The sequence below is a fragment of the Blautia marasmi genome, from assembly GCF_900258535.1.
GTDB lineage: Bacteria > Bacillota > Clostridia > Lachnospirales > Lachnospiraceae > Blautia > Blautia hominis.
Map to the genome: position 1 here is coordinate 4,527,501 of NZ_OIWX01000001.1, position 56,658 is coordinate 4,584,158.

At 47.1% G+C, this 56,658-nt stretch carries 57 protein-coding genes, 1 tRNA gene, 1 rRNA gene, 1 pseudogene and 1 CRISPR repeat array (1 of these 61 cut by a window edge); of the genes and pseudogenes, 42 read left to right on the forward strand and 18 right to left on the reverse strand.

Annotated features, from left to right (window positions below; genetic code table 11):
- The 3 genes from C6P39_RS19770 to C6P39_RS19780 form a co-directional block, all read left to right on the forward strand.
- Window positions 1-2,880 (forward strand): 23S ribosomal RNA (locus tag C6P39_RS19770); it begins 5 nt to the left of the window's first position.
- A 144-nt stretch (window positions 2,881-3,024) separates the two neighbouring features.
- Window positions 3,025-3,095: transfer RNA gene (locus tag C6P39_RS19775), tRNA-Trp, on the forward strand.
- An 88-nt stretch (window positions 3,096-3,183) separates the two neighbouring features.
- Window positions 3,184-4,014, forward strand: a complete 831-nt coding sequence (locus C6P39_RS19780) for a GNAT family N-acetyltransferase (RefSeq protein WP_104804934.1) — start codon at window positions 3,184-3,186, stop codon at window positions 4,012-4,014.
- 3 nt (window positions 4,015-4,017) lie between these two features.
- On the opposite strand, the gene C6P39_RS19785 is transcribed toward C6P39_RS19780, so the two are convergent.
- Window positions 4,018-4,725, reverse strand: a complete 708-nt coding sequence (locus C6P39_RS19785; protein WP_104804935.1) for a M23 family metallopeptidase — start codon at window positions 4,723-4,725, stop codon at window positions 4,018-4,020.
- A gap of 58 nt (window positions 4,726-4,783) precedes the next feature.
- A complete protein-coding gene (locus C6P39_RS19790) occupies window positions 4,784-5,419 on the reverse strand; it encodes a TetR/AcrR family transcriptional regulator (protein WP_104804936.1) in 636 nt (211 codons plus the stop codon).
- A gap of 132 nt (window positions 5,420-5,551) precedes the next feature.
- Here C6P39_RS19790 and C6P39_RS28205 point away from each other — a divergent pair, with 132 nt between their 5' ends.
- From C6P39_RS28205 to C6P39_RS19800, 3 genes are all read left to right on the forward strand, one after another.
- Window positions 5,552-5,683 carry a hypothetical protein gene (locus tag C6P39_RS28205; protein WP_278277981.1) on the forward strand — a complete coding sequence of 44 codons (132 nt, stop codon included), beginning with the start codon at window positions 5,552-5,554 and terminating at the stop codon, window positions 5,681-5,683.
- Window positions 5,684-5,841: 158 nt separating this feature from the next.
- Window positions 5,842-6,156, forward strand: a complete 315-nt coding sequence (locus C6P39_RS19795) for a hypothetical protein (RefSeq protein ID WP_104804937.1) — start codon at window positions 5,842-5,844, stop codon at window positions 6,154-6,156.
- Window positions 6,153-6,386, forward strand: coding sequence for a DUF4177 domain-containing protein (locus tag C6P39_RS19800; RefSeq protein WP_095175085.1), 234 nt, complete (start codon window positions 6,153-6,155; stop codon window positions 6,384-6,386). The genes C6P39_RS19795 and C6P39_RS19800 overlap by 4 nt, the downstream gene beginning before the upstream one ends.
- Before the next feature lie 73 nt (window positions 6,387-6,459).
- Here the strand turns inward: C6P39_RS19800 and C6P39_RS19805 are convergent, their stop codons facing one another.
- Window positions 6,460-6,681: a flagellar export protein FliJ gene (locus tag C6P39_RS19805; RefSeq protein ID WP_095175086.1), complete on the reverse strand. Its 222-nt coding sequence runs from the start codon at window positions 6,679-6,681 to the stop codon at window positions 6,460-6,462.
- A 505-nt stretch (window positions 6,682-7,186) separates the two neighbouring features.
- Here C6P39_RS19805 and C6P39_RS19810 point away from each other — a divergent pair.
- On the forward strand, window positions 7,187-8,584 hold the full coding sequence (locus tag C6P39_RS19810; protein WP_104804938.1) for a YfcC family protein: 1,398 nt from the start codon (window positions 7,187-7,189) through the stop codon (window positions 8,582-8,584).
- Window positions 8,585-8,597: 13 nt separating this feature from the next.
- The gene (locus C6P39_RS19815; protein ID WP_095175088.1) at window positions 8,598-10,025 is read left to right on the forward strand and encodes an amidohydrolase; all 1,428 of its coding nucleotides are present in this window, start codon (window positions 8,598-8,600) and stop codon (window positions 10,023-10,025) included.
- A 92-nt stretch (window positions 10,026-10,117) separates the two neighbouring features.
- Here C6P39_RS19815 and C6P39_RS19820 read toward each other — a convergent pair whose 3' ends face one another.
- The 4 genes from C6P39_RS19820 to C6P39_RS27575 all read right to left on the reverse strand — a co-directional run bounded on the left by C6P39_RS19820 (window position 10,118) and on the right by C6P39_RS27575 (window position 13,851).
- Window positions 10,118-11,455, reverse strand: coding sequence for a helix-turn-helix domain-containing protein (locus tag C6P39_RS19820; RefSeq protein ID WP_095175089.1), 1,338 nt, complete (start codon window positions 11,453-11,455; stop codon window positions 10,118-10,120).
- A gap of 47 nt (window positions 11,456-11,502) precedes the next feature.
- Complete coding sequence (locus tag C6P39_RS19825; protein WP_207657173.1) at window positions 11,503-12,225, reverse strand: type 1 glutamine amidotransferase; 723 nt, start codon at window positions 12,223-12,225, stop codon at window positions 11,503-11,505.
- Complete coding sequence (locus tag C6P39_RS19830) at window positions 12,225-13,562, reverse strand: MurT ligase domain-containing protein (RefSeq protein ID WP_104804940.1); 1,338 nt, start codon at window positions 13,560-13,562, stop codon at window positions 12,225-12,227. The genes C6P39_RS19825 and C6P39_RS19830 overlap by 1 nt, the downstream gene beginning before the upstream one ends.
- A gap of 151 nt (window positions 13,563-13,713) precedes the next feature.
- Window positions 13,714-13,851, reverse strand: a complete 138-nt coding sequence (locus C6P39_RS27575; RefSeq protein WP_156087477.1) for a hypothetical protein — start codon at window positions 13,849-13,851, stop codon at window positions 13,714-13,716.
- Window positions 13,852-13,963: 112 nt separating this feature from the next.
- On the opposite strand from C6P39_RS27575, the gene C6P39_RS19835 reads away from it, so the two are divergent.
- Entirely contained in the window at window positions 13,964-14,158 is a 195-nt protein-coding gene (locus C6P39_RS19835; RefSeq protein ID WP_095175092.1) for a helix-turn-helix domain-containing protein, read from the forward strand.
- 103 nt (window positions 14,159-14,261) lie between these two features.
- Here the strand turns inward: C6P39_RS19835 and C6P39_RS19840 are convergent, their stop codons facing one another.
- Complete coding sequence (locus C6P39_RS19840; RefSeq protein WP_104804941.1) at window positions 14,262-15,212, reverse strand: MraY family glycosyltransferase; 951 nt, start codon at window positions 15,210-15,212, stop codon at window positions 14,262-14,264.
- A gap of 358 nt (window positions 15,213-15,570) precedes the next feature.
- Here C6P39_RS19840 and C6P39_RS19845 point away from each other — a divergent pair, with 358 nt between their 5' ends.
- Window positions 15,571-15,864 (forward strand): phage holin family protein, encoded by a 294-nt coding sequence (locus C6P39_RS19845; protein ID WP_095175368.1) that lies wholly within the window; start codon window positions 15,571-15,573, stop codon window positions 15,862-15,864.
- Window positions 15,865-15,935: 71 nt separating this feature from the next.
- Here C6P39_RS19845 and C6P39_RS19850 read toward each other — a convergent pair whose 3' ends face one another.
- Complete coding sequence (locus C6P39_RS19850) at window positions 15,936-16,115, reverse strand: HMG-box domain-containing protein (RefSeq protein WP_065542391.1); 180 nt, start codon at window positions 16,113-16,115, stop codon at window positions 15,936-15,938.
- Window positions 16,116-16,136: 21 nt separating this feature from the next.
- Entirely contained in the window at window positions 16,137-16,274 is a 138-nt protein-coding gene (locus tag C6P39_RS27715; RefSeq protein ID WP_167398047.1) for a hypothetical protein, read from the reverse strand.
- 385 nt (window positions 16,275-16,659) lie between these two features.
- Between C6P39_RS27715 and C6P39_RS19860 the strand changes: the two genes are divergently transcribed.
- The 9 genes from C6P39_RS19860 to C6P39_RS19900 all read left to right on the forward strand — a co-directional run bounded on the left by C6P39_RS19860 (window position 16,660) and on the right by C6P39_RS19900 (window position 26,275).
- Window positions 16,660-18,339: a L,D-transpeptidase family protein gene (locus C6P39_RS19860; protein WP_095175094.1), complete on the forward strand. Its 1,680-nt coding sequence runs from the start codon at window positions 16,660-16,662 to the stop codon at window positions 18,337-18,339.
- 456 nt (window positions 18,340-18,795) lie between these two features.
- Entirely contained in the window at window positions 18,796-19,365 is a 570-nt protein-coding gene (locus tag C6P39_RS19865) for a glycerol-3-phosphate responsive antiterminator (RefSeq protein ID WP_095175095.1), read from the forward strand.
- Between the two features lie 180 nt (window positions 19,366-19,545).
- On the forward strand, window positions 19,546-21,009 hold the full coding sequence (locus C6P39_RS19870; RefSeq protein ID WP_104804943.1) for an NAD(P)/FAD-dependent oxidoreductase: 1,464 nt from the start codon (window positions 19,546-19,548) through the stop codon (window positions 21,007-21,009).
- 19 nt (window positions 21,010-21,028) lie between these two features.
- On the forward strand, window positions 21,029-22,303 hold the full coding sequence (locus C6P39_RS19875; RefSeq protein ID WP_095175370.1) for an NAD(P)/FAD-dependent oxidoreductase: 1,275 nt from the start codon (window positions 21,029-21,031) through the stop codon (window positions 22,301-22,303).
- Window positions 22,304-22,305: 2 nt separating this feature from the next.
- Window positions 22,306-22,671, forward strand: coding sequence for a DUF1667 domain-containing protein (locus C6P39_RS19880; protein WP_104804944.1), 366 nt, complete (start codon window positions 22,306-22,308; stop codon window positions 22,669-22,671).
- Window positions 22,672-22,700: 29 nt separating this feature from the next.
- Window positions 22,701-23,525 carry an HAD-IIA family hydrolase gene (locus C6P39_RS19885; RefSeq protein ID WP_207657143.1) on the forward strand — a complete coding sequence of 275 codons (825 nt, stop codon included), beginning with the start codon at window positions 22,701-22,703 and terminating at the stop codon, window positions 23,523-23,525.
- Complete coding sequence (sfsA, locus tag C6P39_RS19890) at window positions 23,522-24,205, forward strand: DNA/RNA nuclease SfsA (RefSeq protein WP_104804945.1); 684 nt, start codon at window positions 23,522-23,524, stop codon at window positions 24,203-24,205. The genes C6P39_RS19885 and sfsA overlap by 4 nt, the downstream gene beginning before the upstream one ends.
- Window positions 24,202-25,254, forward strand: coding sequence for an A/G-specific adenine glycosylase (gene mutY, locus C6P39_RS19895; protein ID WP_104804946.1), 1,053 nt, complete (start codon window positions 24,202-24,204; stop codon window positions 25,252-25,254). The genes sfsA and mutY overlap by 4 nt, the downstream gene beginning before the upstream one ends.
- A gap of 4 nt (window positions 25,255-25,258) precedes the next feature.
- Window positions 25,259-26,275, forward strand: a complete 1,017-nt coding sequence (locus C6P39_RS19900; RefSeq protein ID WP_095175099.1) for a glycosyltransferase family 2 protein — start codon at window positions 25,259-25,261, stop codon at window positions 26,273-26,275.
- A 95-nt stretch (window positions 26,276-26,370) separates the two neighbouring features.
- Here the strand turns inward: C6P39_RS19900 and C6P39_RS19905 are convergent, their stop codons facing one another.
- The 3 genes from C6P39_RS19905 to C6P39_RS19915 all read right to left on the reverse strand — a co-directional run bounded on the left by C6P39_RS19905 (window position 26,371) and on the right by C6P39_RS19915 (window position 28,931).
- On the reverse strand, window positions 26,371-27,018 hold the full coding sequence (locus C6P39_RS19905; RefSeq protein WP_095175100.1) for a phosphatase PAP2 family protein: 648 nt from the start codon (window positions 27,016-27,018) through the stop codon (window positions 26,371-26,373).
- Between the two features lie 137 nt (window positions 27,019-27,155).
- Window positions 27,156-27,989 carry a glycerophosphodiester phosphodiesterase family protein gene (locus tag C6P39_RS19910; protein WP_187144043.1) on the reverse strand — a complete coding sequence of 278 codons (834 nt, stop codon included), beginning with the start codon at window positions 27,987-27,989 and terminating at the stop codon, window positions 27,156-27,158.
- A gap of 18 nt (window positions 27,990-28,007) precedes the next feature.
- Window positions 28,008-28,931, reverse strand: a complete 924-nt coding sequence (locus C6P39_RS19915; RefSeq protein ID WP_095175101.1) for a diacylglycerol/lipid kinase family protein — start codon at window positions 28,929-28,931, stop codon at window positions 28,008-28,010.
- Between the two features lie 308 nt (window positions 28,932-29,239).
- Between C6P39_RS19915 and C6P39_RS19925 the strand changes: the two genes are divergently transcribed.
- Complete coding sequence (locus tag C6P39_RS19925; RefSeq protein ID WP_065542372.1) at window positions 29,240-29,710, forward strand: methylglyoxal synthase; 471 nt, start codon at window positions 29,240-29,242, stop codon at window positions 29,708-29,710.
- A 115-nt stretch (window positions 29,711-29,825) separates the two neighbouring features.
- Here C6P39_RS19925 and C6P39_RS19930 read toward each other — a convergent pair whose 3' ends face one another.
- On the reverse strand, window positions 29,826-30,602 hold the full coding sequence (locus tag C6P39_RS19930; protein WP_095175110.1) for an N-acetylmuramoyl-L-alanine amidase: 777 nt from the start codon (window positions 30,600-30,602) through the stop codon (window positions 29,826-29,828).
- 30 nt (window positions 30,603-30,632) lie between these two features.
- Entirely contained in the window at window positions 30,633-31,970 is a 1,338-nt protein-coding gene (locus C6P39_RS19935) for an MATE family efflux transporter (RefSeq protein WP_104805997.1), read from the reverse strand.
- A gap of 240 nt (window positions 31,971-32,210) precedes the next feature.
- Here C6P39_RS19935 and C6P39_RS19940 point away from each other — a divergent pair, with 240 nt between their 5' ends.
- On the forward strand, window positions 32,211-32,834 hold the full coding sequence (locus tag C6P39_RS19940; RefSeq protein ID WP_104804947.1) for a hypothetical protein: 624 nt from the start codon (window positions 32,211-32,213) through the stop codon (window positions 32,832-32,834).
- 60 nt (window positions 32,835-32,894) lie between these two features.
- On the opposite strand, the gene C6P39_RS19945 is transcribed toward C6P39_RS19940, so the two are convergent.
- Window positions 32,895-33,581 (reverse strand): GTP pyrophosphokinase, encoded by a 687-nt coding sequence (locus C6P39_RS19945; RefSeq protein ID WP_104805998.1) that lies wholly within the window; start codon window positions 33,579-33,581, stop codon window positions 32,895-32,897.
- 297 nt (window positions 33,582-33,878) lie between these two features.
- On the opposite strand from C6P39_RS19945, the gene C6P39_RS19950 reads away from it, so the two are divergent.
- The 10 genes from C6P39_RS19950 (at window position 33,879) to C6P39_RS19995 (ending at window position 44,970) form a co-directional block, all read left to right on the forward strand.
- The gene (locus C6P39_RS19950) at window positions 33,879-34,736 is read left to right on the forward strand and encodes a DUF5685 family protein (protein WP_104804948.1); all 858 of its coding nucleotides are present in this window, start codon (window positions 33,879-33,881) and stop codon (window positions 34,734-34,736) included.
- Complete coding sequence (locus C6P39_RS19955; protein WP_104804949.1) at window positions 34,729-35,382, forward strand: J domain-containing protein; 654 nt, start codon at window positions 34,729-34,731, stop codon at window positions 35,380-35,382. Before C6P39_RS19950 ends, C6P39_RS19955 begins: the two co-directional genes overlap by 8 nt.
- On the forward strand, window positions 35,373-35,912 hold the full coding sequence (locus C6P39_RS19960) for a hypothetical protein (RefSeq protein WP_065542366.1): 540 nt from the start codon (window positions 35,373-35,375) through the stop codon (window positions 35,910-35,912). Before C6P39_RS19955 ends, C6P39_RS19960 begins: the two co-directional genes overlap by 10 nt.
- A 3-nt stretch (window positions 35,913-35,915) precedes the next feature.
- The gene (locus C6P39_RS19965; protein ID WP_104804950.1) at window positions 35,916-37,196 is read left to right on the forward strand and encodes an L-cysteine desulfidase family protein; all 1,281 of its coding nucleotides are present in this window, start codon (window positions 35,916-35,918) and stop codon (window positions 37,194-37,196) included.
- Window positions 37,197-37,357: 161 nt separating this feature from the next.
- A complete protein-coding gene (locus C6P39_RS19970) occupies window positions 37,358-38,257 on the forward strand; it encodes a DUF445 domain-containing protein (RefSeq protein ID WP_095175117.1) in 900 nt (299 codons plus the stop codon).
- 34 nt (window positions 38,258-38,291) lie between these two features.
- On the forward strand, window positions 38,292-40,565 hold the full coding sequence (locus C6P39_RS19975) for a helix-turn-helix domain-containing protein (RefSeq protein ID WP_104804951.1): 2,274 nt from the start codon (window positions 38,292-38,294) through the stop codon (window positions 40,563-40,565).
- 161 nt (window positions 40,566-40,726) lie between these two features.
- Complete coding sequence (locus C6P39_RS19980; RefSeq protein ID WP_104804952.1) at window positions 40,727-42,103, forward strand: CapA family protein; 1,377 nt, start codon at window positions 40,727-40,729, stop codon at window positions 42,101-42,103.
- Window positions 42,093-43,505, forward strand: coding sequence for an amidohydrolase (locus C6P39_RS19985; protein ID WP_095175120.1), 1,413 nt, complete (start codon window positions 42,093-42,095; stop codon window positions 43,503-43,505). Before C6P39_RS19980 ends, C6P39_RS19985 begins: the two co-directional genes overlap by 11 nt.
- A 16-nt stretch (window positions 43,506-43,521) precedes the next feature.
- On the forward strand, window positions 43,522-44,238 hold the full coding sequence (locus C6P39_RS19990; RefSeq protein WP_095175121.1) for a DUF5058 family protein: 717 nt from the start codon (window positions 43,522-43,524) through the stop codon (window positions 44,236-44,238).
- Between the two features lie 12 nt (window positions 44,239-44,250).
- Window positions 44,251-44,970: a hypothetical protein gene (locus C6P39_RS19995; RefSeq protein WP_095175122.1), complete on the forward strand. Its 720-nt coding sequence runs from the start codon at window positions 44,251-44,253 to the stop codon at window positions 44,968-44,970.
- 81 nt (window positions 44,971-45,051) lie between these two features.
- Here C6P39_RS19995 and C6P39_RS20000 read toward each other — a convergent pair whose 3' ends face one another.
- Window positions 45,052-45,714 (reverse strand): helix-turn-helix transcriptional regulator, encoded by a 663-nt coding sequence (locus tag C6P39_RS20000; protein ID WP_095175123.1) that lies wholly within the window; start codon window positions 45,712-45,714, stop codon window positions 45,052-45,054.
- A 175-nt stretch (window positions 45,715-45,889) separates the two neighbouring features.
- Here C6P39_RS20000 and C6P39_RS20005 point away from each other — a divergent pair, with 175 nt between their 5' ends.
- The 10 genes from C6P39_RS20005 (at window position 45,890) to C6P39_RS20040 (ending at window position 52,747) form a co-directional block, all read left to right on the forward strand.
- A complete protein-coding gene (locus C6P39_RS20005) occupies window positions 45,890-46,261 on the forward strand; it encodes a RidA family protein (RefSeq protein ID WP_095175124.1) in 372 nt (123 codons plus the stop codon).
- Between the two features lie 23 nt (window positions 46,262-46,284).
- On the forward strand, window positions 46,285-47,265 hold the full coding sequence (locus C6P39_RS20010) for a 1-aminocyclopropane-1-carboxylate deaminase/D-cysteine desulfhydrase (RefSeq protein WP_158661642.1): 981 nt from the start codon (window positions 46,285-46,287) through the stop codon (window positions 47,263-47,265).
- Between the two features lie 21 nt (window positions 47,266-47,286).
- On the forward strand, window positions 47,287-48,717 hold the full coding sequence (locus tag C6P39_RS20015) for a Na+/H+ antiporter NhaC family protein (protein ID WP_095175126.1): 1,431 nt from the start codon (window positions 47,287-47,289) through the stop codon (window positions 48,715-48,717).
- A 411-nt stretch (window positions 48,718-49,128) separates the two neighbouring features.
- Window positions 49,129-49,527, forward strand: a complete 399-nt coding sequence (locus C6P39_RS20020; RefSeq protein ID WP_095175373.1) for an SRPBCC family protein — start codon at window positions 49,129-49,131, stop codon at window positions 49,525-49,527.
- Window positions 49,528-49,529: 2 nt separating this feature from the next.
- A complete protein-coding gene (locus C6P39_RS28330; protein WP_330407101.1) occupies window positions 49,530-49,796 on the forward strand; it encodes a hypothetical protein in 267 nt (88 codons plus the stop codon).
- A gap of 144 nt (window positions 49,797-49,940) precedes the next feature.
- Entirely contained in the window at window positions 49,941-50,474 is a 534-nt protein-coding gene (locus tag C6P39_RS28335; RefSeq protein ID WP_207657174.1) for a GNAT family N-acetyltransferase, read from the forward strand.
- The gene (locus C6P39_RS20030; protein ID WP_242987086.1) at window positions 50,467-50,964 is read left to right on the forward strand and encodes a hypothetical protein; all 498 of its coding nucleotides are present in this window, start codon (window positions 50,467-50,469) and stop codon (window positions 50,962-50,964) included. The genes C6P39_RS28335 and C6P39_RS20030 overlap by 8 nt, the downstream gene beginning before the upstream one ends.
- A gap of 15 nt (window positions 50,965-50,979) precedes the next feature.
- Entirely contained in the window at window positions 50,980-51,219 is a 240-nt protein-coding gene (locus C6P39_RS28000) for a GNAT family N-acetyltransferase (RefSeq protein WP_242987087.1), read from the forward strand.
- Window positions 51,220-51,264: 45 nt separating this feature from the next.
- Window positions 51,265-52,065, forward strand: coding sequence for a sugar phosphate isomerase/epimerase family protein (locus tag C6P39_RS20035; RefSeq protein WP_104804953.1), 801 nt, complete (start codon window positions 51,265-51,267; stop codon window positions 52,063-52,065).
- Between the two features lie 160 nt (window positions 52,066-52,225).
- Window positions 52,226-52,747: a hypothetical protein gene (locus tag C6P39_RS20040; RefSeq protein ID WP_104804954.1), complete on the forward strand. Its 522-nt coding sequence runs from the start codon at window positions 52,226-52,228 to the stop codon at window positions 52,745-52,747.
- A gap of 464 nt (window positions 52,748-53,211) precedes the next feature.
- Here the strand turns inward: C6P39_RS20040 and C6P39_RS20045 are convergent.
- Window positions 53,212-54,589: pseudogene (locus C6P39_RS20045) on the reverse strand (transposase).
- A gap of 184 nt (window positions 54,590-54,773) precedes the next feature.
- A CRISPR array of direct repeats spans window positions 54,774-55,732; the repeat unit is 32 nt; unit sequence GTCTTCAGCTTCGCGCTGAAGTGGATTGAAAT.
- A gap of 192 nt (window positions 55,733-55,924) precedes the next feature.
- On the opposite strand from C6P39_RS20045, the gene C6P39_RS20050 reads away from it, so the two are divergent.
- Window positions 55,925-56,479 (forward strand): GNAT family N-acetyltransferase, encoded by a 555-nt coding sequence (locus C6P39_RS20050; RefSeq protein ID WP_095175130.1) that lies wholly within the window; start codon window positions 55,925-55,927, stop codon window positions 56,477-56,479.
- Window positions 56,480-56,658 lie beyond the last annotated feature (179 nt).

The window sequence follows — 56,658 nt, forward strand, 5'->3', positions numbered from 1 at the left end:
AGCAAGAAAGAGCGCAGGGTGGATGCCTTGGCACTAAGAGCCGATGAAAGACGTGATAAGCTGCGAAAAGCTTCGGGGAGGAGCAAATATCCTATGAGCCGGAGATATCTGAATGGGGAAACCCACATGAGCAAACCTCATGTATCCATACGCCAATCCATAACGTATGGAAGGGAACCGGGGGAACTGAAACATCTAAGTACCCCGAGGAGAAGAAAGAAAACTCGATTTCCTAAGTAGCGGCGAGCGAACGGGAAAGAGCCTAAACCGCCATGCGTGCATGGCGGGGTTCGGACTGCATAAGTGATTCGTTGAGGATAATGGAATGGTTTTGGGAAAGCCAGCCAGAGAGGGTGAAAGCCCCGTACATGAAATCCGAGATGACATGGCAGGATCCAGAGTACCACGAGACACGAGAAACCTTGTGGGAACGAGCGGGGACCACCCCGTAAGGCTAAATACTCCTTAGTGACCGATAGTGCATAGTACTGTGAAGGAAAGGTGAAAAGGACCCCGGGAGGGGAGTGAAAGAGAACCTGAAACCCTGTGTTTACAAGCTGTGGAACCTCTTTATATGAGGGACCGCGTACTTTTTGTAGAACGGTCCGGCGAGTTGTGCATACTGGCAAGGTTAAGCGTCTAAGACGCGGAGCCGTAGGGAAACCAAGTCTGAATAGGGCCAGAGTCAGTATGTGCAGACCCGAAACCGGGTGATCTATCCATGTCCAGGTTGAAGCTGCCGTAAGAGGTAGTGGAGGACCGAACGCACATCCGTTGAAAAGGGTGGCGATGAGGTGTGGATAGGGGAGAAATTCCAATCGAACCCGGAGATAGCTGGTTCTCCTCGAAATAGCTTTAGGGCTAGCCTCGGTATAGATTCATGGAGGTAGAGCACTGAATTTCCTAGGGGGCGTCAAAGCCTACCGAAGAATATCAAACTCCGAATGCCATCGAACCGATTACCGGGAGTCAGACTATACGAGATAAGTTGGATAGTCAAAAGGGAAAGAGCCCAGACCTCCAGCTAAGGTCCCAAAGTACGTGTTAAGTGGAAAAGGATGTGGGATTTCAAAGACAACCAGGATGTTGGCTCAGAAGCAGCCACACATTCAAAGAGTGCGTAATAGCTCACTGGTCGAGAGGTCCTGCGCCGAAAATGTCCGGGGCTGAAACACGACACCGAAGCTGAGGAATGACATAGTCATTGGTAGAGGAGCATTGAATGCGGGAAGAAGCAGTACCGTAAGGAGCTGTGGACTGCATTGAAGAGAGAATGCCGGAATGAGTAGCGAGAACAAGGTGAGAATCCTTGTGGCCGAATATCTAAGGTTTCCAGGGTAAAGCTGATCTGCCCTGGGTAAGTCGGGGCCTAAGGCGAGGGCGAGAGCCGTAGCCGATGGACAACAGGTTGAGATTCCTGTACTGCGATATAACAGAACTGTGGGGACACGTGTGGAGAGCACAACCCGGGAATGGAATCCCGGGGCAAGCGAAGGAGGGGTCTGATAGGAAAAACCGTCAGACAACCCAAAAGCGTGATGCGTACCGAACTAAAGTAGGGAAGTGTGTGAGCCATGCGTCAAGAAAAGCCGCTATTGTTTATACCGTACCCGTACCGTAAACCGACACAGGTGGATGAGGAGAGAATCCTAAGGCCGACGGAAGAAGCATTGCCAAGGAACTCGGCAAAATGACCCCGTAACTTCGGGAGAAGGGGTGCCAGGGAGACCTGGCCGCAGAGAATAGGCTCAAGCAACTGTTTAGCAAAAACACAGGTCTATGCGAAACCGAAAGGTGAGGTATATGGGCTGACGCCTGCCCGGTGCTGGAAGGTTAAGAGGAGATGTCAGGAGACGAAGCATTGAATTTAAGCCCCAGTAAACGGCGGCCGTAACTATAACGGTCCTAAGGTAGCGAAATTCCTTGTCGGGTAAGTTCCGACCCGCACGAAAGGCGTAATGATTTGAGCGCTGTCTCGGCAATGCATCCGGTGAAATTGAAGTACCAGTGAAGATGCTGGTTACCTGCGCCAGGACGGAAAGACCCCATGGAGCTTTACTCCAGTTTGGTACTGGGGTCCGGTATTGCATGTACAGGATAGGTGGGAGGCTTTGAAGGCATGACGCCAGTTGTGCTGGAGCCAATGTTGGGATACCACCCTTGCAGTATTGGGCTTCTAACCATCCGCCGTGACCCGGCGGTGGGACAATGCCAGGCGGGGAGTTTGACTGGGGCGGTCGCCTCCGAAAGAGTATCGGAGGCGCCCAAAGGTTCCCTCAGAATGGTTGGAAACCATTCGCAGAGTGCAAAGGCAGAAGGGAGCTTGACTGCGACACCGACGGGTGGAGCAGGTACGAAAGTAGGGCTTAGTGATCCGGTGGTATTAAGTGGGAATGCCATCGCTCAACGGATAAAAGCTACCCTGGGGATAACAGGCTTATCACTCCCAAGAGTTCACATCGACGGAGTGGTTTGGCACCTCGATGTCGGCTCATCGCATCCTGGGGCTGTAGTAGGTCCCAAGGGTTGGGCTGTTCGCCCATTAAAGCGGTACGCGAGCTGGGTTCAGAACGTCGTGAGACAGTTCGGTCCCTATCCGGCGTGGGCGTAGGATATTTGAGAGGAGCTGTCCTTAGTACGAGAGGACCGGGATGGACGGGCCGCTGGTGTACCTGTTGCAGTGCCAACTGCATGGCAGGGTAGCCAAGCCTGGAAGGGATAAACGCTGAAGGCATCTAAGCGTGAAGCCCCCCTCAAGATGAGATATCCCATTCTATAAAGAAGTAAGACCCCTTGAAGACGACGAGGTGGATAGGGCAGAGGTGGAAGTGCAGCAATGTATGGAGCTGACTGCTACTAATCGGTCGAGGGCTTGACCTAAGCACGGAAGTGCGAACGGCGGGTAAGAAAAAAGGTTTTTGTGTTTTGTATATGCGGTTTTGAAGGTATATTTCAAAAAACAGATTTTTTTGAAAAAAAGTCTTGAAAGAAAAAAGATTTTATGTATAATAATAGATAGTATATAGGGGATTAGTTCAATGGTAGAGCACCGGTCTCCAAAACCGTCGATGGGGGTTCGAATCCCTCATCCCCTGTTGATAATAGAGTGGCAAGTTTAGTATAATCTAAGCTTGCCACTTTGTTTTATATTTAAAATCCATTTCCAATGAGAAGGAGAAGTTTATGATCTATCAGTTTGATAAAGAGAGATTTGCGGATATCGTTCACCTGGTGAGTAGAGAGTGGGATAACATTGAAATAAAGTCTGTACTGAGTGGGATGAATTCCGGTGAAGTATTTGTTGACTCTCTCTACCATCCTGAAACGGCGCTTATATGGTCATATGGAATAAAAGGATTTTATTTTATTGGTGATTTTAATAATTCAAAGTTCAACGATGATATTGTGGATTTTATTTATAGCAACTTGAAAAGAAGGATTATAGACAGCGGCCTCGGAGATTTTGAGTTCAGCGGTGACTGTAAAAAGTGGGATTCTGTCTTAGAAGATATTTTTAATAGAAACAATTTGTTGAAGTCCAGACAATGTGCTTATAAATTAAATCTTGAAAAATGGAATTTGCACACTTTTAAACCTATATCAAAAGATATTTATATAAAAAAGATAGACAGAAATCTTTTACAATCAACAGAAATTTCTAATTTAACGTTTCTTGGATCAGAGATTATACGATGGTGGGATTCCCTTGATCATTTTACAAAACATGCATTTGGGTATTGTATTGTCTTTGAAAAAAAGATTGTCAGCTATTGCCTGACAAATTTTATTTTTCAACATACTTATACCATCGGAATTGAAACATTAGAGGGATACAGGAGAAAAGGATATTGCCAAATGGCTACAGAGGCGTTTGTCTCTGAGCTGCTGCAAAATGGCTTAGAGCCATATTGGGATTGTATGTTTACAAACACGGCTTCAAGAAGCCTTGCTGAGACACTTGGTTTTTATCTTGATCATACATATTCCCTTTATAGGATCCCGCTGACAGAATAAGATTTAGATTTCTAAAGTCTTGTGTGGAAATCGAATTCTGTCCGTATCTGTTGGAATGCCATTCTTCACAGTTTCCCACTGGCCATTACCAAACACTTCATACTGTTTAAAAGCGCAGGGAACCCCCTGTGCTGAATTCATATCCCTGTTATCCATAAGCTGAAAATGTAAATGAGGAAAAAAGGAATTCCCGGAATGTCCGATTTTACCCAAAACCTCTCCCCTCTTAACCTTTTGGCCTGCAATAACCTTGATGGAACCGCATTGAAGATGGGCAAACGCCGCATACACGTGTTCGTTGTATTTTATGATAATATAATTTCCGGCTATGGACTGTATATGATCTTTCCGTGGATTATAAAAATGTGCACTTTTGACAGCAACATACAGGTCTGAAATAAGATGTGCTCTGGATCTTTCCCTGTGATCATCTTTTGCGTCAACAACTGTGCCATCACAGGGAGCGTAGACATTTTCTCCCCAACAATAGCATTTTTGCAGCGGAACACCAAAAAGTAGATATTTAAGCCAATGCGTTTGATAACTGGGATGACCTCTCCGTTTCCAATCTACCTGTAAAAAGTCATAAGCGTACCGTGTACCGAACCGGTTTGTCCCGTGGCTTGGAATCCGTGATCCGGGGGTATTGGGAGAGAACCATTCACCTCTCAGTGGGAAGTCCATGATCACAGGTGTGTATTGCTCATTCATATTGCACCTCCGTAAATTTGGCGTTTTTCTTTTCCGGCCAAGGCTTTAAGCTGCAGATTTACAAATTATCTGACGCATAAAATATCTTGCGCAGTTCTGCAAAGTAATGATCAAGTTTAGATATGACAGCCTCCCCGTCAATATGAGGCAACGGATTGTTTCTAAACTCCTCTAAGATTTCATCTGTAAATCCAACATTGGACCAGAAGATAAACTGTTTACATGCATTTATCTCCAATCCTTTTCTGAACAGGCTTTCGTCTATATCATCAAATAGCTTGGGATAGCAGTCTGCATGTTCCTGTTTTCTTTTATCTTGCAGCTTCTTATTTATCTCTTCGGAATTTGTATCGCGTGAGAGCTTATTGAATTCTAAAATCCAGGGATATTTTTCTGTTAGCTTGAGCTGCAGAAGATATGACTGCTGTAGTCTGGCGAAAATATCTCTCTCGTTAAAGTCCATTTGTTCAAAATACTCTCTCCTGATCAAATCGGAAAAATAATCATAAACCACGAAAAAGAGTTCTTGCTTACTGCTGACATAGTGGAACATGAGTGCTTTTGAGATTCCGGCCTCCTTAGCTATGATATTTGTTGAAGCTTTGTCATAACCTTGCGAAGAGAATTCTTTTAGGGCTGCATTTAGTATAGCGTCCCTTTTTTGAGGGATCAGCTCTAATAGTTTTACGGGCATTGTTATCTCCTTTTTGATGACGATATTTACCTATTAGGTCAATACTATTGTAACGCCATTTACCTAAAAGGTCAATATAGAAAAAGATTTATATATAGAGTATAAGATCACGGGTAAGCAGACCGATAGATTATGGCGAATAGTGCATGTATGGTAACGGTTCCTATGGCCACTAACCTGCGGGATATTATCACGCATCCGGCAGGAAAATTCGGAGGACTGCCAGCCCGTTATGGAGCAGATTTCCATATCTGTGCATCATGAAGCCTGTTGCTGAGAACAATCCCCATGTATTTTATGTAGCGGATCATGATCGTTGATCATGCAGGAATCCTGTTTCTTTTTTGATTGTTTCTTACAGAAAAAAAATGTATAATATCTTTAAATAGAAGTGTATTGGTGCCACAGAAGGGAGTCTGCATATGTTTGGTTTAAGCAGAGCAGAAAAGCTCAAAAAGCATTTTGATAAAAATGGGATTAATACAGTAGGTGAGATTACTTACATTGGCAATACGCCTGTAGATCAGTTTTTTGCCGCACAGTTTGGGGCGCAGTGGGAGGAGAAACCTCCTGCTATAACCGTAAAATTTAAGACCTTGCAGGGGGAAGATGCAGAGATACAATGCCGGATTGTGGATAATACCTATCAGGCAGGGGAACAGGTTCAGATAAGATATATAAAAACAGAAAATGGATATTGCGGATACATCCTGAGAGAAGAGGAGAGCAGCCTATGAAGAAATATGAATATAAGTTTATTGAAATACCATTGGTTTCGGATAAGACGGAAAAGTCCGGGTACGGATATGTGCAGACCCGGCAGCCGCAGGTACCCTTTGAGGCCTGTAAAGAAGCAATTATATCTGAAGCTGCCAATGGATGGCGTTTGAAGCAGATATTAGAACCCAGAATGAGTGTGTATGGTGCAAATTGTTATCAGGTGATCTTGGAGAGAGAAACGGAATAGCCTTAAAAGCATCAAAACATAAGTCAGCCCCCCGGCTGTTCAGATCTGAACAGCCGGGGGGCTGACTTATGTTTTATTGGTTGCTTAAACCAGCCAGGACTTCCTCCAGTGATTTGCCGGATTCCATTACTGCTCTATATAAAGCCTCTTTTTTATCTTCCGTGATTTTCTGCTCAATCTCTTTTTTCTTGCGGCGTAGTTCTTTTAAAGTTTCTTCATATGTGGCGATTTCCCCGATAACTGCCTGCAGTTGTTCATCCAGTGTCCTCGTCTCTTTTTTGCGTCCTCTCGCCATGATGTAATCCTCCTCATACATAAAATAATTTCAATAACCAGTATAACATTTAAAATTAGGAATTTCCACTATTTTGTATTACATATTCTCGAATATTTCTGTAATGATGTTACGCTTCACATCCATGTAAAAGGCGCAGTACAGAGAACCGCAACAAGTGCCGCCTGCCCCGGGGTTTCGCCACATCAGGCTGTTTTTCCCGGGGAAACGCTTCCAGGGCAGAAAACTGTGAACCGCAGTGTTACGGCCACGGTGCATCCATATCTATAAAGAATCCGGCTTTAAATGTAATTTACAGTACCATAATTCTTTTCAGAATCGAAAGCCCGCATCAAGCCGTTATTTTTTGTGTATTATTTCCGAAATTCAAGAGATATTATCTGCAATTACTGCCAATTGACTTTATTTAAGCAGAGTGGTATCCTAAATATAAAAGAATGGTTCTGTAAGTATGCTTAAAATAATCAGCAGTTTACAGCGAAAAAGTAAAAGGAGGATTTTTTAAATGAAAAGAGAGAGGAAATTTAAATTTTCCATGCCCCATGCCTACGTGATCATGATGACAATGGTCCTTATCAGTGCCATACTGACCTGGGTTTTACCGGCAGGACAGTTTGATAGGGCGGTAGACCCGGATTTGGGGAGAGAACTGGTAGTAGCGGGGAGTTATCATGCGGTGGATGCCAATCCTATAGGCCCCTGGGCTTTTTGCATGAGTATCTTTCAGGGATTTGTAAACGCAGCGGATATTATATTTTTTCTGCTTTTTGCCTGTGGGTACGTTACTTTGCTTATGAGTACCGGAACATTGAACGCGCTGGTCGGTTCTATACTGAGGAAGATCAAGGACAAGGATTATTTCCTGATTCCCATATTTTTTACACTCTTTGCTCTCGGGGGAACTACATTTGGCATGAATGAGGAGGCCTGGGGACTGATCCCGGCGTTTGTTGCCATTGCCATCACACTGGGATATGACAGGATAGTAGGATCTTCCATCGTGATCCTGGGAACCGGTGTTGGCTTTGCCGCGGCAGTCCTTAACCCCTTTACGGTTGGTCTGGGAAGCAGTATTGCAGGAATTCCAAGTGTTGAAGGCAAAATTATCACATTCCGGATCGTGGCATTTGTTTGTTTTGTGACTGTAACCATAATCTACATAATGCACTATGCAAAAAAAGTAAAAAAAGACCCCACAAAGAGTTATCTCTACGGCGTACCGGAGCCTACAGTCACGGCCAGCCGCGATGAGGTTATGCAGATGCCTTTTACAGGCAGACAGAAGCTCACGTTAGTGGGATTTGGTATTATTATCATGACGATTGCCATCGGCGTTGCAAAGTTTGGTTTTTATCTGCAGCAGCTTGCAGCAGTATTTTTTATCGGAATGGTGATAACCGGCCTTATCAATAAAATGGGACCTAGTAAAATTGCAGATTCCTTTGTAGAATCCTCAAAATCCATGGTTTTCACGGTTCTTATGATTGGTTTTGCCCGCTCAATCGAAGTGGTGATGAGTTCAGGTAATATTATTGACACAGCGGTTTTGTATTTATCTAATATAGTAAAAGGCTTCCCCTCCGGACTTTCCGCATTTGCCATGCTGCTGGCACAGAACCTGATCAACTTCTTTGTTCCATCAGGAACCGGGCAGGCTGTAGTGACCGTGCCTATTATGGCGCCCCTTGCCGATGTGGTTGGACTGAGCCGTGAGATCGCTGTCATAGCCTATCAGTTTGGGGATGGATTTTCTAAAATGTTCTGGCCTACAGGATGCGCTATGATGTGCGGTGTTATGGGGATTGGTATGAATAAGTGGTACAAATTTATTTGGAAATTATTTTTAATGTGGATTGCGCTGGAAGTTATCCTGATCATGGGAGCTGTAATGGTGGGTATATAAGGAGAGGAAGAAAATGACAGAGGCAAAAGAAAGATTATGCAAAAGAATTGCTGAGAAGGAGAAGACTTACTCTGATATCAGCCGAAAAATATGGGAATATGCGGAACTGGGATTTCATGAATACCGATCAGCGAAATTACTGCAGGATACGCTGGAAGCGGAGGGGTTTCAGGTGGAAACAGGGCTGGCGGGAATCCCCACAGCCTTTAAGGGAACCTTTGGCACCGGCGGACCGGCAGTTGCCATTTTGGGGGAATTTGATGCGCTTCCTGGGCTTAGCCAGAAACCGGGGAGGGATACGCAGGAAAAGAGAGAGGAGACAGACTGCGGCCATGGATGCGGCCATAATCTGCTGGGCACCGGTTCCCTTGCGGCGGCAGTTGCCGTTAAGGCTTACCTGGAGGAGAGCGGAGGAGCAGGAACTATTGTCTACTTTGGCTGCCCGGGGGAAGAGAAGGGTTCAGGTAAAACTTTTATGGCACGGGAGGGCTGCTTTGAAGGCCTTGATGCGGTATTCTGCTGGCATCCCTGGGACGTGAACGGACTTTTTTCATCCAGTTCGCTGGCAGATATCTGCGCCTCTTTTACTTTCCATGGTAAGGCATCCCACGCCTCCGCGTCTCCCCATCTGGGAAGGAGTGCCCTGGACGCAGTGGAGCTTATGAATGTGGGATGCAATTTTTTAAGGGAGCACGTGATCCCGGAGGCCAGAATTCACTACGCGATCACCAACGCAGGAGGAAACGCAGCAAATGTGGTACAGGAGACTGCATCTGTCTATTACGAAGCCAGAGCTCCGCGGCTTCGACAGTCTTTTGAAATATTTGAAAGGATCTGTGAAGTGGCACGGGGAGCAGCTATCATGACAGGTACCTCCTATGAGGTGGTGCGGGGGGACGGATTCAGCGACTATATCCCCAATAAGGTCCTTGGAAACGTATTGATGGAGAATTTTCGGGAGGCTGGAGCGCCGGATTTTGACAGCGATGATCACGCGTTGGCGGAGAAGATCCAGAGGACATTTTCGGAGGAGATCATGCAGGAGGCTGTGTCAGCGGTGGAAGATCAGCACGGGGAGAATGCGGCTGCAGAGATGGAGGGCAAAGTGCTGGCAGATGCAGTTTTTCCCATCAATCCCCTGAAAACAGTCATGCCGGGAAGTACAGATGTGGGGGACGTGAGCTATCAGGCGCCCACAGGACAGATCCTGACAGCCTGCAAAGCTTTTGGAACTCCCGGGCATTCCTGGCAGGAGGTCAGTCAGTCAGGGTCTTCCATAGGGATAAAGGGTATGATCACCGCGGCAAAGGTTATGGGGATGTCAGCTATTGATGTTTTTCAGGATCCTCGGATAGCTGAGGAGGCAAAGAAAGAATTTCTCAAAGCAGTGAAAGGAGGCTACCATTGTCCGATTCCGGATGAGATAAAGCCGGATCTATAAACAATAATAAGACAGCAGGGCAAAAACAGCAGCCATTCCGATAAACCGGTAAGGCTGCTGTTTTTGTATATCAAAGAGAACATGCGGATGGATCAGTATTTCAGATCGATCTGATATATGTTGATGGGCCTCCCTTTATTTCCGGAACGTCTCATACCTACAACTTCCGCGTATCCGTCCTTCTGCAGGGCGGCCAGAAATTTATTGGCCGCTCTGGCGGAGATATTCAGGTGATGCATCAATTCCTGGGAAGTGAGTTTATTGGTGCCCTCCTGTTTCATAACACGGATGATCCTGACAATGGTCTCTGAGGAAAGGCTCACTTTGTCCGCAATATCATGGATGTAATCGCCTGACACTTTCATTCCGGCGGGGACCAGGCCGATCTGCAGGACTGTGAGCTGGTCGTTTTCGTCGATCAGGTAGCTGCCGTCCTCCTGCTGGCTGCCGTTTCTGGAATAATGACTGGCATCAATGGCATTTACTCTGGCCTGATAAAAGGTGCGGCCAATGCCGTATCCCACGGAGCCTCTGAAAGAGGGCAGGCTGTGGAGCCGGTCCAGGATCTGACATTTTTGGAAATCCCCTGTGATCTCTTTTATGATACTGTAATCACCGTAAAGTTCAAAATCCCGGTACGTGTTTTTTATGATAAGGCGGTTCAGATATTTCCGGTTCAGTTCCACGATCATTTTATTGATCTCCAGGCGGGTGGTTTCATATGACATTTCATCCTGTACAGGCATATTTTCCATATTAATATGTATGACTGCAGGAAGATGGTCCTTCATGCTTTTAATGGAAATGCTTTTTTTCATACTGTTCAGGATATCGCTTATCATGTTCTCGTCAGGATACACATAAATACAGGGGACAGAGGTGTCACGCAGATTCTCGGTCACGCTGTAGAAATAAGTGATGACCATATCCAGTTTATCCTGCGCTGCCAGTTCCCTGTATTTTTCGGAGAGGGCAGCCTCTCTCTCATCCAGATCCACATTGGATGAATACTCGATCCACTCATCCTCAAATTCACGGATGCGCTGGGCAAACCGATTGCTCTCCAAGAGCTCTTTTAAGGTGTGGCCGTCCTGAAGGAAATCCATGCCGATTCGGGACAATTTCAGTTGTTCATTCAAAACAATCTGCTGAAGCAGAATACGGTAGGTGTTCTCCACACTGATATGAAAATAGTCAACAACAGCATCGGCAGCCTGCTCCCCAAGGGAGTATATGGCTTTCATGGGGGCAATACCGCTGACCAGAAATCCTTCAAAGTTGTTTTTGTTTTGCAGAAATAATGTTTTAAGTTCCTCCAAGGTATCATAAGTAAAACATTCTACAAAGATATCTTCGCTGATGCCGGGCAGGCGTTGATTAAAATGTTGGTAGTAGTGCTGTTTCAGCAGCAGTGCGATTCGGTATCCCATAAGTTATCCCCTTCTGTTCATAGCGATCATAAGACCCCCGTATTTATCTATTGTTTGGCTGTAAAGCGATGATAGATATACTGGTTTGCCTCAATCTCCTGGCTGTCATCAAGCGGAGCCAGCTCCGCTTTTCCGTATTTGCGTTCCAGGGCGTTTGTGATCAGATAATCGCTGATATGCGGATTTTTGGGAAGGAGGGGGCCGTGGAGATATGTGCCCACAACATTTTTGTAAAGCACACCCTCTGCCTTGTCCTCTCCGTTGTTGCCGCTTCCGTAGAGGACTTTTCCGAAAGGCTCATTATCTCCGATATAGGTGCGGCCTCCGTGATTTTCAAAGCCCACAATGGGAAGGCTGAATTTATCATTCTCCAGTACAATGTTGTCGATCAGGCGGGGGCTGCCCTGTTCTGTGTATAAGTCAACAAGGGAAAGGCCTTCAATGCGTCCGTCATCTGTGTCATAATAATGACCGAGAAGCTGATAACCGCCGCAGACGGCAATCACCACACCGTTGTCCTCCACATAATCTCTGAAATCCTTCTGAATGCTGCGCAGCTTGTCACAGACCAGCATTTGTTCCCTGTCAGATCCGCCGCCCAGAAGCACAATGTCGAGAGTGGAAAAGTCAATATGGTCCTCAAGCTGGTATTCTATGGTCTCAGCTTCGATGCCTCTCCACTGGCAGCGCTTCATCATGCACTGGATATTTCCCCTGTCCCCGTACAGGTTCAGCAGGTCCGGATATAAATGTCCGATGGTGATCTTCATCATTTTCTGCCCTCCATTTTCTTCAGGATATTATGGGTGGTATACAGGCCGGTGTAATTTACCAGCAGATACAGGTTTTTGGTTCCGTTTTGGATTCGGGTCTGGATAGCCTTCTCTATATCAGGCTCCAGAGAGGAGGGGATATCCACGTATTTCAGCCGCAGGCGCATATCCTGACAGCGGATGCCGCTGACGGTTATGGATGCGGCATTGGCGTCCTTCAGCCTGTCAAAATCCACATCCCAGAGCCAGGATACATCCGTGCCGTCCTGGCTGTTGTCATTGATCAGGATTATGATATCCTTGGGGGAAGTGTCAGTCATGACCGCCCCGATATTCTGGTTAAAACCTGCCGGGTTTTTAGCCAGGTTCAGCATGACTTTCGTACCGCCGATTTCAAAAAGTTCATTTCTTCCGAACTGGGGCGTGTAGTCACCCAGAATCCTGTTAAAACGGTCAAGGGGAATACCCGCCAGGGAGGCAGCGCCGTAGACTGCCAGTATGTTATATATATTGTAAAAACCACGGTAATTGGCTTTTATATGAAAATCGCCCACATAAAAGGACAGACCATCCGACATATCAATATGGCTGCCGTCAAATTCCGGTGTAGGACGGGCAAAACCGCATTTGGGACAGAAATAATCCCCCAATTGACTGTAATGGTAGAATTTGTACTCCATTTTTTCTCCGCAGCGTTTGCAGAAACGGCCTTCCCGGATCTCACGGGAATCCTGTTCTTTGTACACCTGTTCACTGATGCCGTAAGTGGTGTACGGATTGTCATTGTCCATGGCGAGAAAGGTGGACAGTGAGTCATCCCCGTTGACTAAAAGCTTCATATCAGGTGCCATCTTCATGGCTCGGGACAGAAGGTTCATAGTGGTGTCAATCTCCCCGTAGCGGTCAAGCTGGTCACGGAACAGATTCGTCAGGACCATATAATTAGGTTTGAAGTGGGGAAATACACGGACCGTGGAGGCCTCGTCAATCTCGATACAGGCATAATCCGCATCCAGATGGCCGTTTGCCCGGGCATTCAGGACAAAGGCAGAAACCACACCGTTCAGCATGTTGGAGCCGGTGCGGTTGCAGACAACCCTGCAGCCGTTTGCTTCCAGAACAGAGGCCAACAGATTATTGGTGGTTGTCTTGCCATTGGTGCCGCAGACCACAAAAATGTCTTTTCTGACTTCACAGGCCAATTCTTTTAAAATGGGCGGATAGATGGAGAGTGCTATTTTTCCGGCCAGAGTCACACCCTGTCTGCCGGTGATCTGACAGGCTGTCTTAATGAGCTTGGCGCTCCATACAGCAAAAAGTCTTCTTATATTCATATACTAAAGTTCCTTTGTTTTTATTTGCGGTTTTTTCAGCCGCAGTCAGGGTTTCCAGATTCCTCATTTATTATACATAAAGTGAGGAAAGAGTACAAGCGGCATTCTGCATTGAGAAAAAAATCCCCGGCACATCCCGGCCGGGGTAAGACTAATCTTCCAGAAGTCCCATCTCTTTTGCTTTTTTTATAATATTTTCCAGGGTTTTGTCCTCATACCTGTCACAGCTTTCAAGGAACTGTTTCTTGTCGTATTCTGATGAATGTTTTGGCTCTTCATGATTTGTCATAAAATATTCCCCCATTTCATTCTTTTGTTTTAAATATACTCAATATTTTGAGTATAGTCAAGAGATTGAGTATGATACTATTCAATAAATGTTTTGGATAGGAGAAGTGTTTATGATCAGTTATAAACCGTTTTACGAGACACTGTTCCGGAGAGATTTGACGGAGTATCAATTGATTCATACCCATGGTGTATCAGCCCATACCCTGTACAGGATGAAAAAGGGTGAGGCCATTACCACAAAGACCATTGATGTGCTCTGTGATATTCTAAATTGTGATGTTCAGGATATTATTATTCATATCTGATGGCTCAGTTCTGAGCCGACACCGGACCGTGTATGAGGGCAGCAAAATGAGGGGGAAAGGAAAAAGAGAAACACAGCTGTCATGGCGTGTTTCTCTTTCTTTTTTATTTTACCAGCAAGTATGCTGCAACAGCCAGGATCACCTGGATGATCAGGAAACGGACAACAACCTGAGTATCTGACCAGCCGCATTTTTTTCTTACGTGGTCATGAATGGGGGTTCTTGTATTTTTCAGGATGGAGATCTTTAAAAATCTTTTCAGGAAGAGTTTTACAAGTCCCAGGCCGCCGTCAATGATCAGTACACCTGCCAGCAGAAGGTAGATGACCGGATGATGGGATTTGATGGCGATCACTGCAATATAAAAGCCCAGTGCCCGGGAGCCGGCGTCCCCCATCAGCATACTGCTGGGGGAGGAATTAAAGTACAGGTATGCCAGCAGGACAGCGGCAAAAAGGAAATTGGCGATCACGTAAGTTCCCAGAGTTTCTTTAAAAATCAGGCCAAAGGACAGCATCACGATCACACAGAGACTGGCGCACAGCCCGTCCACACCATCGGTACAGTTTGTTACATTGATGGAGACCCAGAAGAGGATAATGCCCAGTATGGCAAAGACCGCTTTGGGTATTTCCAGCTCCGTAAAACCAAGGGAGATGGTGGTACTGTTAAAATTCAGGAAAGTGAGAACAGCCACAGCGGAGATGATGAGGTCGATCAGACCTTTTTTGTATTCATTCCACGGCGTCTCAGCAGCATCGTCCAGGTATCCGCTCAGCATAATGCAGAAAAGCAGTATGGCGTAGACGATATACTCTTTGTCAAGAGGCATAAAGAGAACCGTGCCGATGATAAAACAGATGACAAACGTCAGCCCAACGCCTCTTGTCTTACCTTTTGAGAGTGCGCCGTTTAAGGCGAAATCCCGTCCCTGGTCACTGGGGAGAAAGGAAAAGGGATGTTTCAGGGCAAAAAATGTGATGAGAAAGGTAATGATGATTCCCAGCATTACGATCTGTTTTGTATCTAAATATTGATTCAGTAAATGGTACATAAGATTTCTTTTGCTTTACAGCAATCCTCCTTCTTTGCTTTAGAAACTTTTAGTAACAGTTCAGCCTTCCTCTGTCCCGCCAGATGCTGCCTTGCAATTGCAAGACAATCCCGAGACGGCCTCGCGCCAGACTGCGGTCTATGCAGTCTGTACCCTAAAGGGCAGGACTGTGCATGCTTTTGCTGCTATGAAGCCGGAAGGTTGAATAGTAACCGCTTTTAGTATAACACATCCGGATATGCGGGGAAACGGTATTTTGCAGGAATTATCATGGAATGGAAAAAAATACACCGGTCCCGGCAAGTTAAGCCTGTCAGCGCATATGATGGTAAGAGAGGCAGTATTATGGGGAGGGGAAATGGAGACTATAATGGAATATGTAAAACCTGAGCTTCTTGTGGTGGCCATAGTGCTCTATTTTGTGGGCATGGCGCTGAAACAGTCCCAGGCAGTAAAAGATAAGTATATCCCTCTGATCCTGGGAGCAGCAGGAATCCTTATATGCGCGGTATGGGTACTTGCAGTCTGTGATGTCCATTCTCCGCAGACAGCCGCAAAGGCAGTGTTTACTGCTGTTACCCAGGGGATTTTGGTAGCGGGGCTGAGTACCTATATCAATCAGATCATTAAGCAGTCAGCCAAAAATGAATGAAGGGACAGAAAAACCGACTGTGCGGCGCAGAGGATCCTGCGTGTCACAGCCGGCTTTTGAAGCAGCGCATCTCAGGGGCGGAACATGGATTCCACATACTCCCGCATTTCGTGGCGGGAGTTTACCTGTCTGGCTTTGTCTACCAGAGGCTTCTGTTCAGATTTGGGAAGCTGGGCAAAATGGTTCAGGATGTCTGAATGCTGCGCCAGTTCCATGGTGAAGCCGATGGGAAGTTCTTCATTGTCGATCATCAGAATTCACCTCGCTTCCTGTCAGCCTTCTCCGCTAGGGCCGTCTTTGCGCGGCACTTCGTCGGGGATCACGTCTGTGGCGTTTGACTCCCTGGGCAGGTCGATCTCAGGAATGTTTCCGTCATCATAGTCGTTTTCGTAAGGTTTTTCTTTTAACATGGCAGTATCCTCACTTATTCTGCTTATATTGGGCGGCAGCAGTTGCCTGCGCTGCAGAATTAGTATGCGGAGAAAAATATTTTTTATTCCTTGTGACACTTTTCGACACTTTCGTGCGTCTAATATATGGTTGATCCATTCCCAGCAGAATTCTGTGACAGGATAGAATATGAAGAAAATATTTCACATACACTAAAAGGAACAGAAAGTATGACAAAAGCTTTAAATTTTTTTTAGGATTCATTTATATTTATCCGGTTGTAGAATTTTGTGTTATAATAGACAAGTATTCGCGTTTATGTCGAATATAGGCGGCTGCAGCATGGAAAATGAAGCGTAGATGGCTGCAGTACCCACAGAAATGTAATATCGGGGAGCAAATTAGATGAAAAAAAAGACACAGCAAAAGAAATTGCAGCAGGCAGAAGAACAGGCGAAAGCTGCTGTCCGGCAAGGGGAGGCAGAACAGACACAGCCTAAATCAGAGATGGAAGCCAAAATTGATTCTGCCATGGAGAAAATCATACAGGATACCATCGGAAGCCAGGCGGAAACCGCTGCTTACCGGGAGCCGGATAAAAAAACTATAAAGATGCAGAAAAAAGCAGCCAAAAAAGAAATGAGGGCTGAGGAAAAGAAGGGTAAAAAGACCGGGATCAAAATTGCACTTGGCATCACAGGTGCTGTGGTCATACTGGCAGCTGCCGGCTATGGCGCGGGCGCTTACTATTATAAAGACAAATTCTTTAAGGGAACAACCGTAAACCATATAGCTTGCGGGAACTTGACTGTGGAGCAGGCGGAAGATTTGATACGGAAAAAAGTTGAGGACTATTCTGTTCAGGTGCAGTTCAGAAATGACCAGACAAGAGAGATCAAAGGACAGGACATTGGTTATGCTTATGTCAGCGACGGAAGTGTGCAGAAACTTTTAGATGAGCAGAATCCCTTCACCTGGATAACAGGATATTTCAGGGATACCGATCATGAGGCTGAGGAGAACATCCAGTATGATAAGGAGGCATTGAAAGCCCAGCTTCAGTCTTTTGACTGTATGCAGGCCGCCAGCATGGAGGCTCCAACGGATGCGTACATTACTTTCCAGGAAAACCAGTTTGTCATTGTGGATGAGACGGCAGGCACCACCGTACAGGAGGATGTTATCCTCTCCGCTCTTGAGCAGGCTGTGGCCGGCAGTGAGGAATCAGTTTCCGCTGAGGAGGCAGGTGCCTATGCAGCTCCGGCTGTCACAAAGGAGGACCCCACTCTGAATCACCAGAGGGATGTGTGGAATTCCTGTGCAGCCGTAACGGTCACCTATACCTTCGGAGATAAGACAGAAGTGCTGGACGGTATGACCGTGAAAGAGTGGATGACCTACGACGAGAACGGTAATTATGTGGAGGACCCGGCAACACTGGAGGCCAGAGTAACGGAGTTTGTCGCCTGGCTGGCGGAAAACTATGATACCGTGGGCAGGGACAGGACCATAACAAGCACAGCCACAGGGGAACCGATCACTGTTTCCGGCGGCAATTACGGGTTCCAGATAAACCAGTTAAAGGAAAAGGCCCAGCTTTTAGAGGACATTGCCAACCATGCAGTGACGGTCCGTGAGCCTGTGTATTCCAAGGCTGGTGTGGCATACGGGGAAAATGATATCGGCGGAACCTATGTGGAGATCGACCTGACCAGCCAGCACCTTTGGTTCTACAAGGATGGAGCACTGCTTATGGATACGGATTTTGTATCCGGTACTTATGTCATGAGAGACAGAAGGACGCCGGGAGGTGTGTATTCTCTTATGTATAAACAAAGAAACCAGGTGCTCAGAGGACGGAAACTGGAGGACGGCACTTATGAGTATGAACAGCCTGTAAAATATTGGATGCCCTTTAACGGCGGCATTGGTCTGCATGATGCCAATTGGAGATACAGCTTCGGTGGCTCCATCTACCGCACCAGCGGCTCTCATGGATGTATCAACCTGCCCACTGCTGCAGCTACAACGATATACGAAAATATAGAGGCGGGCTGCCCGGTGGTATGTTTCTACAGAGAGTAACAAGCAGTCGGCAAAACCGCAGCCGCTATCTGGCGCGTAGCTGTCTCGGGATTGCTTTGCATTTGCAAGGCAGCACCTGGCGGGACAACATCCCCGGGACATTGGGCTGTGAACAGTAACGAACTGTTACGGAAACATTACAACAAGTGACATTTATGCTTGCATGGCACAGGGGGATGTGCTAAGATGTAAGAAGAGACAGGAGACAAGAGGATAAAGCCGTATGACGGCTTTATTGTCTTGTCTTTTTAAAATCAAATAGTTTACTAGTACAGCATTGCGTAAGTTTCGGTGATAGAGTGCCTGATATTTTCGTCAGTGCAAGGCGCCAAAGCGACGGCGCAGCGGTTCCTACGACTAGCTTCGGCAACGCGGCACTGGCGTAAATAGCGGGTGCTATATCACCGGAACTTATGCAACGCTGTACTAGTTTACAGTACGGAAATGGAGTGTCTCATGAAACAACAGGATATTTTAGAACAATTTGAGGACTGCCCTGTGGTGGCAGCCATCAAGGATGAACAGGGACTTAACAGGTGTCTGGGATCTGACATCAGGATCGTTTTTGTGCTCTATGGGGATATCTGCAGTATCGGTGATATTGTGGGGCGCCTGAAAAAGGGCGGCAAAACCGTTCTGGTACATATTGACCTCATAGGAGGCCTGAGCAGCAGAGAGGTTGCCGTAGACTTTTTGAAAAACACCACAGAGACAGACGGTGTGATCTCTACCAAGCCTGCCATCATCAAACAGGCAAAGGAACTGGGACTGTTTGCGGTCATGCGTTTTTTCGTTATCGATTCCATTGCCTTTGAGAGTATCCGAAGACAGACAGAGAGTGTGCATCCGGATATGATAGAAGTGCTTCCGGGTGTTATGCCCAAGATTATTGCGAGGATCTGTATACACAGCAGAACACCTGTCATTGCAGGGGGGCTGATCGCGGATAAGGAGGATATCATGGCAGCACTGAGTGCAGGAGCCGTATCCATATCCACCACGAACCAGAAAGTCTGGTTCATGTAAATAGAATAGATAACGCTGGAGAACAGAGACAAAGCGAAGGACACATGTCAGAAGCATGTGTATTCGCTTTGTCTCTTTTTTGTGCAATGGGTGAATAAGATACAGCCGAAAATGGCTGTACTTTGGCCCGTGGCTCCGGTTCGCCGGATCTTTTATTACAAAAATAGGAGGAATGAGAAAATGAAATATGATGTGATAATTATCGGGGCTGGAGTTGTGGGAAGCTCTGTGGCAAGGGAGCTGTCCAGATACAGCCTGAAGACAGCCGTGCTGGAACGGGAGGAGGATGTCTGCTGCGGTACTTCCAAGGCCAACAGTGCGATTGTCCATGCCGGTTTTGATGCGGAACCGGGCTCCATGAAGGCCAGGATGAATGTGAGAGGCAGTAAAATGATGAAAGCGCTGTCAATGGAACTGGATTTTCCATACAGGCAGAATGGTTCTTTAGTCCTCTGCTTTGATGAGCATGATATCCCGAAGCTGGAGGCATTGAAAACGCGTGGGGAGGAGAATGGGGTGGAAGGCTTAAGGATCGTGAGGGGAGAAGAGATCCATAAACTGGAGCCAAACATTTCCCACCAGGTTAAAGCCCTGTTATATGCCCCCACCGGCGGAATCGTATGTCCCTTTAAACTGACTATCGCCATGGCGGAGAATGCCTGTGTGAACGGTGTGGATTTCTTTTTGGATACAGAGGTAAAGGCAGTCAGAAAGCTGGATAAGGGCGGTTACGAAATTGAGACTGACCGGGAATACTACGAGACAGCGTGCGTCATCAATGCAGCGGGTGTATATGCTGATGTTTTCAACAATATGGTGAGCAGCCAAAAGCTCTCTATCACGCCCAGAAAAGGGGAATACTGCCTGCTGGATAAAAAAGCAGGGGATTTTGTATCCCACACAGTGTTCCAGCTTCCAACAAAGATGGGAAAAGGGGTCCTCATTACCCCCACAGTGCACGGCAATCTGCTTGTAGGTCCCACGGCGGATGACATTGAGGACAAAGAGGAAATCCAGACAACTGCCGGGGGACTTGAAAAAGTGGCATCTCTGGCACGTGTCAGTGCTGCAGATGTTCCCCTGCATATGGTGATCACGTCCTTTGCAGGTCTTCGGGCCACAGAAAAAAATGAGGATTTTGTTCTGGGTGAAGCTAAGGATGCGGAAGGCTTTTTCAATGCGGCGGGGATTGAGTCACCGGGCCTGTCAAGTGCTCCTGCCATAGGAGAATACCTGGCACAGATGACAGCAGAGTATCTCCATGCAAAAAAGAAGGACGATTTTATCGGCACAAGGGAGGATATTCCCAACGTGGCGCAGGCCTCCCCGGAGGAAATGGCAAAGCTGATCCAAAAAGACCCGGCTTACGGCAACGTCATCTGCCGCTGTGAGACTGTGACGGAGGGTGAGATCATAAATGCCATAAGACGGCCTTTGGGCGCCAGGTCTTTAGATGGTGTGAAGCGGAGAACCAGGGCGGGAATGGGCAGATGCCAGTCAGGCTTCTGCGCACCCAGGACCATGGAAATACTGGCAAGAGAGCTGCATTTGGACCCACTCAGCCTTACAAAGGCAGGCAAAGGGTCAAAGCTTCTTACAGGTGTGCTCAAAGACGGGGAAGCAGGAGAGAATAAGACAGTTTAAACGGGGAAAGAGAGGAAAGATCATGTGTTATGATTTAATTATAATCGGTGGAGGCCCGGCAGGACTGGCGGCCGCTGTATCTGCGAGAAAAGAAGGGGTGGAAAACATCCTGATCCTGGAGCGTGACAGGGAACTGGGCGGAATCTTAAACCAGTGTATCCACAATGGATTTGGTCTCCATACCTTTAAGGAGGAACTGACAGGACCGGAATATGCATGGCGTTTTATTGCCCAGGTGGAAGAGATGGAGATTCCCTATAAACTGCACACTATGGTTCTGGATATCCGGGATGGGGAAGCATGTAAAACCGTTATGGCTATGAACAGAGAGGACGGTCTTATGATGCTGGAGGCCCGCGCCGTGATCCTGGCTATGGGCTGCAGGGAGAGGCCAAGAGGCGCCCTGAATATTCCGGGTTACCGCCCCGCCGGTATTTACACTGCGGGAACAGCGCAGCGTCTGGTGAATATGGAGGGATATATGCCGGGCAGGGAAGTGGTGATCCTGGGCTCCGGTGATATTGGGCTGATCATGGCAAGGAGAATGACCCTGGAGGGTGCCAAGGTAAAAGTGGTGGCAGAGCTGATGCCCTTTTCCGGCGGCCTTCAGAGAAATATTGTACAATGCCTGAATGACTTTGATATTCCGTTAAGACTCAGTCATACCGTGGTTGATATTCAGGGAAAGGAAAGAGTCACAGGGATCACCTTGGCGCAGGTGGATGAGAACCGGAAGCCGGTCCCAGGAACCGAGGAGTTTTACGCCTGCGACACATTGCTTCTTTCCTGCGGCCTGATCCCGGAAAATGAGTTGTCAGGAAAAATAGGCGTGGAACTGTCCCGCGTCACCTCAGGCCCTGTGGTGAATGAAAGTCTGGAGACCAATGTGCCGGGTGTCTTTGCCTGCGGCAATGTGCTCCATGTACATGACCTGGTAGACTATGTCTCCGAGGAGGCAGCAAGGGCCGGTGCCTGTGCGGCCGCGTATATCCGGGGAGAGAAGGAAAAAAGGGATGCAAGGTCGATCCGGGTTTTGGCTGTGGATGGCGTGCGTTACACAGTGCCCCAGACCATCCGGCCTGCGTGTATGGAAGATACCCTTACCCTGCGTTTCCGGGTGGGCGGTGTTTACAGGGACTGTTATGTGAGTGTGTACCTGGGTGAGAGGCGGATCTGGCATAAGAAAAAGAGAAAGCTGGCACCCGGTGAGATGGAGCAGGTTGTATTGAAAAGATCAGATTTGACAGACGATGAAAGTTTCGATAAGATTACTGTGAAAGTGGAGGAGGCATAGAGATGGAAACGAGAGAATTGATTTGCATTAATTGTCCTCTGGGATGCAGTCTTACTATTACAATGGAAAACGGAGCTGTGAAAAAGGTGGAGGGAAACACCTGCAAAAAGGGTGAAGCTTACGGAAAAAAAGAGGTGACCAACCCCACCAGGATTGTCACATCCTCTGTCCGTGTAGCCGGAGGCACCCTTCCGGTGGTATCCGTCAAGACAGCCTCCGATATTCCAAAAGGAAAGATTTATGACTGTGCAGAAGCTTTAAGAGCCGTCCGGATGAACGCCCCGGTACATATTGGAGATGTGGTGCTTAGAAATGTGTGCGGAACCGGTGTGGATATCATTGCCACAAAAAATATACCGGCGGTATAAAAAGAACGAAGATTTACAAGGAGAAGAAAATGCTGACAGATAAGAACGGTAAAAATGCAGAAAGCCTGAGAGACAAGAAGCTATATCTTCTGGATATGGATGGGACGATTTATAATGAAGATGAAATATTTGAGGGAACACTGGATTTTCTGGATGAGATCGAGAGAAGAGGCGGACAGTACATCTTTATCACCAACAATTCCTCCAAGTCGGTAAACGACTATGTGGAGAAGGTATCTAAGATGGGGATCCGGGCAGGATATGAGAATTTCTACACATCCAGCCAGGCAACTGCTATGTATATCAATGAAAATTATCCGGGACAGGTGGTATACTGCATGGGAACCCGTTCCCTGGTAAATGAGCTGCGTGAGGCCGGCATACAGGTAGTCACAGAGGTGGATGACAGGGCCACGGTTGTACTCATTGGATTTGATACGGAAAATACCTCTGAGAAAATCAGAAATACATGCATTATGCTGGGCAGGGATGTGGTATATCTGGCTACAAATCCTGATTTTGTATGCCCGGTGAGCTTTGGTTATATCCCGGACTGTGGCTCTATGAGCATAATGCTGAAAAATGCCACAGGAAAAGAACCATTTTTTATTGGTAAACCTGAGCCGATTATGGTAAACTGTGTATTAAAGAAGCTGGACATGAGGGCAGAGGATGCTGTCATTATTGGTGACCGGCTCTACACAGATATTAAAACCGGAGTGAAAGCCGGGGTGGATACCATCTGTGTGCTTTCCGGTGAAGCGACTACACAGGACATAGAAGAAGGAGATGTAAAGCCAACCTATGTCTTTGACAGCGTAAAAGAGATCTATGAGGGACTGACAGAAGCATGAGATATAAGAATATCAGGGAAGGGCGCTTTGTAAGCCGCCCCAACCGTTTTATTGCCCGTGTGGAGATTGACGGGCAGGAAGAGGTCTGTCACGTGAAAAACACTGGAAGGTGCCGGGAATTATTAGTTCCCGGCGCCTCTGTTTTTCTGGAGAAAAGTGACAAAAAAGAACGTAAAACAGCATATGACCTGATAGCCGTGAGAAAGGGAGAACGCCTGATCAATATGGATTCCCAGATTCCCAACCGGGTGGTGGAGGAGTGGCTGCGAAAAGGAAATCTCCTTGGGGAGGGCGCCTATATCCGGCCGGAGACAAAATACGGAAATTCCCGGTTTGACCTGTACATGGAACAGGGGGAACGGAAAATCTTCATGGAAGTAAAAGGCGTGACTCTTGAGGAGGATGGAATTGTCCGCTTTCCGGACGCGCCCACCGAGCGAGGCATCAAGCACATAAAGGAACTGTGCCAATGTATAAAAGACGGCTATGAGGCGTATATTATGTTTGTTATCCAGATGAAGGACGTGAAATACTTTGAGCCTAACAAAAGGACGCACGAGGCGTTTGCCCAGGCACTTTTGGAGGCAGAACAGGCAGGTGTACATGTACTGGCCTATGACTGTTTGGTAGAACCGGACGCCATTTGTCTTGGGGAACCGGTGGAGGTGCAGCTTTTATGAAACTGGAAGAGATAACAGAGCCTTTGCTTTCCTGGTATGAGGAGAACAAGCGGGATCTGCCCTGGCGGAGGGAACCGACACCGTATCATGTTTGGGTGTCGGAGATCATGCTGCAGCAGACCAGGGTGGAGGCTGTGAAAGACTATTACCGGCGGTTTCTCGCGGAACTTCCCGGAATCCGGGATCTGGCAGCCTGCCCGGAAAATAAACTCTTGAAATTATGGGAGGGTTTGGGCTATTATAATCGTGTGAAAAATATGCAGAAGGCAGCAAAAGAGATCGTCGAAGAATACGGCGGGAATATTCCCCCGGATTATGAAAAGATCCTGGCGCTTCCTGGCATTGGCAGTTACACCGCAGGCGCTGTCTCCTCCATTGCCTTTGGTCTGAAAAAGCCGGCTGTGGACGGCAATGTACTGCGTGTCATTTCCCGGATCACAGAAAACGGGGAGGATATCCTAAAGCAGTCTGTAAAGCGGCGCGTGGAGCAGGAATTGGAAGCTGTCATGCCAGAGGACCGGCCGGGGGCCTTTAATCAGAGCCTCATGGAGCTGGGGGCTACGGTGTGTATACCGAACGGTATGGCAAAATGCGATGCCTGTCCTGTACGTCATCTGTGCGGCGCCCGGGCTCACGGTACGGTTCTGGATTTTCCGAAAAAAGCGGCGAAAAAACAGCGCCGGATTGAGGAAAAGACAGTCCTGCTCATACAAAACGGACAGGAATATGCTATTTGCAAGCGTCCGGATAAAGGGCTGTTGGCAGGTTTATATGAATTTCCAAATATGGAAGGGTGGCTTACCCAGGAGGAAGTGTTAAGTGCAGTGGAGGAATTAAAACTCATGCCCCTGCACATAAGGGCTGCCGGGGAAGCAAAGCATATTTTTTCGCATGTGGAGTGGCATATGAAAGGATATGTGGTAAAAGTTGCTTCCACAGAGGAGAAAAAGGCAGGAAACCTGCTTTTTATCAATAAAAAAGAGTCGAAGGGAAAATACCCGATTCCCTCCGCTTTTTCCGCATATAGAAAATATATTGAGGAGGACTAATTCAATGAAATTATTGTCCGTTGCAGTTCCCTGTTATAATTCCCAGGCATACATGGAAAAATGCGTGGATTCCCTGCTGGAAGGCGGGGAGCAGGTGGAGATTTTGATCGTAGATGACGGGTCCGTGGATGACACGGCGAAAATTGCAGACGATTATGCTGCCAGATATCCCGGCATCGTGAAAGCCATTCACCAGGAGAACGGCGGCCATGGGGAGGCCGTGAACACAGGCCTTAAAAACGCAACCGGAATCTTTTTTAAAGTGGTGGACAGCGATGACTGGGTGAACAAGGAGGCCTATGAAGCAATCCTGACAAAGCTTTCAGAGATTGTCGGCGGACCACAGACCCTGGATATGATGATCAGCAACTTTGTCTATGAAAAACAGGGCGCCAGACGGAAGAAAGTCATGCGTTATAAGAAATACCTGCCCCAGGGAAAGATCTTTACCTGGGAGGAAATCAGCAAAATGCCGGTGGGGAAATACATTCTGATGCATTCCGTGATCTATCGTACCGGACTGCTCAGAGAGTGCGGCCTGGAACTGCCGAAACACACCTTTTATGTGGACAACCTGTTTGTTTACCAGCCTCTTCCCTCGGTGAAGACCATGTACTATATGGATGTGAATTTTTACCGGTATTTTATCGGCAGGGAGGACCAGTCCGTTCATGAGGATGTCATGATACGCAGGATTGACCAGCAGCTTTTAGTGAACCGTCTCATGATTGATTCCGTGGCGGGAAAGAGGATCGGTGACAAGCATCTGCGGCAGTATCTTCTGAGATACCTGGACATCATCACTGCAGTATCCTCCATCATGCTGATCCGCTCCGGGACAGAGGAGAACCTGGAGAAGAAAAAAGATTTGTGGAAATATTTGAGAAATGAGGATATCCATATTTACAGAAAGCTCCGTCTGGGCATTCTGGGCAGAAGTGTGAACCTGCCGGGATGGAGCGGGAGAAATATTTCTGTGGCAATCTATAAAGTGGTGCAGAAATTTTATGGGTTTAATTAAGGTGTCTGTCCGGGTATAGCAAACAGACAATGCCGGCATATAAAAAGGACGTTCCAAAAGCGGAACGTCCTTTTTATATGCCGGGCCAAACGGCCTCATTTTACAAATGCGGGTTGTTTCTGCCGGGCCGGATGTGCTTTGTAGAACATCTGATAGCAGAACACATTCAGCGCAAACGCTGCTACCACATCCACCAGTGTATGCTGCTTTAAGAATACAGTAGCCATGACGATAAGTATGGTCAGAAGCAGGGTACTGCCAAGCAGTATGGGATGCTTTCTTGCTTTTGCGTTTTTGAAAACTGCTGTGCAGCAGGCCACGGAATTGAATACATGGATGCTGGGCAGTATATTAGTAGGAGTGTCGATCCGGTATAAATGCCTCACCAGTTCAATGAAGATGCTGTCACCGGTAAGCTTGGGACGCAGGTCCTGCCCATTGGGGTAAATGTAGGAGATGACGAGAAACAGTGTCATACCCACTCCAAGGGTAAAGATCAGTTGGTAAAATTCCCGTTTGCTGTCATTAAAAAAAGAAAAGTACAAAACAGTGACCGCGATGTAGGCGAACCACAGCAGATACGGGACGATGAAATATTCACAGAAAGGGATATAATCATCAATCTTCATATGGATGATATGGGGCCGGACATCGCGCTGTTCCAGGTACTGGAAAGCCGTAAGGTAAATGATGCCGTATACCGGAATGATCCAGGTGTGTTTATATTTTTTCAGCAGATTCATAAAATCACCTTCTTTTCGATGCCAAAGCCTTTCTTTATCCTGCCCATTATAGCACAGGAAAATCAAGATAACAATGGGATTTACAGTAAATTCAGAAAAGCTTCACATCCAATTCACACTCTGAAAAAACTGTCCGGTTATGCCTGTTTACGTGGAAGAAAACTGTCAAAAATGACGGAATCAAAACGTTTTTTACACGTTTCATAAGCCTCCGGTGTGCGCAGTGTCCAGGCAAAAACAGGGGTTTTGTAGAGATGGCGGACCAGGCAGAAGCTCAGGTTGCGGCTGTCCTTATAGCAGTAAGCAATAAAGTCGGGACGCCCGATGCAGTTGGTGAGCAGGTGTTTTACCAAAAAACTCAGCACATATCCGCCCTCAGCCACCGGGCTTGTCAGGTTGGAGGAGAGCTGCCCTCTTACCACTCCGGGCCGGTTGCGCCGGTACCAGAAAAGCGCCAGGGAATTAAAAGATTCAATACAGTAACTGCCTTTATATCCCTCTAACAGTTTATCCACAAGAGCACAGGGATATGTGTGGTGGGAGTGAAGTTTTATCTCGATCAGTAAAGGGACCCGGCCATCCACCAGTTTCAGTACATCTGAAAACAGAGGGATCTTTTCTCCGGTGTTCTGCAGAAAGAGCTTTTGCAGTTCCTCATAGGTCTTTGTCTCCAGAGGCAGGTCAATGCCGCACATGCGGCCCAGTGTATAATCGTGGAATACCACGATCTTGTTGTCTTTTGTAACCTGAACATCCAGCTCAATGGGATATCCGCACAGGACTGCCCGTTCAAAGGCGGGCATGGAGTTCTCCGGAATGCCTTCTTTTAGGTCAAATAATCCTCTATGTGCAAAGAGTCTGTGCATAAAGGCCCGAGTTTGGGATTTTCTTGTAAAACGCGGCATAATACAGTAAAAATAAAGTAAAAAACCGAGAAGTACAATGGCAGTCATTATCAGCAGTAATTTCATAAGTAAACCTTCTTTCAACTATCCGGTGATGACAGAGATCTGTTCCGGCGCGGTTCTCAGGGAAAGAGAACGCCTGAATCCAAAAGATTCCCCGTCACAGTGTACAGGAAGAGGACGCCGGCTGATGATTTCCACCACATGCCCCTGTTCTATCTGTATGCCTTTAAACCATATGTGTTTCCCAATAAATGCAGTGGGCAGCATGGTAATGATTTTTAGTTTGGAGAGTTTTCCGGCTACACAAATGTGGATCTTGCCGTCAGAGTAATCTGCATCCGGGCAGAATTTACAGCCTCCCCCCTCATATTTCAGATTCATGCCCGCAACAAAAAAACAGCGGGGAAAACGGGAGATCTTTTTCTTGTCCAGCCTGATATCCACAGGACAGGGGCGGTACAGAAACAATTGTTTCAGGGCGATAGCCGCATAAGTAAGCTTGCCTAGGTGGTATCTGTTCAGAAGATCCTTGAGGCCGGAATGCAGAGCTTCATGACAGATGGAGGCGTCAAATCCTATGCCGGCACTGATGAGAAAATACCGCTTTTCTTTCTCCGACTGTGCGATGCCAATATCCATCTTTTCAATACATGCGGGAGCCAGGATCTGCTCCACAGCTTTTTCAGTATCTTTCGTAAGCCCAAGGCCTCTGGCAAAATCATTGCCGGAGCCTGTGGGAATATAGCCCAGGGTGATATGGGTGTATACTGTTTTTACAAGACCGTTTATCACCTCATTCGCTGTGCCGTCTCCGCCTACAACAACCAATGTACAGGGGATAGAGAGGGCGGCTATCTGATGTGCCAGCTCGGCGGCGTGTCCCTGCCGCTGGGTAAAATAGGCCTCGTATTCCAGGTTTTCCTCATCCAGACGCTTTTTTACGTTGTCCCAGATTTCCTGTCCTTTGCCGGAACGGGAGCGGGGATTGATGATAAAATAGTACATACGCTTCTCCTTCTTTGCCATTATTGTAGCAGTTTCCCGTTGTGAGGACAAGTAAAATATGATATGATAAAAAAAGCAGATACATGGTGGTTACTGTACACAGGCCACTGTACCGGGAGGCGTTTTCATGCCGGAAGCATGAAAATCCCGAGGCAGCCAGCGCGATATGGGGCAGAATGCTCCATATCTGTGCATCGCGAAGCGTGTTACTGGACACGGAGTGTACAGTAACACATGGTGCAGCCAGCCACAGAGTGGGCAGCAGCAAATACTGTGATCATACAGACAGCTGAAAGGAGTTAAGATACATGGACAACGAATTTGTAACATTTACTATAGGAAAGAAGAAACATATTGCATTGATCGCGCATGACAATGAAAAGCCGAAGCTGATAGAATGGTGCAGAGAGAATTACGATATACTGAAGAACCACAGCCTTTACGGGACCGGCACTACCGCAAGGCTGATCGCAGACAAGGCCGGCCTGCGCGTCAAGGGATACAACAGCGGCCCTCTGGGCGGTGACCAGCAGATTGGCGCCAAGATTGTGGAGGGTGTCATTGATTTTGTTGTGTTCTTCTCAGACCCTCTGACAGCACAGCCACATGACCCTGATGTGAAGGCACTTATGCGTATCGCGCAGGTATACGACATTCCCATGGCGATCAACAAGGCTACAGCAGATTTTATGATCCATTCTCAGTTTATGGATGGAGAATATGACCATGAAGTGATCAACTTTAAAAAGAATGTGGAGAAACGTGCAGACTCCATGTGAGGTGATATGATTTTTATTATAAGATAGGAAAAGATGTCTTCCTGCTTTGCGGCAGAAGACATCTTTTTATATGCGGTATTTTTTATACTGCTCCGCAGCGGGTTACTTTATAAAATCAGGTTGTGATCCAGGTACTATAACCTTCCCGCCGCAGTGTCTGTTCCATTCTCACGGCATTTGCCAGGTACTGGTAGGCGCCTACCTGTACTTTGTAAAAGCCGTCCTCATTCAGGATAAAGGCAGGAAATCCTTTGTCCTGCAGTTCGTAGAGCAGATTGTCAGCATATTGTTTTTCCCTGAACATGCCTACCTGCACCCGGTAGAGGACAGGTTCACCGGCAGGGGGACGTTCCACTTCTTCCTCCTCCAGAGTTCCAAGGATCGCATAGGCAATACTCTGTGCGATCTCATCGAATTTCTCATCGAACAAGGCGTTGTCTGCGTCGTTGTTGATAAAACCCGTCTCGATCAGGACAGCGGGCATCTTTGTGCGGCGAAGGACCACCAGTCCGGGTCTTGCCTTCACACCAAGGTTATTAAAGCCCAGTTCCCCTAATGCCCCGTTGATATTTTCCGCCATCTCAACCTTGGGACCTGACAGGTCATAGACCAGGGTTTCCACACCGGAATACTGGTTGGCCTGGGGGCTTGAGTTGCGGTGGAAGGAGAAAAACCAGTCTGCACCGGCATCGTTAGCGATGCGGGCTTTCTCAAATGGTGTCTGATATACATCTGTGGTGCGGGTGTACACCACATCCACCCCGTTCTGGGAGAGGATCCGTCCTACGGCCAGAGCCAGGCGGAGGTTGTCATCTTTTTCCTGACGGCCCTTATAGACAGCACCGGGATCTGAACCGCCGTGCCCAGCGTCTATTACAATTTTATATGCCAAATGGTGACTCCTTAAATCGCTTTATGACTATTATATGCGCTGACTTTCGTTTTGTGTCCTGCACAGACGGCGGAATTTGAAGATCAGGGGCAGGATCATGAGACACCAGATGATAGGCTCTGCAATAATGATTCCCATATACTGAAGCACAGGAGTCAGAAACAGTGCGATCAATACTTTGCCTATCAGTTCAATGAAGCTGGATATGACAGGGGTGATATGGTCACCGATAGCCTGCAGGGCATTTCTTAAGATGTTGATTCCGCAGGCCACAAAATACAGCAGAGAGTTGATGCGCAGGTATCTGGAGGCGTTTTCCACAACCACAGGGCTGCTGCTGCCCGTGACCAGATGGATCAGGAAGGGAGCTGCCGTGTAGCTTAATAAGATAATGACGAAAGTCCACCCCCATGTGATGAACAGTGCCTGCCGGATTCCGGTTTTTACCCGGCAAAACTTGCCGGCGCCGAAGTTCTGCCCGCAGAAGGTGGCCATGGTCACGCCCATGACGGAGATAGGCAGAAAATAAAATTCGCAGATTTTCCTGGCGGCTGTGTGTGCCACAATGATCTCTGTGCCGAAGGTATTGATGGCGCACTGGAGGGCAAGGGTACCGAAAAATACCAGGGACATCATAAGTGCCATGGACAGGCCGGAGGAGAAGAGCACTTTCACCATGGTCCGGCTCAGCTTAAAATCTTCAGGCTTTAAGCGGAAGATGGGATAGCGTTTCCACATGTATATAAAACTCAGCACCACGGACACACTCTGTGCCAGGACAGTGGCCAGGGCAGCACCGCGGACGCCCATATGGAACTCCAGGATGAACAGCAGGTCAAGCCCCACATTCAGTAGGGCAGCGCAGACCAGAAATAAAAGCGGGGCCACTGTGTCCCCCACAGCCCGCATGATACCGGCCAGCGCGTTGTAGAGCATGGTGATGAGCATACCCATAAGAATGATCCTTATGTACCCGGACGCTTGGGGAAGGAGATGCTTTGGAACCTGCAGGAGAGATAAAAATCCGTTGAGCCCCAAAAGAGATACTGCCGTCAGTACCACTGTGGTCAGAAATCCCAGCAGAAACGTTCCGGCCGCCGCTTTTTTGAGCCGTTCCTTTTTATCAGCGCCGAAGCTCTGGGAGACAATGATGGAAAAGCCGTTGGTCAGACCCTGCAGAAAGCCGATGAGCAGTGTACTGATGGCAGTTGTTGCTCCCACAGCGGCCAGAGAGGCTTCACCGAGTGTGCTTCCCACGATCCTTGTGTCAGCCAGACTGTAAAAAAGCTGGAACAGATTGCCCAGACATACGGGAAGCGCAAAGGAAAGCATGAGTTTGGTAGGGTTTCCCTGAGTCAGATTCTTCATAATTTTTATTCTCCAATGATCATTTTTCTCAAAATCCTTTACCATAATATCACAAGACCGGAAAATAACAAGTTCTAAGTTGCTGTCCACAGGGGGAAACGGTAAGGTAACCGTTTGGCTGTCTGAACTGATACACGGTAATTCTAAAATCTCCATAAAGTCTTTTAAAATCCCTTCCTTTCTTAATTCAGAAGTGATAAAATCTAAATCAACACAAAAAAAGGACGGATGAATGAACAAATGAAGAAACCACAGATGAAAGATGAGACAAGAAAAAAAGTTGATAACTTCTGGTACTATTATAAGTTTCATGTGCTGATCGGAGCATTTCTGCTTTTTATGGCAGTCGTATTTATTAAAGACATGCTGAGCAAAGTGGATTATGATTATAACATTGCTTTTGTCACAGATTACATGATCGCGGATGAGGACAGCCAGGCTCTGCAGAGTTATTTTGAGGCCAATGCAGAGGACCTGAACGGGGACGGGGAAGTCCATGTGCAGATACAGAATTATGTTCTGCCTGCAGAGGATGCCCAGGGATATGATCCCCAGATGCTGGCAGCAGGCCAGACCAAGATGACCGTGGACCTGCAGGAAGGAACCAGTATGATCTTCTTTATCAGTGAACAGAATTATGAAAAGTTCAAAGACGCTGATGTTTTTCCGGAAAAATTGGAAGACTTTACAAAGATGGAAGACTGTGCCGCCTATGCCGAGATGGGGAACCCTTCGTCTGTCAAGGACCTGTATGTTGCCATGCGCAGCCTGGAAGGAACCAAGATGGAGAAGGATGAGGAGATGTTATCTTATTATGACGCCTGTGAAACACTTTTGAACAAATTTGTTTCCGGTGGAAAGTGACAGAAAGCACGCACTGCGGGCTTCCTATTGTCACGAATAAAAAGATGATTAGGGAACTTGTCAGTTCAGTTCCCCGATCATCTTTTTAATATTCTGCATTTGATTGTCCACCGCTGTGATGGTGTGGGCGCATTCCAGAAGCTCCATGCTGATGAGTTCATGGTCTTTGTTGCTGCCCAGCTCCTTTTTATACCTGAGCTGGTGCTCCAGGCTGGCCCAGAAGTCCATGCCTATGGTCCGTATCTGTACTTCAGCCCGCATGGGGGTCTTTCCCTCTGCGAAGAAGACGGGAATCTCCACGATCATGTGGTAGCTCCTATAACCGTTGGGTTTGGGATTCAGGATGTAATCTTTGATGCGGAGGATCTTAATGTCGTCCTGCTCTGCAAGAAGATCAGCAACCGTGTAAATGTCATCTATGAAGGAACAGATGACGCGGATCCCGGCCACATCGTTTAATTGTTCCCTGATATTGGTCTCTGTGAATTCGTATCCCAGTTTTTGGAGCTTGCTGTAGATACTCATGGGCTTTTTGATCCTCGTCTTGATGGAGGAGATGGGATTACGGTTGTACTTTACGGAAAATTCGTCATCCAGCACCTCCAGTTTTGTCTGTATCTCCCGGATGGCACAGCGGTACATCATCATAAGAGAATTGTAATAATCCGTGTTCTTTATAAAGCGCTCCGGGAAGCGCACATCAAATTCCTGGGGAGGAATGCTTATATCTTCCTGTGTATTCTGCAAAAAAATGCCTTCTTTCGTGTTTTTTTCCAGTATGTAACAGTTCACACAAGCTGAACCGTTACGCATCCGGCCATTAAAATCGCTTCGCGATGGGCTGGATAAAGCTGGCACTACTTTTTCATACGGTCAGCGCTGTAAATGCGCAGACCTGTCTGAACTGTTACTTCAGTATAACGGAAAATTAAGGTTACGTCAATGTGGGGATGGTATTTTGCGGAAACTTATAGTATAATAACATAGACTATGTCAAGAAGTAAGAACCTGCAGCAGCAGGCAGGAGAAAGGCAGCTAAATCATATGTTTGGATATGTGACGGTGGATAAACCGGAGCTGAAAGTCAAAGAATTTTATCAGTATAAGGCATATTACTGCGGACTTTGCAAAACCCTGAAAGAAGAATATGGATTTCAGGGCAGGATGACGCTTACCTATGATATGACATTTCTGGTGGTGCTCCTCACTTCTCTTTATGAGAGCGAGACCAGGGAGATCAGTTCCCGATGTCCGGTGCATCCGGTGAAGAAGATCCCCATGCTTCAGAATGAGATCACGCAGTACGGCGCCAGGATGAATATCCTGCTCTCTTTTTACCATTTTGCCGATGACTGGCAGGATGAAAAGAGTATGAAGGGACTGGCAGGCATCCATCTGTTTAAGAAAAAAGCCAGGAAAGTATGTCAGGAATACCCAAGGCAGAGTAAGGCGATCAGGCTGCAGCTCAAAAAACTTTCCGATCTCGAAAAGAGGCAGGAGAAGGATCTGGATCTGGTGTCCGGCTGTTTCGGGGAACTGATGGCAGAAATATTTGTTATCCGGGAGGATGTCTGGGAAGACTATTTAAGGAAATTCGGTTTTTATCTGGGAAAATTCATTTATATTATGGATGCCTACGATGACCTGGAAAAGGATATGGAGAAGGGCAGTTATAACCCTCTGAAGTACCTTTATGAATCCTATGGGGAGGATAAAGAAGGATATGAGAAAGAAGTATACGATATCCTTCTCATGATGATGGCTGAGGCCAGCGGTGCCTTTGAGATGCTTCCCTGTGTGAAGGAGGCGGAGCTGCTTCGGAATATTATCTATTCCGGTGTCTGGTCAAAATATAATAAATTAAAAAAAGAAAGACAGGAGATAAAAGAGAACCATGATTAACAATCCTTATGAAGTGCTGGGCGTTTCACAAAATGCCAGCAATGACGAAATCAAGAGAGCATACCGGGATTTGAGCAGAAAATACCATCCCGATTCCTATGTGGACAATCCGCTGGCAGGACTGGCAGAGGAGAAGTTCAAGGAAGTACAGGAAGCGTATGACCAGATCATGCGTGAGAGGGACGGAGGCTACCAGAGCGGTTACGGCAGCAGTTCAGGCAGCAGTTACAGCTCCGGAGGATACAGCCAGCAGAACTATGCGTCACAGGAGGATGGCTTGCAGCTTCAGGCAGCAGCCAACTATCTCAATGCCCGCCAGTACCAGCAGGCCCTCAATGTGCTTTCCCGCATACAGAACAGAAGTGCCCAGTGGTATTATTTGAGCGCAGTGGCCAACATGGGAATGGGAAATAACGTAAATGCCCTGAATCTGGCAAGACAGGCATCCAGTATGGAACCGGGCAATCCGGAGTATTCCAATCTGGTGAACCGCCTGCAGTGGAACAGCCAGCGCTACCAGGGCGGCGGCAGCCCTTACGCAAACAACGGCGGCTCCTCCTGCGGTACAGGCAACTTCTGCTGTGATCTATGGTGTGCTGACAGTATGTGTGAGTGTATGGGAGGAGATCTTTGTCCATGCTTGTAAATGGAAAGAAAATGGCCGTGTCCGGCCTTCTGATGGCATTATCGGTAGTCATGATCATACTCAGCGGTGTCCTGGACTTTAACACGCTATTCTTTCTGGCAGCGGCAGCCTTCTGTGTAGGGATCATTGTCCGGGAATATGAGCTGAAGACAGGAATTGTTTTTTTTGCAGGTACTCTGCTTTTGGGTTTTCTTCTGGCACCTCAGAAGCTGTACTGTATCACCTTTGCCATGATGGGAGCCTATGTGCTTTTTGTGGAGGGCCTGTATCGTTTCCTCGGAAGACACCAGAACATAAAGAATCCGAAGCTGGTCTTTGGGGCCGGGAAATTTGTGATTTTTAATCTTATGTATCTGCCTGCACTCTTTCTGTTCCCAAAACTGCTTTTTGCAGGTGAGATATCAGGAAAAGTGATGCTGTTCTTCCTGTTGGGAGGCCAGATCGCCTTGTTTTTGTTTGACAAGGCGTATGAATACTTTTTGATCCGCATGTGGGGGAACTGGCGCGGAAAATTATTTGGGAGAGGGTAAAAAATGATGACAAATGAAATGATAGAAGATTATATAAAGATCCTGGAATCTGAACTGGTTCCTGCCATGGGCTGCACAGAGCCCATCGCGCTTGCGTACGGCGGTGCCAGGGCGAGGGAGATATTGGGCGGGATGCCTGAAAAAGTCATTGCCAAATGCAGCGGCAATATCATTAAAAATGTACGCTGTGTGACCATACCTAATTCCAAAGGTCTGGTTGGTATAGAGGCCGGGGTACTTCTGGGCATTGCCGGCGGAAATGCCGGGAAGCAGATGGAAGTCCTGGAGGATGTTTCAGATGCGGACATTGAGATGGCGAAACAGATGCTGCAAAAAGGTATCTGTAAGGTGGAATTCCTGGACAGTCCCAGTGTGCTTCATATTATTTTGGAGCTGTACACAGAGGAGCACAGCGCAGTAGTGGAGATCCGTGACGGACACACCAACATCACCAGCATCCGAAAAGACGGAGAAGAACTGCTGGAGGGTGCCGCTAAATTTGAGTATGATGACACAGATGAGAGAAAAGTCATCCTGAATATGGAAAATATCAAGGAGTTTGCCGACACGGTGGAACTTTCCAAAGTGCAGCATCTCATTGAACGACAGATCACCTGCAATATGGCCATTGCCAATGAGGGCATGAAGGGGGAATATGGTCTGGGACTTGGGAAACTTCTGGTGGAATCCTACCCGGATACCACGCTGAACCAGATGAAAGCCTATGCAGCAGCAGGTTCAGAGGCCAGGATGGGCGGATGTGACCTTCCGGTCATCATCAATTCCGGTTCCGGTAACCAGGGCATTGCCTCCTCCGTACCGGTGGTGGTGTATGCCAGGATCAAGCAGGTGGACCAGGAGACACTTTACCGTTCCCTGGTATTCTCCAATCTGCTGACGATCTACCAGAAAACTTATATCGGCAAGCTGTCCGCCTTCTGCGGTGCGGTTTCCGCCTCCTGTGCCAGCGGTGCAGCTCTCACCTATATGGTGGGCGGTACTCTGGACCAGATAAAAATGACGGTGGAAAATACATTGGCTAATATTCCGGGCATTATCTGTGACGGAGCGAAGATCTCCTGTGCAGCCAAGATAGCCACCAGCCTGGATGCTGCCATTATGGCCCATAACCTGGCAATGAAAAACAAAGTCTATGCCCCTTACACGGGAATCCTCCAGGAGGATACCCCTGAGACCATCAGTTGTGTGGGATACATAGGCAAGGAAGGCATGAAGCAGACCGACAAAGAGATACTGAAGATCATGATCGAACATAACGAATAAAATATGTAACTATTCAGTAGGTCTGCGCATTCACTGCGCTGACCGTAAGAAAGCATTTTGCAGCCAAGCAAAAATCCCATCGCCAAAGGCGATTCTGTATGGATTTTTGCCTGTAACTGTGAGGGTACTGAACAGTTCCATAACGAATAGAAGGGATAGCAATGGAATTTTTACGTTTATTGGCCGGGCCGCTCATCGGAGCGGTCATTGGCTACTGTACAAACTATATTGCAGTGAAAATGCTTTTTCGCCCCCTGTATCCGGTGAAGATCGGAAATTGGACACTGCCCTTTACACCTGGTATTATACCCAGAGGAAAAGGCAGACTGGCGAAGGCTCTGGGAAGTGCTGTGGGTGACCATCTGATCACTAAGAAGGACCTGGAAGACATGCTTTTGTCCGAGGGTGTGAAAAGTACTATTGTCAGCCGGATCAGCCAAGGCATACAGAAAGTGCAGAACAGTGATGATACGGTTGAGAGTTTCCTGCAGCACTATGTGGAACAGGATGACTATGAGACCATGCGGGGAAAACTGGAGAATTTTATTACAGACCGTATTACAGAAGGGCTGGACAAGCTGGATGTAGGTGCCATCATCGCGGAGGAGGGTGCCAAGGAAGTGAAGCAGAAATTCCAGGGTTCTATGGTGTCCATGTTCCTTACGGATGACCTGATCAACTCCATTGCGGAACCGATCGGCAGAAAAGTGGGGGATTATATCAGAGAGAACGGCCATGACAAGATCCACCCGGTCGTAGTTGGGGAGATCGCCGCTGTGGAGAGCCGCAGGATCAGCGATATTGTGGAATCCATCCCTCTGGGTGAGGATAAGATCAGCGCTCTGGTGGAAAGCATCTACGTGAAATTTGTAGGTGACAAGGCAGGCGAACTGGCTGAAAAGTTCCAGATCGCAAAAGTAGTGGAGGAAAAAGTAAACGGCATGGATGTGCTGGAAGTGGAGAATATCCTCATGTCTATTATGAAGAAAGAGCTCAATGCGGTCATTAATCTGGGCGCATTGATCGGATTCATCATCGGACTGCTGAATCTGCTGCTGTAAGATGGATGAACGGATATGAAATAGGAGAGCCGGAATGGATAATTTTCAGGTGTATTTGAACCATATGGAGAGCCTGAGCCATCAGATGAATGACGGGCTCTCCTTTCTTCTTGTCCTGCGGGGGCAGGTGATGTTTACAACCTTTGGGGAAGCCAGTATTCTGGACAGCGACAGCCTGGCTGTGATCAATCACAGGGAACTATACTCTGTGGAGAGCCGCGGGCAGAATATGGTGCTGCTTCTGCGTGTGTCCGGAGAATATCTAAGTACCCGCTGTCCGGAAATACTGAAAAACCGCTATACCTGCAGTTCTGTCAGAGCACAGTCAGGCACAGAGTCCCTGTATGAGTCCCTGAAGCAGAGCGTTGCGCGTATGGCTTTTGTTTACTTAAAACAGGGGGAGGAGGACAGGCTTCTCTTTCAATCCGAATTGATGATGGTGCTGCATACCCTGCTGCACCATTTTATTTCCGGGGAGACGTATGAGATGGGGGAGGTCACCCGGGATGGGAAGCTATATCCTGTCCTTTCCTATATCAATCAGAATTACAGGAGTCCGATCACGCTGGAACAGCTTGCAGCCCAGGCATACCTGTCGGTGCCGTATCTGTCCAAATTGTTCCGAAAGGAAACAGGGGTTTCATATCTGGAATATCTGACCAATATCCGGTTAAAGGCCGCTGTACATGATCTTATTTATACCCAAGAGCCGGTGACCAGGATTGCCATGAACAGCGGGTTTTCGGGAATCAAGACCTTTAACAGCCAGTTTAGGAAAAAGTATGGCTGTTCCCCTGGGGAATACAGAAAAAAGTATGCCCTTATCAGTGAGAAAGAAAGATCCGGCGGAAATAACAGCACAGTCAGGTCACCAGAATCCCTGGAGGCGCTGGTGCGGTATGTAAGCCGCTTTGAGCCGGAGGCAGACATGGGAGAGCCTAAGCGCTGTGTACTCAATATAAGGCAGGCGGGAAGGCTCCAGGTGGATTTCCCCAGGAAGATCTTGGATATCGGACATATCTTGTCCGCTCTGCAGAGTACGGTACAGATGCAGATCCGGGAGGCCCAGAAGGCCATTGGGTTTGAATATGCCATGTTTGACGGCCTTTTCTTTGAAACGGAGCATGTGCCGGACAGAGAATTGATACATTATTTTCAATGTACGGAAATAATAAAAAATCTGGAACAGATGGGTCTGGTCCCTTTTATCAGAGTCAGCCTGACACAGCCTGCCCGTGAGGAAAAAGAAAGGCAGCAGTATCTTTTGAGACGTATGAAGCGTCAATTAGAGACTGTATGCGGCAGATTTGAGGAGGAGTATCTGGAGCAGTGGCATTTTGAATTGTGTGCACCGGAAAAGGAACTGTCCTTTGTTTTGGAGGCCGCGTCAGTGATAAAGCAGGTCTGTTCCAAGTTCAGAACGGGAGTCCTTGTGGGAGAACATCCCTATCCTGCAAAGAAAATGGATTTTGTGATGCACAACCAGTTTCTGCTGCTTGTGGACTTCCTCAGCTTTACCTCGGACCCGAACCAGGCCCTGGCTCCTGCGGAGGAGACAAAATACCGGGAGTTCCACAGAAACTACCACCACAGGAAACTGGAGGCAGTGAAGGCGTGGATGGAAGAGACAGGGGCCAGACTTCCGGTATATCTGACCCATTTTAACACTCTTACGGGAAAGTCCCAGGTGGAGGCAGGGGAGTTTCACAGGACAGCGCTGATCGCGGACATGGTCTTTTCCCTGGCCCAGACCACAGCCGGTATGGCTTTTGCCCTGAACCTCTCCAGCAGAGACAATCCCGTGCCGGCACTGCTGTCTTATCCCTTAAGTCTTTTTTTGTACAATAATATCAGACGGCCTCTGTTCTTTACCCTCCGCTCCCTGATGCTTTTGAAGGAGCAGGTGCTTATGTTTGACAGTCATATTTTAGTGACCATGGACAAGAAAGGAACCTTGGCTGTGCTTATGTACCACCCCTGTTATACAGACCCCTTTCAGTCCCTGGATCATGTGAGAGGAACCGGAAATATAAGAAATGTAGATCTGATTCTGCAGAATATGCCGGCAGGCCGTTACCGGATCAAGAGCATAAGATTGGACCGCGACAATGGAAGTCTTTATAATAACTGGCTGAAAATGAATTTCTCAAATCCTCTGGAGGAAGATGATATTGTGGAATATCTGGAGAATTTCTGCAATCCATCTATCTCACTTGTGGAAGAGTCTATTGACGGCAGATATGAGATCCATCAGTCTTTGACACTCAACGCCATTGCTGTTTTTCTCATCAGGCGGGAGGCAGATTAAAAAAAGGTAGTCTTTTTTTAATCTGCTTTTTCTTTTTCATCTAATTAACTAAAAAACATCCCTATTGTTCTTTTTTATGCCCTGTTTTCTTTCCTTTTGTAAAGTTATACTGTGATCATGAAAACGGCAGAAGCCGGATCACAGAGAAAGCGGGAGAGAAAATGAAGTATAAAACATCAAAACCCATTCAGTGGCTTGCCAGGGCAGCCAGTGTGGTGATGTGGAATCAGTTCAGGTATCCCCAGCCGGTAAAAGATGTGTATGATGTGGCAGACAACACATTTGAAAAACTGAAATGGGCATACCGGTGCTGGGTACATCAGCTGGAGAGAGCTGAAAAGGATTCGGGGATCGAGGATTATTTCTCCGGGCAGAAGATGGAATTTACCCTGCCGGAGGATTTTCAGGTGCAGGAAGAGGTCACTATGTCTGCAGGAGGGGATCTGATGGCAGTGGACTGCCTGACTTATGAAAATACGCCCCACCTGTTTGATGAGATCGCGGATTTTTATTTCGGGGCTGACATCACCTGTGCCAATCTGGAATCCACGGTTTTCCATAAGGCACCCCTGGGCAGAAACCAGGTCATGGGGATGCCGGCAAAAATGAACACTTCGGAGGCCATGCTGGACCGTTTCTGGCAGGAGGGTGCAGGCATCAACTATTTTTCCACAGCCAATAACCACTGTTTTGATCATGGGGAGGATGGTCTGTTCGCAACCCTGGACTGCCTGGAAAAAAGAGGCTGTTACCATTCCGGTACGAACAGGAACAGGGAGGAGCAGGAGGATGTGCTGGTGATCGAGAAGAACGGCATCCGCATTGCCATGCTGTCCTATACCTTTGATATGAACGGGAATCATTATGAGAATAAGGCGCTGATCAATGAAGTCAGATTCAATGACAGGAATCCGGATCTGTCGCTGGTAAAACACCATGTGAAAAGAGCCGGAGAAAAGAAAGCGGATATCATTGTGGCCTCTGTCCACTGGGGATGGGAATTTGAACTGTATCCGCACAAAAATGTCATAGAGACAGGACACAAGCTGGCTGAAATGGGAATTGACGTGATAATCGGCGGCCACCCCCATGTGTGCCAGCAGATGGAAAACTACAAAGGAAGCCTGATCCTGTACTCCATGGGTGATTTCGTGAGTTATCATCCCCTTACAAAAGATTCCAGGCTTACTTATGTGGTGAAGTTCAGAATTGCAAAAGGAATAGAAAAAGGAAGCGCTGCCGGTACCTGCCGCATCCATGATTTTCAGATCCTTCCTGTCTATATCCTGACAGAGGAGCGGGCAGACGAAAGCTATGACTGCAGACTGGTGCCGTTTGAAAAGGTGCTGCGTGATACGGACATAGACGGAGCCTTCCGGTATGGACTTACGCAAAAAGAGCGAAAGGACCTGCCAAGGCTCTGGAATAAGGTGTTAATGAAAATACTGCTTCCTTCTAACGGGAAAGATTTGCTTGTAAAGACACAAAAAGAGAGAAGGCCGGAGGCCGGAAAAGAGAGGGTATCTTATGAAGTATGAAATGCTGGACAGACTGTTGGAGGAAAAGAGGGCAGTGTTTGAGAATGTCAGTGACAGGATTTGGGAGTTTGCAGAGACACGGTTTCAGGAGAAGCAGTCAGCAGCGCTGCAGAAAGAAACACTGCGGGCGGAAGGATTTGAAATTGAGGAAAATTTGGGAGGCATTGAGACTGCATTTAGCGCCAAGTTTGGGGCCGGGCATCCGGTGATCGGGATTTTGGGAGAGTATGACGCGCTTCCGGGAATGTCCCAGAAAGCGGATCTCACAAAAAAAGAGCCGGAAGCAGAGGGCGCACCGGGACACGGCTGCGGCCACCATCTTCTGGGCACCGGATGTATGGAAGCGGCTGTGGCGGTAAAAGACTATCTTATGAAAAATCCCATGGAGGGGACTGTGGTCTATTACGGCTGTCCCGGTGAAGAAGGCGGAGCCGGAAAAGCATTTATGGTGAGGGAAGGCTGTTTTGAGGACTGTGATATCTGTCTGGCCTGGCATCCCTATTCGGCCAATTTCAGTTCGATCTCCACACTGGCAAATGCCCGTATCTTTTATGATTTCCACGGCGTGAGCGCACATGCGGCAGCAGCACCCCATCTGGGGAGAAGCGCACTGGATGCGGTGGAGCTTATGAGCGTAGGGGTCAATTATCTGAGAGAGCATATGATACCGGAAGCCCGTGTGCATTATGCGGTGACGAACGCAGGCGGCGAGGCACCGAATGTGGTTCCAGCTTATGCCCAGGTGCTTTACTCTGTGCGTGCACCGGGAACAGAGGAACTTCACAAGCTGATCGGGAGAGTGAATAAAGTGGCAGAGGGGGCTGCCATGATGACGGAGACAGAGGTGGAGATCCGTGTGGTGAGCGCCTACTCTGACGTTCTTCAGAACAAAACCCTGGATCAGCTTGTATTCAGCCATATCCGGGAAATCTATCCTTTGAAATACACGGAGGAGGAGATGGCTTATGCAGAGAAATTCCATGCAGCCGGGGACCCGGGAGACTGGAAGACATACCAGGGGCTTGCAAGGCAGTTTTACGGGGAAAAGGGAAGTGCGTTTTTTAAGGGAGCTATGGCGGATACCATATTTCCTCCGGTTCCTGTCAAGATGGGTTCCACCGACGTGGGGGATGTGAGCTGGACCGTGCCCACCTCCTGGTTTGGAAGCGCCTGCTATGCGCTGGGAACCCCCGCCCATTCCTGGCTGGCAGTGGCTCAGGGAAAATCAGGGATCGCAAAAAGAGGGATGGAGGCAGCAGCTTCTGTGATTGCAAGGACCGCACTGGATATTCTGGAAAATCCCGGAATCGCGGCAAAGGCGAAGGAAGATATGGAAAAGGCAAAAAATGGATTTACATATAAGAGTGTGATCCCGGCAGAAGTGAAAGCCGGGGCGTTTTAAGAGAGGGGGAACTATTTTGAACAAGCAGTATTCTTTTGTGGCGAACAGCAGCGTTATGTTTCTCATCTGCGGGCTGGCGATCCTTGTGGTATTGGTACAGGCAGCCATTTTTTTCAGGGCAGCCTGGAAAGAAGCCATCCGTATTGGATTTACCAGATCAGATCTGATGAAAGTGGTGAAGAGCAGCACCGTGTTTTCCATTGTACCTTCCCTGCCCATTATAATCAGCTATATGATCCTGCTTCCGGCCCTGGGAAAATTCTTTCCCTGGCTCAGGCTGAGTGTTATCGGTTCCGCCACCTATGAGACCATGGCGGCAAATATGGCGGTTACATCTTACGGATTCAGCAGCCTTGGCAGCGCTGATTTTTCACCGGATGTGTTTGGGTCTATTATGTGGGTAGTGACTCTGGGCGTATTTTTATCCAGCATGTCAGCTTTGATCCTGAAAAAATACGATAAAAAAATGCAGAGTATCACCACAAATAAAAAATCTTTCGGTGCACTGGTGCCGAACATTATGTTTTTAGGCATGATGGCGACCCTGGCAGCACCTTATCTGGTGGATGTGACAAATGTGGTATCTCTTTCCACCATCGTGGTGTCTGCGGGTGTTATGATACTTATGGACAAACTGTCTAAAAACTGGAAACCACTGAAGGAGTTTGCATTTTCCATCAGTATGATATCCGGCATGGCTATGGCTTGTCTGGTGACAAGTCTGATCAAATAGGAGGAACTGGAGATGAAGAAAACAACATCCTCCCCGCAGGAGGGAAATTCATTTAATAACCGCATCCATAACCTGGGCATCACCACCACGCTGATCGTGTGGGTGTTCTTCCTGCTGGTACCCACTGTGGTGTGTATTGCATTTAAACTGAAAGTGAATGTAAAAGAAATGCTTATTGTGGCAGCTCCCATTGCACTGATATTTATGATCACGGGTATCTGTGAAAAGTTGTCCATGGCACCTATCATAGGGCCGGGTGCTGTATATCTGGCATCTTCCACAGGGAATATCCAGAATATGAAACTGCCTGCCGCGCTGAATGCCATGCGTATCATGGAGTGTGAGGAGGGAAGTGAGAAAGGGCGTGTGGTGTCTATCTTGGCAGTGGCAACCTCATCCTTTGTGACCACTATCATCGTATTCTGCGGAATGCTGTTTCTGGCGCCGATCATGACACCGCTGCTCACCAATCCTGTGATCAGTCCGGCTTTTGACAACATGTTTCCCGCGCTGGTAGGCCCCCTTGTCATTCCGGTCCTGATGAAAAATCTGAAAGTGGCAGTGGTTCCATTCGCGCTTGCTATGTGTCTTGCCGTGGTGTGCGGAGCCTTTTACTCCACCATCCAGAGTATACTTATGGCAGTGGTGATACTGGTATCTCTCGGGATATTCGGAACGGTCTATAAGAAGAGAGAGAAAAAGCAGACAGAGGTTTTAGAACAGAACGTGTAAGAAGTAAAGAGAAAAATAGGGATGTGGGAACGTGTGCCGGACAGAGGTGTTTTCTGTCCGGCACACTTGCGTCAAATGCCTTTAACTGCCGTTTTCCTTTTCCAGGTTCCGCAGATGCAGATATACGGTATTCTTAGAAATGCCAAGGCTTTCTGCTGCCTTGATGACAGCATCTTTCATATTGAAAATACCTTTTTCGTACAGGAGATGGATGATCTCCTTATTTTTATTGGTAGTGGAGATCATAGGATTGGCGTATATTTTTGTTTTGGCCTCATCCAGGGCGGAGGTGATCAGGTCCTCCACATTGTCGCTGAAGGTCTCTGTCACACCGGGGACAATACTGCTTGCAGGGGTGAAGCTTGCCAGGATGCTGGCAAAAGAAACCTCCGTGTGGAAATTGATGCAAAGAAGGCCGATGATGCGTTTCTTTTCCCCAAGGATAGGAATGGTGGCGGATTTCAGAGTGTTGCCGTTTTTCTTATTAAAGTAACACAGGGCGGCAGGCTCTTTTTTCTGACGGATATTGTCCAGCATTTTCAGTGCCAGATCTGTGATGGGAGCGCCCTCCACACGTCCAGTGTAATGTCCGTTAATGATTTTTATGACAGAGTGCTCCAGGTTCTCCAGGCTGTGGAGAATCAGTTCATATCCGTCCCCTAAATATTCTGCAAGTCCGTCCAGGACTGTCTTATATGATTCCAGAATGGTTTTATCTGTTTCTGTCAGGGTAAGGTAATTCATGGCAAAATCCTCCTTTCGTTTTATTATAACTTTTTTATGAAGGAAACGCAACATAGACTAAAAAATATTTCAGTGAAAAGAGTAAAAGAATGAAAAAATATCTATTGACTAAAAAATAGTTTAGTGATATACTCTTTAATATGATAAAACGACAGAGAAAAGGGGGACTGAAATTATGGAAATTATCAGTACAGAAAAAGCACCGGCCGCAATCGGCCCGTATTCACAGGGAATGAGAACGAATGAACTTTTGTTCACTTCAGGACAGATTCCCATTGACCCGTCTACCGGTGAGGTTGTGGAGGCGGAGATCACCGCTCAGGCAAAGCAGTCTATTGAAAATGTAGGTGCTGTGCTTGCAGCAGGAGGCAGCAGCTTTGAAAAAGTGGTCAAGACCACCTGCTTTCTGGCGGACATGAAGGATTTTGCCGCGTTTAATGAAGTTTATGCAAAATACTTCACCACCAACCCGGCCCGCTCCTGTGTGGCGGTTAAAACACTGCCAAAGGGTGTGCTCTGTGAAGTCGAGGTAATTGCTGAGCGTTAGAGAGGGGGAGAGGAAGCATGCATTTGCTGGAGACTTTTTTAGAGAAGACGGAACGGGTACCGCTTATGCCGGCTCCCACACCGCTCCATCGTCTGCACAGGCTGGAGGAGCAGTGGAGATATCCCGGAATTTATATCAAACGTGATGATATGACAGGCATCGGTCCCGGAGGCAACAAGATAAGGAGTCTGGAATACATACTGGGGGAGGCGGTAAAGGAGGGCAGCAGGACGATTCTGGCAGCAGGGCCTGCCCAGTCCAATCTCTGTACCCTGACGGCTGCGGCCTGCGCCAAATTGGGACTGGACTGCGAACTGGTCCACAACGGTACAGAGCCGGAGAAGAAAGAGGGGAATCTGCTGCTGAACCGGATCCTTGGGGTGAAATCCCATTTTCTTGGGGATGTGGACTCGGATGCCCGCAATGCCTTTGTGGAGGAGCTGTTTGAAAAGTACCGCAGGGACGGGAAAAACCCCTATGTGGTGAGAAACGGAGCAACCACGGGAAGAGGGGCTCTTGGGTACACGGCAGCGGTGCCGGAGCTTATGAAACAATGTAAGGAGCAGGGGATCAGCACCATGACCATTTTTGCACCGGGAGGAAACGGCGGTGTGGCAGCAGGGCTGGTGTACGGGAATGCAGTTATGGGAAATCCCTTCCGTATTGTAATCGTCAGTGTGGAGGATGACAGGGAAAACCTGGGAAGACACATTGCGGATACTGTGCGGGAGGTGGAGGAGATAACGGGAATCCCGGCAGGAAAACCTGTGGAAGAGCTCTGTTTTATTGAGGATGGTTTCCGGGGCCGGGGCTGGGGCGCAAATACCAGTGAGAGTGCCAAGGAGATCTTTTCCTTTGCCAGGGCTGAAGGTATTTTTATTGAAAACATTTATAACAGTAAAGTTCTGGTCGGTATGAGGGACTGGCTGGAAAAGGGAAAAACAGAGGGGCCTGTCTGCTATCTGCATACAGGAGGCTTTGGCTCTCTGTTTGCCCAGTATTGACACGAAAGAGGAGGGAAAACTATGGATTACGGATTTTTGACTTTGATTCCGCCAATCATTGCCATTGCATTTGCCATCGCGTTTCGGAAGGTGGCGCTTGCTCTTTTGATTGGTATTTTTTCCGGAGAACTGATCCTGTGCGGATGGAATCCGCTCACCGCTGTGAATGAGATGGTGAACCAGATCTTAAATGTCTGCGCAGACACAGGAAACCTGAAAACATTTCTGTTTACAACACTGATGGGAGCATTTGTTATTCTGGTGCGTGTGTCAGGGGGCGTCAATGGCTTTGTGACGTATCTGACAGAGCAGGGCAATAAGGTAAAGAGTAAAAAGATGGCTATGATGATCGCCTATATCATCGGTATCATTATTTTCATCGACGGACTATTAAGTATCATGTTCACCGGTGTTGTGACAAGGCCACTGATTGACAAGTATAAAGTTTCCAGAGAAAAGCTGGCCTATATCTGTGACTCCACATCAGCACCGATCAATGCCATTATCCCGCTGAACTCCTGGGGCGCTATGCTTATGGGACTGATCGGGGCAGAGATAACGGCCGGTGTGATCGCCGGGGACCCTATGAATCTTCTGATTCGGAGTCTGCCGTTCCAGTTCTACAGCATTGTTTCCCTTATTATGGTATTGTTCTACATATTAAGCGGAAAAGACTGGGGGCCCATGAAAAAAGCAGAGGAGCGTGTGCAGACTACAGGAAAGCTGTATGATGACGGCGTTGTTCCCCTGCTTAACGACAGCGAAGGCTTTGATGAACTGGTAGAACCCGGTAAAGAAAACAAGTGGAATATGATGCTGCCGCTTATTGTGCTGATCGGCGGAACTTTTATCGGCCTGCTTGTCACAGGTAAGGGAAATATCACAGAGGGTGACGGAACTACATCCATTCTCTATGCAGTTACCATTACACTGCTGGTTATGTGTATCTTCTACACAAGACAGAAGATCATGACAGGAAAGCAGTTTGGAGATTTTGTACTGAAAGGTGTCAGCAATATGCTTACCCTTGTGATCCTGTTGGTTTTGGCATTTGCCATCGGCGGTGTGATCAAGACATTGGGAACAGGCACCTTCCTTGCAAGCCTGATCGGAGGTAAAGTCAGCGGTGCTTTCGGACCTGCTATCATTTTCCTGCTGGGCGCAGTTATGGCTTTCAGCACAGGCACAAGCTGGGGTACTTTCTCCATTATGATGCCCATAGCGATTCCAATGGCAGTTGCCATGGATTCCAATATTCTGCTGGCGATCGGTGCGGTTGTCTCAGGCGGTATTTTCGGAGACCACTGTTCTCCAATCTCAGATACAACCATTCTGTCCTCCATGTCGGTGGGCACGGATCTGTTCTCACATGTGAAGACGCAGCTTCCTTATGCAGTCGTGACGGCGGCGATCGCCACGGTGCTGTATGTGGTGTGCGGCTTGGTGATGTGATCTTGTATTCATAAGTAAGCGCCTGTCATCCGGGGTACGGAGGGCAGGCGCTTAATGACTTTTTATCATTCAATCATTCCATCCAGAAAAGCGTTCAGGATATTTTGTGGGGCATCATAATAAAAACTGCTGTTATAATCGTCAATTTTGTCACTGACAAAGGAATGGTATGGTTACTGTTCACAGGCCACTGTACCGGGAGGCGTTTTCATGCCGGAAGCATGAAAATCCCGAGGCAGCCAGCGCGATATGGGGCAGAATGCTCCATATCTGTGCATCGCGAAGCGTGTTACTGGACACGGAGTGAACAGTAACATGGTATGCTGCGAAGAGGGCATCTATTATGGATATGCAATTGACAAGGAGAAAAGGAGAGGGTAGACTGGAAGAAAAGTGAAAATGGAGGCAGATATGGCCAAAGCAAATATGAAGATCCGCCTGGCGGCCAGCGCGGAACAGGTTTGGAAGGTAGTTACAGATAATAAACATTATGGGTGGCGCAGTGATTTGAGCCGGATAGAAGAAATGGGGGACGGCAAGACTTTTGTAGAGTACACAAAAAGCGGATTCCCCACAACATTTACGATCACAAAAAAGATACCGTTTCGTCAGTATGAATTTGACATGGAAAATGAAAATATAAAAGGTCATTGGACGGGCCTGTTTCGTGAGAGCGGCAATGGGACGGAGATGGATTTTACCGAGGATGTGGAAATGAAGAAGCCGTTTTTGAAATTTGCAGCAGGGATGTATCTGAAAAAGCAGCAGAAAAAATATGCGGAAGATTTGAAAAAAGAGCTGGGAGTATAGAGATGACAGAGAAACGTATCAATGAGATAGTCCACAAGCTGTACTGGGAGCAGGATGTCAACTGTGCGGGGACAATGCTCAGGTGCCTGGGGGAAGCATTTCAGGTGAAGCTTGACAGGCAGGTACTAAGCGCGGCGGCGGGAATGCATGGGGCCGGAGGATATCGGGCGCAGTGCGGCCTGGTGGAAGGTGTGCTGCTGTTTATCGGGATATATTGTGAATTGACAGGAAAGGACGGCGGGGATGTGGCAAAATACTGTTACGAGTAGGCGGAGTCATTTACGGATCGGTTTGGCTCGCTGAGGTGTTTTGATCTGCGCCCGGGAGTTTTTACGGAGCAGGACCCGCCGCATTTATGTGAAAAGCTTACATGTGAGGCGGTTCTCTTTGCCTGCGAATTCATTGGTAACAGGATGGGTGGAGAACCTGTAGCAGATGCGTGGCAGACAGATGTGGACGATATGATCTTGAGGATGGCGGGACGGGAGGACTGTGAAGCGCTGACGGAAATGCGCATGGCATTTTTGGAAGATGAGCATGGATGTCTGGCTTGTGAGAAGGATGCCGTAATGCGCAGGCAGATTTTGAGATACTTTGAAAGTCATCTGGGGCAGGATTTACATGCATTTACGGCTGTGGACAGATGTGGGAATATGGCGGCCTCTGCTTTTCTGATGATTGCAGAAAGGCCGGCAATGCCTGATTGTTTGAGCGGGAAGGTCGGAACTGTGTTCAATGTATATACGAAACCCGGGTACAGAAGGCAGGGGATGGCGTACAGGCTGATGGAAATGCTTCTGAAAAAGGCCGAAGAAGTGGGTGTTACCTATGTGGATCTGAAAGCCACAAAGGATGGTTATGAGCTTTACAGAAAACTGGGGTTTAAAGAGAATACATCCGTATATACAGATATGAGATATTGGGTGGAGAAGAACGTAGATGGATAAAAAGGAAATAACAGAGGTTATAAAAGAACATCTGGCGGATTTCTTAGAATGCGGAGTCGATATTTTTCAGCAGAAAGGACTTGTTTTTCATGTGGTGGGGAGCAGGGCCGAGGCGTACCAGAAACCGTTTTTTCAAGTGATCAGCATGGAAAATGCCATAATTGCGGCGGTGTCTTCTTCTGTATTGAAAGAGGCAGAGCGGCTGCTTACAGGAAAGAGCAGGGAGGAGATATTTGAGTGTCCTCTGCTTTATGGACAGTCTGTTTATTTTATTCCGGATGTAAAGCAGAGCAGGAGAAAAGAGATGCTGCCGGAGTATACCTATAGAATGCTGGAAGGGGAAGGACTTTTGGAACTTCAGGGGATCAAAGGGTTTGACAATTCGCTGATGTTTGATGCAGACGGGAATACCGGCACTTATATAGTATTTTATGCGGAGAGAGACGGTGAGATCGCAGGCCTCGCGGGAGCTTCCATTGAATCTGAGTAGGTATGGGAAATTGGTGTGGATGTAAAAGAAAAATATAGAAAAAGCGGGCTGGCCTCTGTGCTGGTAAATCATTTGATGTACAGTATTCTTGATAGGAATATCGTTCCTATTTACTGTGCAGCATCATCTAATACGGCCTCTCAGGCTGCAGCGTTTCGGGCCGGATTCCAGCCTTGCTGGGTAAGTACCTATAAAAATATACTGGATGGAAGTTCCGGGTATGATGAGCTGGTGAGACGATTGTATTCTGAATAGTCGGGGTTAATAGGGCGCTTTGATAGGGCAGAGGAGGGGCGCGTTATGCAGTTTGGAATGCCAACATTAATAGAGAACAGAAATTTAGAGGAGAATGCAGAGCTTTGCAGTGAATTGGGGCTGGACTTTTTAGAGCTAAATATGAATATGCCTATGTATCAGGTTGATAAGATTGGGGATATTCATAGTTTGTTGGAATTGGCAGAGAGATATGGTATTTATTATACTATTCATTTGGATGAGAATTTGAATGTCTGTGATTTCAATGAGGCTGTTGCTGAGGCGTATCTGGATACTGTCAGGCGTACCATTCAGATTGCAGAGGAACTGGGCTGTCCGATCATTAATATGCATATGAATAAAGGGGTGTATTTTACTTTGCCGGACAGAAAGATTTATTTGTTCGAGCAGTATAGGGAATGGTATCTGGAAGGGATCCGCAGATTCAGGAAGATATGTGAGAATGTGAGTAAAGATGCGGAGGTATTGATTTCTATTGAAAATACAGATGGTTTTACCAACTTTCAGAGGGAGGCTGTGGAATACCTGCTGGAGAGCAGGGTGTTTTCTCTGACTTGGGATGTGGGACATTCCTACGTGGATGCTATGGAGGACGAGAGGTTCATTCTGGAGCACGAGGAGAAATTAGCCCATTTTCATATGCATGATGCAATGGGAGGACGAAACCATTTGGCCCTGGGGACTGGGGAAGTAGATTTGGCAGAGAGATTCAAAGCTGCCGGGAGAAATAAATGCAGATGTGTGTTGGAGACGAAGACGGTTCAGGCACTTAGAGAGTCTGTGGCGTGGATGCGCAGGAATGGAATTATGGACAGATATCTATAAGGGAGGGTAACAGTTGAGTACCCTCACAGTTACAGGCAAAAATCCATGCAGAATCGCCTTTGGCGATGGGATTTTTGCTTGGCCGTGGAACACTTTCTTACGGTCAGCGCAGTGAATGCGCAGACCTACTGAATAGTTACAAGGGAGGGACTTAGCAGCATTGGAAAAGGAAAGATATTCGGAGATCATAAGGGAACAGACTAATAGGGCATTGTGGGAAGTTGGCAATGTGATCAAATGTATCCCGGAGGACATTTGGGGAAAAGAGTATTGCGGGATGCCCCTGTGGAAACATGTGTATCATATGCTCCACTCCCTGGACTTGTGGTTTATGAATCCAAATGATACAGGATATAAGGAACCGGGGTTTCATGTGAAGGATTTAAATAACCTGGATGTGGTGACAGAGAAGGAGATTTCACGTGAACAGATTCATGATTACTTTTTATGGGTGGAGAGAAAGATTAAAAGGTATATAGAGGAATTAATGGATGAGGAACTGCTGGAAAGCCCAGAGGGGTGTAAGTATACGGGATTTACACTTATATTGGCGCAGCACAGACATCTGCATACTCATATGGGAATGATAATGGGATTCATAGTCGCAGAAACAGGCCTGTGGCCCAGAGTGCTGGGGCTTGAAGGGGAAATTCCGGAGGGGGGATATGAGAAATATTTTTGAAGGGCTGGTGGGGAGAAAAAGGCAATGTATTTGTGGAATAATGGACTGGGGTGTGTTATAATTTAATCATGTGTAATGGTGCGAAAGGTAAACATAAATCTGTGGGGGGATTCGCACCGATATGTAGTTGTAAAAATATGGTTTATGACTTGTTTTTGGGGATGAAAAGGAGAAGGGGATGGGAAGTGTTGGTGGATTTGTATAAGAGAATGTATTTAGGTGATTGCGAAACGAGTTCGCAATTCTGATTCCAAAGAGAAAGAAACCCTGCAAAGTAGTATTGGGGGGATAACAGTCAGTTCCGTGAAAATTGGCGTACTTTAATAAGCCTTACCGTTTATAAAGTTGCAAGTCCGATATCATGCAGAATCAGGCTATAAGCGGTTTCAGACTTCGAAGATATTCATGTTTATGGATGTTGTCTGCTAACAGAACTGTGATCAATTGGGTAATTCCTGCAAGGATTAAATCAGCATGAAGTGTTTTTTCGTTTTGTGTATGCCTTCCTGCTAAGCAAAGATTCATTTTGGTGTGTTGAATATTTCGCTCTACAATCGTTCTGATTTTGTAGGTTTCGTTCCACTCATCCGTACCACGGAGTACACCGGGATAGGCACGAAGATTCTTTTCGGGATAGATGTAAACCATTCGCCCACATTTGGAAGTAGTACAGGGATTTTCACATTGACATTCACGATGTTGTTTTTGAGTGGACCTGTCATAGATCCATTTGACCTTTGGACAGACGAATTTAAAAGCTTTGATATCCGTTCCTCTTCTTTTTGTTCCTTCCGGTTTCATGGCAAGGTTCACATCATGAGGACAACAGGGTATTCCATCTTCATTGATGGTATAGTCCATATTTTCCAGATGTGAGCGTATATTTAAAGGAATATATGCTTTGGAGAAATGCTTATCTTTTCCAAAGGTATCACTGCTAAAAAGATCTTTGTATAACTGAGCTGTATCAAAGGCAGAATCACCAAGAAACGTTTGGGGATTGATGAGCGGGTGTTTCAGAAAGAAATCTCTCAATGTAGGAATCAGAAGTTTGGAATCATGGACTGATTTATCTTCATCAGGAGAATCTGATTTCTTTTCTACGACAATGTCAGGATGATTATTCAAAAAATCCTTGTTGTAAAAGGAAATATGGCGAATGATTCCAAGCCCGTTAGTTACAATGCCAAATTTAAAGACATAACAAAAGTGCCCATTTATGTATAACTGTTTGATTTCAGGGTTTGCAGCTGCGTGGGGGGGCATTTTACCGTAAGCTGCTTTATAAGGGTCATAGTTATCGTCAAATCCCTGGGCTTTTGCATATGCTTTTAACTGCTTGATAATTCTGTTTGCATACTTAGGGTTGTTTTCTGTAACGAATGCTTCAATGCCGGAGGAATCAAAGATAGTCATATCTGCTTTGGCAGAATCAATAGCCTGGCAGATGGGTTCTGTAAGATCAACAAGGTTGTCAAAAACGAGTTGCAGATCATCAATAAAATTCTGTTTAAAGCGAGTGATTTTTGAAGCATCAGGTACTTTGGAGAAACCACAAAAATCCCTGAGAGGTTTTGAGTAAGCGAGGATAATCAGAAGAAGCTGGTCAGTAGGGATGGAGAAGATCCGCTGAATAATGAGTGCCCAAAGCAAGGCACGCAAAGGGTATTTGCGGGTTCGTCCCGTTGATGCATAAAAGTGATTACGAAAAGTAATCGGAATAATTTCATCAATGTCGATATGTTGTTCTAATAGAGTTAGAAATGCAGGTTTGTCATTTTCAAATTTGTCCTGACAATCTTGAAAAACATCATTTAAAGAAAGCTGTTTATATGGTATCATAAGTATCAGAATAACTCCTTTCTTAGGTGTGGTTAATGGTTTCTCGACAACTCTATTATACCATATCCAGTGAGGAGTTATTTGATTTTAATAACAAAAAAATGCCGTATTTATGCGGCTTTAGGCGTTTCGCAAACGCCTAAGAGAATGTATTAGGTGAGAGGTGGAATTGGTTATATTTGCTGTCTTCAGCTTCGCGCTGAAGTGGATTGAAATATTGGAACAGGGGGATATCGCAGATCTGTGCAGGGTCTTCAGCTTCGCGCTGAAGTGGATTGAAATATTAGTGCCCAGACAATCAAATTACCGAGAATGGGTCTTCAGCTTCGCGCTGAAGTGGATTGAAATAATATAAGGGATGGTGGTTCAGATGCGAAATCTTGTCTTCAGCTTCGCGCTGAAGTGGATTGAAATGTCACAGTCCCGTTGCTGGTATATGACCCATCCGGGTCTTCAGCTTCGCGCTGAAGTGGATTGAAATGCAAGCCGTCTGCATGATGCAGGTATGTCCACACGTGTCTTCAGCTTCGCGCTGAAGTGGATTGAAATTATGGAATACTCTGTTCCCAATATTTCGATTTGCGTCTTCAGCTTCGCGCTGAAGTGGATTGAAATACATATGGACGGATAACAACTATTACTGGAAATTGTCTTCAGCTTCGCGCTGAAGTGGATTGAAATGCCAATATGACGGATGAGCAGTTGCAGCAGGCTAAGTCTTCAGCTTCGCGCTGAAGTGGATTGAAATACATTGTCGTACGCTGTATTTGTCTCATTCAGTGTCTTCAGCTTCGCGCTGAAGTGGATTGAAATATTCCAGCCCTCCAATTCTTTGATTTTGTCCTGCGTCTTCAGCTTCGCGCTGAAGTGGATTGAAATCTCACGCTCCTAACATATACATCGTCTCAGCCACGTCTTCAGCTTCGCGCTGAAGTGGATTGAAATTGTGGGTCTGCGTGCTGTGCCATCACATACGCGGTCTTCAGCTTCGCGCTGAAGTGGATAGAAATATCCAGTTCCCTGAGTTGTCCATCTAACGTCTTGGTCTTCAGCTTCGCGCTGAAGTGAATTGAAATACCGCAATGTTAGGAAGGAAGTGTGCATCAGGCAGGTCTTCAGCTTCGCGCAGTAGTTAATTGAAATGTTACTCCGGATGGTGTACCTTTGAACAATTGACGCAGGAAACTTTTCAGCTTTGCGACGAAAAGATTGAAATAACCAGCTTGTAAAAATGTGATGTAGATATGCATTATCTTATTGATAATAAAACGGTAGACCAACAGGTGTCTTTAAAAGGGAATGGAAACACAAAGTAGTAATACGGGAGAAGCAGATATGATATACCTGGAAACAGAGCGTCTCATTATAAGAGATTATACAAAAAACGATGCAGAAGAATACAGCAGACTTATGGCAGATGAACAGGTAATGTATTACCTTCAGGATATCCGCCACCACTCCCGTCAGGAATCGGAGGAGGGTTTTAAGGAAATTTTGCTTGATATGCAAAAAGAGGACAGGCACAGGTATTTTCTTCACATGCAGAAAAAAGATACAAAAGAACAGATAGGAAGTATCGGTTATACGGTCACGGATATAACCCCAGTGGGAAAAATGGTTCATCTGGGCTATTTTACATATCCGAAGTTCTGGGGATGTGGTTATGTGACGGAAGCACTGAAAAAGGTTATGGAGTTTGCCTTTTTAACAGACGGTGTATACCGCATCACCACCGGATGCCTCAAAGAGAACAGAGGTTCCGAGCGCGTTATGCAGAAATGTGGGTTGATCAAAGAGGCGGAGCATGTGGATTATGAGTGGCATGACGGCAAAATGAAAACCCGTATGGAATACCGTATGCTGAAAAGAGACTGGGAGAGTATGGCTTAGAACGTAACCGAAACTTCATTCCGACAATCTGCACGCCTCACTTTGCATTACATTTGCATCCAATTCGGGAAACACAGACCGCCGCCCGCGTCCTCCCTCATCGGCGCTAAAGTTCCACATCTTTTTGAGCAAAGCCATATAGCTATAAATTGGGACGCACGGCTTGCTGAACGTGATTT

Excerpts from the sequence above, each read along its gene's own strand:
- C6P39_RS19780 (WP_104804934.1), top strand. The coding sequence starts at position 3,184 with ATGATCTATCAGTTTGATAAAGAGAGATTTGCGGATATCGTTCACCTG.
- C6P39_RS19785 (WP_104804935.1), bottom strand. The coding sequence starts at position 4,725 with ATGAATGAGCAATACACACCTGTGATCATGGACTTCCCACTGAGAGGT.
- C6P39_RS19790 (WP_104804936.1), bottom strand. The coding sequence starts at position 5,419 with ATGCCCGTAAAACTATTAGAGCTGATCCCTCAAAAAAGGGACGCTATA.
- C6P39_RS28205 (WP_278277981.1), top strand. The coding sequence starts at position 5,552 with ATGGCGAATAGTGCATGTATGGTAACGGTTCCTATGGCCACTAACCTG.
- C6P39_RS19795 (WP_104804937.1), top strand. The coding sequence starts at position 5,842 with ATGTTTGGTTTAAGCAGAGCAGAAAAGCTCAAAAAGCATTTTGATAAA.
- C6P39_RS19800 (WP_095175085.1), top strand. The coding sequence starts at position 6,153 with ATGAAGAAATATGAATATAAGTTTATTGAAATACCATTGGTTTCGGAT.
- C6P39_RS19805 (WP_095175086.1), bottom strand. The coding sequence starts at position 6,681 with ATGGCGAGAGGACGCAAAAAAGAGACGAGGACACTGGATGAACAACTG.
- C6P39_RS19810 (WP_104804938.1), top strand. The coding sequence starts at position 7,187 with ATGAAAAGAGAGAGGAAATTTAAATTTTCCATGCCCCATGCCTACGTG.
- C6P39_RS19815 (WP_095175088.1), top strand. The coding sequence starts at position 8,598 with ATGACAGAGGCAAAAGAAAGATTATGCAAAAGAATTGCTGAGAAGGAG.
- C6P39_RS19820 (WP_095175089.1), bottom strand. The coding sequence starts at position 11,455 with ATGGGATACCGAATCGCACTGCTGCTGAAACAGCACTACTACCAACAT.
- C6P39_RS19825 (WP_207657173.1), bottom strand. The coding sequence starts at position 12,225 with ATGAAGATCACCATCGGACATTTATATCCGGACCTGCTGAACCTGTAC.
- C6P39_RS19830 (WP_104804940.1), bottom strand. The coding sequence starts at position 13,562 with ATGAATATAAGAAGACTTTTTGCTGTATGGAGCGCCAAGCTCATTAAG.
- C6P39_RS27575 (WP_156087477.1), bottom strand. The coding sequence starts at position 13,851 with ATGACAAATCATGAAGAGCCAAAACATTCATCAGAATACGACAAGAAA.
- C6P39_RS19835 (WP_095175092.1), top strand. The coding sequence starts at position 13,964 with ATGATCAGTTATAAACCGTTTTACGAGACACTGTTCCGGAGAGATTTG.
- C6P39_RS19840 (WP_104804941.1), bottom strand. The coding sequence starts at position 15,212 with ATGTACCATTTACTGAATCAATATTTAGATACAAAACAGATCGTAATG.
- C6P39_RS19845 (WP_095175368.1), top strand. The coding sequence starts at position 15,571 with ATGGAGACTATAATGGAATATGTAAAACCTGAGCTTCTTGTGGTGGCC.
- C6P39_RS19850 (WP_065542391.1), bottom strand. The coding sequence starts at position 16,115 with ATGATCGACAATGAAGAACTTCCCATCGGCTTCACCATGGAACTGGCG.
- C6P39_RS27715 (WP_167398047.1), bottom strand. The coding sequence starts at position 16,274 with ATGTTAAAAGAAAAACCTTACGAAAACGACTATGATGACGGAAACATT.
- C6P39_RS19860 (WP_095175094.1), top strand. The coding sequence starts at position 16,660 with ATGAAAAAAAAGACACAGCAAAAGAAATTGCAGCAGGCAGAAGAACAG.
- C6P39_RS19865 (WP_095175095.1), top strand. The coding sequence starts at position 18,796 with ATGAAACAACAGGATATTTTAGAACAATTTGAGGACTGCCCTGTGGTG.
- C6P39_RS19870 (WP_104804943.1), top strand. The coding sequence starts at position 19,546 with ATGAAATATGATGTGATAATTATCGGGGCTGGAGTTGTGGGAAGCTCT.
- C6P39_RS19880 (WP_104804944.1), top strand. The coding sequence starts at position 22,306 with ATGGAAACGAGAGAATTGATTTGCATTAATTGTCCTCTGGGATGCAGT.
- C6P39_RS19885 (WP_207657143.1), top strand. The coding sequence starts at position 22,701 with ATGCTGACAGATAAGAACGGTAAAAATGCAGAAAGCCTGAGAGACAAG.
- sfsA (WP_104804945.1), top strand. The coding sequence starts at position 23,522 with ATGAGATATAAGAATATCAGGGAAGGGCGCTTTGTAAGCCGCCCCAAC.
- mutY (WP_104804946.1), top strand. The coding sequence starts at position 24,202 with ATGAAACTGGAAGAGATAACAGAGCCTTTGCTTTCCTGGTATGAGGAG.
- C6P39_RS19900 (WP_095175099.1), top strand. The coding sequence starts at position 25,259 with ATGAAATTATTGTCCGTTGCAGTTCCCTGTTATAATTCCCAGGCATAC.
- C6P39_RS19905 (WP_095175100.1), bottom strand. The coding sequence starts at position 27,018 with ATGAATCTGCTGAAAAAATATAAACACACCTGGATCATTCCGGTATAC.
- C6P39_RS19910 (WP_187144043.1), bottom strand. The coding sequence starts at position 27,989 with ATGAAATTACTGCTGATAATGACTGCCATTGTACTTCTCGGTTTTTTA.
- C6P39_RS19915 (WP_095175101.1), bottom strand. The coding sequence starts at position 28,931 with ATGTACTATTTTATCATCAATCCCCGCTCCCGTTCCGGCAAAGGACAG.
- C6P39_RS19925 (WP_065542372.1), top strand. The coding sequence starts at position 29,240 with ATGGACAACGAATTTGTAACATTTACTATAGGAAAGAAGAAACATATT.
- C6P39_RS19935 (WP_104805997.1), bottom strand. The coding sequence starts at position 31,970 with ATGAAGAATCTGACTCAGGGAAACCCTACCAAACTCATGCTTTCCTTT.
- C6P39_RS19940 (WP_104804947.1), top strand. The coding sequence starts at position 32,211 with ATGAAGAAACCACAGATGAAAGATGAGACAAGAAAAAAAGTTGATAAC.
- C6P39_RS19950 (WP_104804948.1), top strand. The coding sequence starts at position 33,879 with ATGTTTGGATATGTGACGGTGGATAAACCGGAGCTGAAAGTCAAAGAA.
- C6P39_RS19955 (WP_104804949.1), top strand. The coding sequence starts at position 34,729 with ATGATTAACAATCCTTATGAAGTGCTGGGCGTTTCACAAAATGCCAGC.
- C6P39_RS19960 (WP_065542366.1), top strand. The coding sequence starts at position 35,373 with ATGCTTGTAAATGGAAAGAAAATGGCCGTGTCCGGCCTTCTGATGGCA.
- C6P39_RS19965 (WP_104804950.1), top strand. The coding sequence starts at position 35,916 with ATGATGACAAATGAAATGATAGAAGATTATATAAAGATCCTGGAATCT.
- C6P39_RS19970 (WP_095175117.1), top strand. The coding sequence starts at position 37,358 with ATGGAATTTTTACGTTTATTGGCCGGGCCGCTCATCGGAGCGGTCATT.
- C6P39_RS19975 (WP_104804951.1), top strand. The coding sequence starts at position 38,292 with ATGGATAATTTTCAGGTGTATTTGAACCATATGGAGAGCCTGAGCCAT.
- C6P39_RS19980 (WP_104804952.1), top strand. The coding sequence starts at position 40,727 with ATGAAGTATAAAACATCAAAACCCATTCAGTGGCTTGCCAGGGCAGCC.
- C6P39_RS19985 (WP_095175120.1), top strand. The coding sequence starts at position 42,093 with ATGAAGTATGAAATGCTGGACAGACTGTTGGAGGAAAAGAGGGCAGTG.
- C6P39_RS19995 (WP_095175122.1), top strand. The coding sequence starts at position 44,251 with ATGAAGAAAACAACATCCTCCCCGCAGGAGGGAAATTCATTTAATAAC.
- C6P39_RS20000 (WP_095175123.1), bottom strand. The coding sequence starts at position 45,714 with ATGAATTACCTTACCCTGACAGAAACAGATAAAACCATTCTGGAATCA.
- C6P39_RS20005 (WP_095175124.1), top strand. The coding sequence starts at position 45,890 with ATGGAAATTATCAGTACAGAAAAAGCACCGGCCGCAATCGGCCCGTAT.
- C6P39_RS20015 (WP_095175126.1), top strand. The coding sequence starts at position 47,287 with ATGGATTACGGATTTTTGACTTTGATTCCGCCAATCATTGCCATTGCA.
- C6P39_RS20020 (WP_095175373.1), top strand. The coding sequence starts at position 49,129 with ATGGCCAAAGCAAATATGAAGATCCGCCTGGCGGCCAGCGCGGAACAG.
- C6P39_RS28330 (WP_330407101.1), top strand. The coding sequence starts at position 49,530 with ATGACAGAGAAACGTATCAATGAGATAGTCCACAAGCTGTACTGGGAG.
- C6P39_RS28335 (WP_207657174.1), top strand. The coding sequence starts at position 49,941 with ATGGGTGGAGAACCTGTAGCAGATGCGTGGCAGACAGATGTGGACGAT.
- C6P39_RS20030 (WP_242987086.1), top strand. The coding sequence starts at position 50,467 with ATGGATAAAAAGGAAATAACAGAGGTTATAAAAGAACATCTGGCGGAT.
- C6P39_RS20035 (WP_104804953.1), top strand. The coding sequence starts at position 51,265 with ATGCAGTTTGGAATGCCAACATTAATAGAGAACAGAAATTTAGAGGAG.
- C6P39_RS20050 (WP_095175130.1), top strand. The coding sequence starts at position 55,925 with ATGATATACCTGGAAACAGAGCGTCTCATTATAAGAGATTATACAAAA.